This is a genomic window from Silvimonas soli (assembly GCF_030035605.1).
Lineage (GTDB): Bacteria > Pseudomonadota > Gammaproteobacteria > Burkholderiales > Chitinibacteraceae > Silvimonas > Silvimonas soli.
Map to the genome: position 1 here is coordinate 4,261,556 of NZ_CP106736.1, position 57,671 is coordinate 4,319,226.

A 57,671-nucleotide genomic window follows, 5' to 3' on the forward strand; every position below is an offset into this window, starting at 1 on the left:
TAATGTTTCGCTGTTTACCTCCCGCAAGATGGTTGTGGTATTTGGCGCCTTGTTCATGATCGGACCAGCATGTATTGGCTTGGCTGCAAGTCCTTATACGGCTATTGCGTTGTTGTGTGTTGGTGGCTTTGCTCATCAGACTTTGTCGGGTGCGCTGTACTCGGTCACTTCGGATATGTTCGGCAAGCATGAAGTTGCCACTGCAACTGGCCTGGGGGGCATGAGCGGGTATCTGGGTGCAACACTGTTTACCCTGTTGTTTGGGTTCCTGGTTGTCAAGATTGGCTATTCACCGCTTTTCCTGCTGCTGGCGATTTTTGATCTGGTAGGGGCTGTAGTGGTTTGCGTGCTGGCTCGCGAACGCAAAGTGGAGCAACTGCCGGTTGAAGGGCAACTTGCTGGCGTGCCAGCCTGAGTAACGAGTAAACGAGCAGCGAAGCAACCGAACTGGGCCGAATATTTTTCAGTCGGTTGTTGCCCACAAAGGGCGTGGTTGCTGAAAAACAAAAGCCGGATTAATCCGGCTTTTGTTTTTGGGCCAGCGTATTGTTTCAGGCTGGTTTGCGGTCAGGTAGATGCTGAATAAAATACTCTGGTTGTAGTGTGCGGGCCACTTCCAGTACAGGCAATACGTGATCTAGATGAGACCGCATTGCCGCCAGCGCTGCCTCAGGCGCGCCTGCCTCAATAGCATCGACCACTGCGTCATGCTCATCCACTACACCTTCCATTCGGCCGGGTAATGGCAAGGTCAAACGACGGTAACGGTCGATCTGGGTCTTTGCCTGCAAGATAATGGGCCACACACCCGGATGCCCGGACAATTCGGCAAGTGCGGCGTGAAAGGCTTCATCCGTCTGATGGAAACCCCGGGTGTCGCCAGCTTGGGTGTAATTGCGTTGTGTTTCCAGAATGCCGCGCAAAATACTAACGCCTTCCGGCGTGGTTCTCTTGGCGGCTTCTTCCACAATGGCCAGTTCCAATGCTGTACGAACCAGCATGGCTTCCTCCAGGGCATCCAGCGGAATCCGGGCCACAAAAGTGCCCACGCGCGGCATGATTTCGATCAAGCCTTCTTCTGCCAGACGTTGCACTGCCTCATGTACTGGCGTGCGGCTGGTGCCGTGCTCGGCGGCAAGGTCTCGCTCAATGATGCGTGTGCCGGGCAGCATGCTCATTTCAACAATGCGTTGCCGCAAATCAAGATATACCCGGCGTGACGCGCTCAATGCAGCGTCTTGGCCAAGGGCTTCTGCTTCCAGATATTTTTCTTTGGAACTCATTGAATTGACTCAGATGCCATTGTAGATAAATTTGTTGTCAATGATGACACAGTTGCTGATTGTTTTGCTTTTGAATTTTGCGTCAATCTGTACACGATAATTGCAATCAATTATCTAAGCATTTTTCCAGCCGGGAATTACCTTTTTTATTAGGTTTCATCGTCTGGTCCACGGACACTGGAAGGTAAAAATGGTTCATGGGCACTGCTGCCGGCAACCTGGTTTCGTCCTTGTTTCTTCGCTTTGTAGAGTTGCAAGTCGGCTTGCGAGATCATTTTCTCCAGCGTGTAGGCTTGCTCATGCAAACAGGAAAACCCAATGCTGATTGTGAGGTTAATCGTTTTATCTCCGATCTTCGTCAAACCGCTTGCGGCGATATCCTGGCGGATTCGCTCCAGCGTTTGCAATGCCTTTGCCATATCGGTATCAGTCAGTAGCAATATGAATTCTTCGCCGCCATACCGCGCAAAGATATCGGAATTCCGTAAATTGACACGACAGCGATCACTCACTGCCCGAATCACGGCGTCACCAACGTCATGACCCCAGGTGTCATTCACCTGTTTGAAATGGTCGATATCCAGCAGGGCGACGCAGCAACTGCCATTGCGGCGGCGTGTTTGCGCCAGTGTAAGGCTGGCGAGCGCCACAAAGGCCCGCCGATTCAATATACCGGTGAGGTAGTCAGTGGTTGCGGCCTGATGCAGCTCAGCGATCAAAGCCTCGCGCTCGCTCTCCAGATTGCGCCGCGCCACGCTATTGTCGCGCAGCACAGCAATAGCCTGCATGACATCACCGATTTCATCCTGCCGTTTGGGCGCCGGAATGGTGGTTTCCAGCTGGCCACCTGCCAAAGCCTTGATGATGTCTGCTGAAACCGTCAGCGTATCAAGCAAGCGATAGCCAAATAAGATGACCGGTGCAATTAACAGCACGAACAATGCCACCGCCAGTAACGCCAGCCGGATCAGATTGTCGCGTGCCGTAACGCTATTGGTCAGCGCTTTTTGCGTGGCAGCCTGCAGCAGGCTGTCGCGCAATTGCAGGATAGAGTCCATGGTCGGTACATAACGTGCGGCAAATTCTCCGGTGGTGAGTGTGGGAAATTCGTTGCGTTGCCAGCTGTGGCGCAGATTATCGACAAGACCCAAGCCTGCGCCGAAGTATTGTTTATCCATATTGGCCATTGCTGCCGTAACGCTCGGGCTGTCGCAGCAACGGGTGGTGCGGTTGATTACGCCGCCGCGAATGACATCGATATGACCCGTAATCCGTTCTACGGCTGCGGAGGATTCAGCCGTCAACGCTTCGTGCCGCACCAGCGCACGCGTAAATTGCGATCCGAGTTGCCCGGCTTGCTCGCGCAGTTCGGCGGCAGCCCGGGCGGCCACGATGGCATCGTTTAGATCGGTGCCGTAGCGCTCTACCGGCTGCGCCAGACGGGTGGCGATGGGCGATGCTTGAGTGGCAATGGCAATCATTCCTGCCACTGTTGTATCCAGATCATTGCCGTTACGCTCGGCCACGGGTTTCGCGATTAACGCATCGACCCGGTAACGCGCTTGCGTGAGATTGTTGTTTAGCCGATTCAGCGTGCCAAGTTGCTCAGCTCTTTCCGGTTCTGGCAGTTGTTGCATGCTGACCCGCAGCCGGGCAATGGCTACTTCACTATTAGCGCGGGCGGTGGCCAATGCCTGCACCTGAATAATCGGGGCTGGCTTGGCGCTGCCCAGCATCGCATTGGTCGGGCCGCGCTCGCGTGACACCATTTCAAATACTTTAAGAGCCAGCCCGGCGCGCTCGACATCTTCCACCGCACGCCGGTTACTGGCGTATTCATGCCATTGCTTGTGGGCAAGCCAGCCGAGCAGGCCTGCCAGCGACAAAGCCCAGATGCCGATATAAATCAGAAGGCGTGTTTTTATTCGCATTCGTCGGTCAAATTGCAGGTTGATTAAATCTGCGCCGATTTGGGTTGGTCATGCCTCGGCCTTTCTTCGACAGGTTGGGTCGCCACGCCCTGATGTATGGACTCATTGCTTGCCACCGTGCGCCAGATTACGTAGAAGTTCATTGACCGGTTGGCGAGGGTGGGAACATGCAGCCCATTCCTGGGTCCATCGTGAGTGTTACGGCAATAAACTGCAAATACACGGAGTTCGACATGGTGCAAAAACCCGAACGTGAAGCAGAAGAGCTCGATTATTCGGATCAGGATGTGGCGAAAAAACAGCAGCAGCGACTTGATCGCATTCGGCATGAGCACGGTAACAAGCCCCAGCATGAGCAGGTGAGCGATCCAGTGCCCAAGAGCCAGGAAGGGCCGATGTCGTTGCCCCCGCGCTAAGCCTTTGAGGTTTCGCGTTATCCTCAGGTGCCGGTCGTGGTGTCCCAGCCAGGGATTGCCCCGGCTTGATGTGCTGCGCCTGTAAGATCATAGTGCTGGCAAAACCTGGATACGGTCTGCAATCCGGCCCCGGCAACGATCTTGCCGTGTGTCGCGCGCTGGCCACTCATCATTCTTATAACTGAATTCAAGAGCCATGTAATGCCTCACTACCGGATCAAACCCGCAGATCTGCGCGCCCATTATTTCGACGTCACATTGACCATCGACAAGCCCGATGCGGCGGGTCAGATTGTCTGGTTACCGGTCTGGATACCGGGCAGCTACCTGGTGCGTGAATTCGCCCGCAATATTGTCGATATCAGTGCCAGCAGCAAAGGCAAGCCGGTCAGCCTGACCAAACTGGACAAGCATCGCTGGCAGACTGTTCCGGTCAAGGGCAAGCTCGAGATTCATTACCGCGTTTATGCGTGGGATTTATCCGTGCGCGGGGCTTATCTGGATGAAACTCGCGCATTCTTCAACGGCACCAGCACATTTCTTGCCGTAGCTGGCCAGGAACATGTGCCCTGTACCGTGGAATTGGTCGCGCCCGCCGCATCACGCTGGAAAGTGGCTACCAGCTTGCCGCTTGATGGTGCCCGCTCGGGTGATTTCGGTCTTTATCGTGCCGCTGATTACGATGAATTGATTGATCATCCGGTAGAAATGGGCGCCTTCGCCGAAGAACGCTTCAAGGCCTGTGGCGTGCCGCATCAGATCGTGATTGCCGGAAGGCACCGCACGGACATGAAGCGCTTGAAGCGCGATCTCAAGAAAATCTGCGAATACCAGATCAAACTATTTGGGGAACCCGCGCCGTTTGAGCGTTATGTCTTCATGAGTATGGTCACCGGTGACGGCTACGGCGGCTTGGAGCATCGCGCATCGACCGCCTTGATGGTCAGCCGCGATGATCTACCTCTGGAACATGAATCTGCGGTAAAGGCTGGTTATCGCCAGTATCTCGGGCTGTGTAGTCATGAGTATTTCCACACCTGGAACGTCAAACGCATCAAGCCTGCGGCATACGCGCCGTATGACCTGAATCGTGAGAGCTACACCCGTCTATTGTGGGCGTTTGAGGGGATTACTTCCTACTACGACGATCTGACGCTGGTGCGAACCGGCCTCATTACCCAACAGGAATACCTCGATCTGCTAGCTCAAACCTTGACCGGCGTGGAGCGTGGCGCTGGCCGCCAACGCCAGACTCTGGAAGAGGCCAGTCTAGATGCTTGGGTCAAATACTATCGGCAGGACGAAAACAGCCCCAACGCCATCGTCAGCTACTACACCAAGGGCGCGCTGGCCTCGTTGTGTCTGGACTTGACCATCCGGCAGCGCAGCAAAGGCAAGAGGAGCCTGGACGATGTCATGCGCGCCTTGTGGCAGCGATTTGGCAAAGACTTCTATACAAGCAATGGCGGCCAGGGGGTTGGCGAAACCGAATGGGAAGCCATTGCCAGTGAAGTGGCCGGGTTTGATCTGGCAGCGTTTTTTGACCAGGCCCTGCGCTCGACTGAAGAACTACCCGTTAGCGAGTTGCTGGCCAGTGTTGGCGTGGACAGCCAGACCCGCGTCATTGCTGGCAATGGCGACAAAGGCGGCTGGAAAGACATTGCAACGCCGGGCAACAGTATCGGCGCGCGAATCGCCAGCGAGGCGGGCGGCGTCAAGCTGACTCATGTGCTTGATGGCGGGGCGGCGCAGGCTGCCGGGTTGGCGGCTGGCGATGTGATTGTCGCCATTAATGGCTTGCGTGTCAGCAGTGCCAATCTGGATACGGCGCTTGGTTCTTACGTCGCCGGTAGCGAAGTGCAGATTCACGCATTCCGGCGTGACGAACTCAGCTTGCGCCAACTGAAGATACAGGCTGCAGCGGTTGATACCTGGGGCCTGCGTCTGGCCAAAACAGTCGATGAGAAAACCCGAGTGGCGCGCAAAGCCTGGCTGGAAGACTGAGCCTGCAAGATTCGGCAATCCAGGCCTTCTCTGAATCGGATAGCCGCGCAAACATCAGATGATGTTTGCGCGGCTACGTTTCCTGCCGGTTTTAAGTGTTGGTTGAGGCAAAGTTACGGAAATTTCCCCCTGAACATCGGAATGATCTGATATCTGACGACAGTACGGAGACTGAATAATGCATCCATTCTTAAAATCTCAAAAAGAAGGGTGCTCCGATGTCAGATATGGTCTCAGCGCTATCCGCACGCGATCTTCAAGTTGATTTCAATCACGCCGTCACCCAACTGGCTGATACCGACCCTGACATCCAGGCGCAGGCCATTGGCACGCTAAGACAGCTTGCCGCCGCTGGCTTGGCCAAGGCTGCTTACAACATGGGCGTAGCCTGTCTGCGCGGTTTTCATATGCCGCAAGATAGTCAACTGGCCGCCCATTTCATGTTGCAGGCGGCGCAGGCGGGTTGCTCACGTGCATATTACCCGTTGGCCAGATTGATACTGGATGGCCAATTGACCACCTGCAATCGCTTGCCGACAGATTTCCGCCGTTTTATTTCAGCCAAATGGTTCTGGCGCGCAGCGGTGCAGGGCGATCGACGCGCTGACAGCTGGCTCCAACGCTCTTGGGTGCCAGCCATGTTTAATTGTGCCGGGTCGGTAGGTTATAAATAACGGCTTCCGGGCCAGACGCCATCGAGACGCAGCGAATGGGGCGGGGAAGAGCATTTCCGCCTCATTTCTATTTGAGTTGCAGTGGAGGCGGGCGTTCGCTTGTTTGCCGTTGTCCGCTGGGCTGCAAGTCTTGATTTTCCGGGGGAACCTCTCCATCTGAGGTAAAATCAGCACCTATTGTCCACGCGTGTTCACGCCCGCCTTTCCCGGAAATACCCATGTCCGATCTTCAAGCTATCCAGAACGCCCTGGCACTCACCATTGATCCCAATACCGGCAAGGACTACCTGTCGTCACGCGGGGTGAAGAATCTCAAATTCGAGGGTGGCGTAGCCAGTTTCGATCTCGTGCTGGGATATCCTGCGCAGAGCCAGCAAGCAATAATCCGCCAGCAACTGGATGACGCATTACGCCAGGTGCCGGGCGTTTCGGGCACGGATATCCGGATTAGCACACTGATTGTTGCGCACTCCGCCCAGCGTGGTTTGCAGCTGCATCAGGGCGTCAAGAACATCATTGCGGTGGCTAGCGGCAAAGGTGGTGTGGGCAAGTCCACTACGGCGGTCAATCTGGCGCTGGCCTTGTCGGTAGAAGGCGCACGCGTCGGCTTGCTGGATGCCGATATCTACGGACCGTCGCAACCCACCCTGATGGGTGTGGCCGACCAGCATCCGTCTTCGCCCGATAACAAACACATTGAGCCGATTGTTAATTACGGTGTACAGACCATGTCGATCGGCTTTCTGATCGACCCCGAACAACCGATGGTCTGGCGCGGTCCGATGGTGACGCAGGCGCTGACGCAACTGCTTAATGACACGCTGTGGGACAACGTTGATTACCTGATCATCGATCTGCCGCCCGGCACTGGCGATATCCAGCTGACGTTGTCGCAAAAAGTGCCACTGACCGGCGCCGTGATTGTGACCACGCCGCAAGACATCGCCTTGCTGGATGCTCGCAAGGGTCTGAAGATGTTTGAGAAGGTTGGCGTGCCGATTCTGGGTATTGTCGAAAACATGAGCACGCACATTTGCAGTAACTGCGGTCACGCCGAACCGATTTTTGGCGAAGGCGGCGGCGCGGCAATGTGCAAGGATTACGGCGTTGATCTCTTGGGCCAATTGCCGCTGGATTTGTCGATTCGCCTGAATGCCGATGCGGGCAAGCCAAGCGTTGCGGCAGACCCAAATAGTGCTGTTTCGGAAATCTACAAAACCATCGCCCGCAAAGTGGCTGCGCGGGTGGCGATCAAGTCGCAGGATTTCTCGGCCAAGTTCCCCAAGATCGTGATCCAGAACGATTGATCTTCGCCTGATACGGCAAGGTGTGGCGCCATTGCCACGCCTTGCTGCAACCGGCCACCCGCATTGCGCTACAATCGCCCCTTTCGCAACCGCTAGCGACCTTCTCAGTGCGTCTTACCCACATCAAGCTGGCTGGCTTTAAATCGTTTGTTGATCCGTCGACTATTCATGTCGCAGGGCAACTGGTCGCCGTTTGCGGCCCGAACGGTTGCGGCAAATCCAATGTGATTGATGCCGTGCGCTGGGTATTGGGCGAGTCATCGGCCAAGCAACTGCGTGGCGAATCCATGCAGGATGTCATCTTCAATGGTTCGGGCTCGCGCAAACCCGTGGGCCGCGCTTCGGTGGAACTGGTGTTCGACAACAGTGCCGGACTGGCTGCCGGGCAGTGGAGTCAGTACGCCGAAATCTCGATCAAGCGCCTGCTGACCCGCCAAGGCGATTCTTCCTACTACATTAATCAGTTGCCGGTACGCCGACGCGACATCACCGACTTGTTCCTTGGCACCGGGGTAGGCAAGGGCGGTTACGCGATCATCGAACAAGGCATGATCTCGCGCATCATTGAAGCGCGCCCTGAAGAATTACGCCATTTTCTGGAAGAAGCCGCTGGCGTTTCCAAATACAAAGAACGCCGCCGCGAGACTGAAGCGCGCCTGGCGGATACCAAAGACAATCTGGACCGGGTTGATGATATCCGGCTGGAACTCACCGGCCAGATCAGCAAGCTCGAATCCCAGGCCGAAATCGCCGCCCAATACAACAACCTGAAAGACGCGATCACCGAAAAGCAGAACCTGCTGGCATTGCAACGCAAGCTGGATGCAGCGCGAGATGTTGAAAACACCCGCCGCGACATCGAAACCGCGCAAAACACCCTCGAAGCCAAATTGGCCGAGTTGCGGGCTTTGGAAGCCGCGCTGGAAGAACTGCGCGAAACCCACTTCACCGCCAGCGATGCCGTTCACGCAGCGCAAGGCGAGTTGTATGACGCCAACGCCACTGTGGCGCGGCTGGAGCAACAACTGCTGCATTTGCGCCAGAATCGCGAGCGCCTGAGCGCCGATCTGGAAGCGGCCAAGGCGGAGCTGGCGCGTATTGACCAGAACAGCCGCCAAAGCATGGCCGAGCGCGACGACTGGCTGCAACGCCAAGAAGCTGCCGCGCTCACCGCCGAAGAAACGGCAATGTCGCTGGACGACGAAACCCAGCGCCTGCCCGAACTGGAACAAGCCTTGAAAGAGGTGGATGAGCGCTTCCAGCAAACACGTGATCAATTGGCCCAGGCACGCAATACCCTGCAATTGACGCAGCAGCAAACCCAGCACCATGTGCGTACGTGCGAAACGCTGAAAAACCGGCGTGATCGTCTGCAACTGGATTTGTCGCGCTTGAGTGCTGACGGCGACGATACGCAACTGGAAGCGCTGCGCCTGGCGCTGGAAGAATCCACGCTTAGCGTTGAGAACGAACAACTGGCTTTGGCGGATGAAGAGGCTGCGCAGGAAGAACTGCGCATTAGCTTGTCTGAAGCCACCGCTGCGCGCGAGCAAGAAACGCGAGCACGCACCGAAACCCAGGCACAAATCCGGGCATTGCAAAGCATGCCCGCGCCGGTGGATGACAAAGCCCTGGCGCAATGGCTATCGGCCAACGATTTGCAAAGCCTGCCGCGTCTGTATGAAGGTCTGCGGATTACCCCAGGCTGGGAAAAAGCCGTCGAAGCTGCTTTGGGCCAGCGCATGCAGGCCCGAGCAGTGACGCAGTTGCCGGATTCGATCCCGCCCGCTGCCGTGGCGTTGTTGCAGGCGACAGTTGCGGCTGCCCCGACCACGCAACTAGCGTTGCCTCGTTTGCTGGATCACATCCAGTGCAACGATCCCAATCTGCAGCGCGCATTGGGCGACATGCTCGCCCAGGTCTGGTGTGTCCAGACTCCGGCAGACTGGCTGCTGTGGCGCGAACAACTGCCGGCTGGTGGCTTGCTGATTACCCCGCAAGGGCACAGCGGAGATCGGCAGTCCTTGCAATATCACGCGGCGCAAGGTGTGGTCGCCAACCTGGTGGCACAGCGCCAAGCGCTGGAACAAGCGCTGGTGCGGGCGGATGAACTGGAACCGCTATGGCAGCAATCGGTACAAGAGCACGAGCGTGTGCAGAACGAACTGACGGCGTTGGAACAAGGCATGCGCCAGCGCCGCAACGCTTTGGCCCAGTTGCAAAATCAGAGCGCCGAAATCGCCCGTCAGAGCGCCCGTCTGGAAGAAGCCAACGCACAACGTGTCCGCCAGGCTGCGCAGTGGCAGGAAGAACTGGAAACCGTCACTCTGCAGCTGGAAGAAGAAATCTATGCGGCTCAGGAAACTGAAACCTCGCGCTTGAACGCCGAGGAAGCACTGGAGCCTTTGCAGGAAGAACTGGAAGCGCAAAAGCTGGCGCGTACTGAGGCCGAATCGGCCTGTGACTTGCAGCGCAGTCGCCTGCGGCAAGTGGAGCGATTGGCGCAGGAAAGCCGTTTTGCAGTGCAGGCCGCGGAAACAAGATTGTCTGAAATGGCGCGCCGCGACGAAGACCTGACACATCGACGCGATCTGGTGACAGAGCGGCTGGAAACGCTGACCCTTGAGCTGGAAAGCATCCACGAAGGCGATTTTGACGTGGGTTTTCAGGATGCGATCAATCTGCGCGGAGAAAAAGAACGCGCATTGGCGGCTACCCGCGATGCGCTCAACGGCTTTGCCCAGCAAATGCGTGACCGCGAGGCGGAGAAACAACGCATCGAGGCAGGCATGGAGCCAGCGCGTGAAGCGGTTAACGCTGCAAGACTCAAGGAGCAAGAGTCTCGTCTGGCGCTCGAACGCTTTACCGAGGAACTGCAAGCTGCTGGCGCGGACGAACAAGTCTTGCGGGAGAAAATTGGCGCTGGCGTCAAAATTTCCAGCCTGGTCGCCGAGATCGGACGCCTGACGCAAGCGCTGGGATCGCTCGGCTCGGTCAACCTGGCCGCGCTTGAAGAGTTAAACAATGCACGTGAACGGCAAAGTTATCTGGATGCGCAAGCCGGCGACCTGGCTGCAGCGGTAGAAACGCTGGAAAACGCCATTCGCCGCATTGATCGGGAAACCCGTGCCCTGCTGCAGAGTACGTACGATACGGTGAACGCCAATCTGCAAGAATTGTTCCCCTTGCTGTTTGGTGGGGGGCATGCCGAATTGATGCTCACCGGTGACGAAATTCTTGACGCCGGGCTGACCATCCTCGCGCAACCGCCCGGTAAAAAGAACAGTACGATCCATTTATTGTCAGGTGGCGAGAAAGCACTGACCGCGTTAAGTCTGGTATTCTCGCTGTTCCGGCTTAACCCGGCGCCTTTCTGCCTGCTGGATGAAGTTGATGCGCCGCTGGATGATGCCAATACGCTGCGTTTTTGCGAGTTGGTGAAAAAGATGGCCGAACGCACCCAGTTCCTCTATATCAGTCACAACCGGCTGACCATGGAGATGGCCGGGCAGCTGGTGGGTGTGACAATGCAAGAACAAGGGGTTTCACGCGTGGTGGCGGTAGATATCGAAACCGCACTGTCCATGCGTGAAGCTGTAACCGCTTAGGGCTACTGACAAAACTGGTGCCAGGCCGCACCCCGGTGTGGCCGTGGTCAGATGATTTGACACGCATGGTTTTGTGAGCAGCTCTTGATGAATCACCGCTTGAGTCGTGATACGGCTCAAGGGATAACGACAACAGCCTTGATCATGACCGATTTGCAACTTGGTTCACTGATTGCCGGTGGCGCTATCGTCGCTGCCGTCTACGCATTCAACTGGTGGCAAGAGCACCGCTACCGCAAACAGGCCGCCAAAGCCTTTGCCCGCAGCCAGCCTGACGTGCTGCTGGACACCCCGCAGAATCTGGTGCGCAAAGGTGATCAGCAGCGCCTGGAGCCAGCCTTGGCTGCGCCTTCAATTGCGACGGCCGGCGTGCGCGAAGAACCCGTACTGGCAGGGCATACCGTCGAAGAGGTCTATGACGACGAGCCTGATTACGCCGCACCGTCTTATGCACCAACCGCGCCCGTTGCCGAGCCGGTTTCGCCGCGCAACACACAGCCTGCTTTTGCCGCTACCGCCCCGATGGTAGACGTCGACGATGAGTCGGAAATCGGTTTACTGGACCCATCGCTCGATTTCATCGCTGAAGTCCACACCGGCGTAGATATCCCGGCAGGCGAGATTCCACCGTTTCCTGGCGCCAAACGCGTGCGGGTGATTGGCCTGAATGAAGCCGGCCAGTGGCAAGCGGTTTACGGCAGCAACGGCAATGCGTTCAGTGAATTGCGCATTGGCCTGCAACTGGTTGACCGGCAGGGTGCGCTGACACAAGAACAGCTCAACGGCTTTTGCATGGCGGTACAGCAGTTTGCAGATGAGCACGATGCTTCGGTTACCTTCCCGCAACGCTCGGCCAAGTTGGCTGCAGCAGCAAACCTGGATGAGTTCTGCGCTTCGGTTGACGTACTGATTGGCCTGAATGTGATGGCCAGCGGCAATCCGTTGCCGATGGAGAAAGTGCGCGTGCTGGCTGAACATGCCGGGCTGATCAAAGCGCCGGATGGCACTTTCCAGTATCGCAGCGAAACTGGCAAAGCCTTGTTCTCGCTGACCAACCACGACCAAACGCCATTTGGTATGACATCCGAAGGTATTACCTTGCTGTTTGACGTGCCGCGTGCGGCCGGTGGGTTGTCAGTTTTTGAATATGTGTGTCAGTTCGCACTGCATCTGTGCTCGCAACTTGGCGCCACACTGGTAGATGACAACGGCAAGCCGCTGACCACCGCCAGTCTGACCAGCATTCATCAGCAACTGGCGCAAATTTATGCCCGTATGGATGAGCGTGGCATTGAGCCCGGCTCGGCCACGGCATTGCGTTTGTTTGCTTGATAGTCTGGCAAGTTAGCTAATATCTGATGATTGATTGAACCGATAGAACGGGAACAGGGCCACTGGTCAAGCTCCCGTTCTGGCCCTCTGATGGACCGAAAATCATGACAGACCTGATAGAACAGGCGGCGCAACTGCGCCGCCTTTTGCATCAATACGGCCACGAATACTACGTGCTTGATGCGCCGAGTGTGCCCGATGCCGAGTACGACCGCATTTTTCGTGAGCTGCAGGCGCTTGAAGCCGCACATCCAGACTTGCTCACCGCAGATTCACCCACGCAGCGGGTTGGCGGCGCCGCGCTGCCCTCGTTCAATAGCGTAATCCATCGCGTGCCAATGCTGTCTTTGAACAATGCATTTGAGGACGAAGAGGTCGAAGCGTTCGACCGCCGCGTGCGTGAAGGCTTGGGGATCGCGGCGGCAACCTATGACGTCGGCCCCAAGTTTGATGGTTTGGCCATGTCGCTGACCTATCAGGATGGCGTCCTGGTTCAGGCCGCCACGCGCGGCGATGGTGCGACAGGCGAAGACGTTACGCGGAACGTACGCACCATCAATGCCATTCCGTTGCGTTTACATGGCGAAAACATTCCCGCTGTGCTGGAAGTGCGCGGTGAGGTGCTGATGTTCAAGAAAGACTTTGAACGTCTTAACGATGAGCAGACCGCCAAAGGACTCAAGGTCTTTGCCAATCCGCGCAATGCGGCTGCGGGCTCTTTGCGTCAGCTTGATTCGCGCATCACCGCTTCAAGACGACTGGCGTTTTTTGCCTACGGTATCGCCACCTGCGAAGGGGTAACGCCTCCGGCCAGCCAGTCGGCCGTGATGGATTGGTTTGCCACCTTGGGATTGCCCATTTGCAAAGAGCGAGACCGGGTTGTCGGGTCCGATGGCCTGTTGGGTTATTACCATCGCATTGGTGATAAACGCCCGTCTTTGCCGTATGAGATTGATGGCGTCGTCTACAAGGTTGATTCTTTTGCGCAGCAAGAAGAACTTGGCTTCGTCTCGCGTGCGCCGCGCTGGGCCATCGCCCACAAGTTTCCGGCGCAGGAAGCGCTGACGCTGGTGGAAGCCATTGATGTGCAAGTCGGACGCACTGGAGCGATCACGCCGGTCGCGCGCTTGCAGCCGGTGTTTGTCGGCGGCGTTACCGTGACCAATGCCACCTTGCACAACGAAGATGAGGTCCGCCGCAAAGATGTACGTATCGGTGACACGGTTATCGTGCGGCGTGCTGGCGATGTGATTCCGGAAGTGGTCGGCGTGGTGCTGGAGCGTCGGCCAATGATCGAACAGACCGGTGGCGATCTATTTTCTGCGCAGCAAGTCCCGCGCGAACCGGCGTATCAGCTCCCCAAAACCTGCCCGGTATGTGGCTCGCACGTGGTGCGCGAAGAAGGCGAGGCTATCGCTCGCTGTTCGGGTGGCTTGTTCTGCTCGGCTCAGCGCAAAGAGGCGATCTGGCACTTTGCCGGGCGTCGCGCCATGGATATTGATGGCCTGGGTGGTCGCTATATCGATAACCTGGTGGAACTGGATTACGTGCACGGCGTGGCCGACCTGTATCGACTGACGCTGGATGATTTTCTGGAGATGAAGCGCCGCGCCGATGAGCGCGACGGCCTTACACCGGAAACGGTCCAGCAGGGCAAAGTCGCCACCAAATGGGCAGAGAACCTGCTGGAGGCCATTGAAGCCAGCAAGAAGCCGCCACTGGCACGCATGCTGTTCGCGCTGGGTATCCGCCACGTGGGTGAGTCCACCGCCAAGACGCTGGCGGATTGGCTGGGGCGACTGCAGTGGGTGCGTCATGCTCCCGCCGCTGTTCTGCGAGTGTTGCCGGATATTGGTGGCACCGTGGCCGATTCCATTGCCGATTTCTTTGCCGAGCCCAAAAACCAGCAGGCGCTGGATGATCTGCTGAGCGCAGGTGTCGAGCCGCAGGGTGAGCGCGCCCCGAGTGCTGAGCTGAGAGAAAAACTTGATGTCGCAACGCTGTATGCCGCATTGAATATCCCCAGACTGACGCCGGTGCGAGCCAAACAACTCGCCGGGCAATTCCCGACATTGGCGGGTCTGGCCCAAGCCAATGAAACGGCCCTGGTTGGATTGCCGACGGATGTTGCAAGCGCTGTGCTGACTTGGCTGGGTCAGCCAGATCGACGCGAACAATTGCAGCAACTGGATCAGTTCCAGGCCAGATTGCTGGACGCTCTCCCGCAAGCAAGCGAGGCCACGCAAGGTGTGTTTACCGGCAAAACGTTTGTGCTAACCGGCACCTTGCCCACGCTGTCTCGCGATGAGGCCAAGGCACTGATTGAAGCGGCGGGTGGCAAGGTGAGCGGCAGCGTCTCTAAAAAGACGGATGTGGTTGTGGCGGGCGAAGAGGCGGGTTCCAAGCTGACCAAGGCCCAGGAGCTGGGCGTGCCGGTATGGGATGAAGCGCAGCTGCAGGCAGCACTGACGACGTAGCAGTCGGAGGCTGGTGTCTGGTTGACAAGAAAAGGGCTGACATCAATATCGGCCCTTTTCCTATGGAATCATGATGTTTATAAAATTAAACATCGTCTATCAGAATTCGCTGGTTGACTTTGGTGTTTAATTGTCTGAACATTGATGCTATGCACAAATCAGAAGCCATTCGCTTGTTTGGATCCCAGACCCGCCTTGCCGATTCGCTCGGCCTTGGTCGTTCCGCGGTATCCCAGTGGCCCGACGAGTTGCATCAGCGTCAAGCTGATCAAGTCATGGGGGCCGCACTGCGATTGGGATTGCTGGAATCAGCCAATCAAACCAGAGGATTCGGTATGCAAAAAATTCGTAAGGCAGTTTTTCCGGTCGCGGGGATGGGGACACGCTTTTTGCCGGCCACCAAGGCCAGCCCTAAAGAAATGATGTCCATTGTCGACAAGCCGCTTATCCAGTACGCCGTGGAAGAAGCGCTGGCCGCTGGCATTACCGAAATGATCTTCATCACCGGGCGTAACAAGCGCTCGATCGAAGACCACTTTGATAAAGCCTATGAGCTGGAAAGCGAACTGGCAGCGAAGAACAAACAGAAGCTGCTGGATATTGTGCAAGGCATCCTGCCCAAGGGTGTTACCTGCGTGTATATCCGCCAGCCAGAAGCGCTGGGTCTGGGCCACGCCGTGTTATGCGCCAAGCCAGCGGTAGGTGATGAGCCCTTTGCCGTCATCCTGGCAGATGACTTGATCGATGGCCGTACTTCAGAACTCAAATTGATGGTGGACCTGTTCGACGACACCCATTGCTCTGTACTGGGCGTGGAAGAAGTCCCGCATGAAGATACCGGTTCTTACGGCATTGTTGAGGTGGGTGAGCCGCAAAGTGGCCGCCTGAAAATCAACAGCATCGTAGAAAAACCCAAGCCTGCTGAAGCGCCTTCCAATCTGGCCGTGGTCGGGCGTTATGTGCTGACACCGCGCATCTTCCATCATCTGCAAAGCGTGCAGCCAGGCAAGGGCGGCGAAATCCAGCTCACCGATGGCATTTTTGCGCTCATGCAAGAGCAGCACGTGTTGGCGCACACGCTCAAAGGCAAACGCTATGACTGCGGCTCCAAGTTCGGCTTTTTGAAAGCGACCTTTGAGCTGGGTCTGAAGCACGAAGAAGTGGGCGAGGAGTTTACCTCGTATCTGAAGGAGCGTATTGCCAGCGGTGAGCTTGCTCGGTGATTTGGCGACACCTGCTGCAATATTTGTGAGATTTTGAGAAATAAGGGACTACACGGCTGGTGTCGTCCCTTTTTCTTTTTTAAGATGTTCTGGTTACACGCGCTGGCTGCTGCTGATTTTATTGATCCATCAATAACGAGTCCGGGATTGGCGCTTGCGTCAGCCCGCAGGAGAACACCTCATGCTCGCCATCATCGGCGGAACTGGCGCTGGCCAGCTGGCCAATCTGGAAGTTACGCGCCGGCAAGTCGTGCGCACACCTTATGGTGACCCGTCTGGCCCGCTGACATTTGGCGAAGTGGGTGGTAAACCAGTGGTATTCATTGCCCGTCACGGCTACGGCCATACCATCCCGCCGCACCTGATCAACTACCGCGCCAATATCTGGGCGCTGGCCGATCAAAAAGTCACCCAGATTGTGGCCATCGCTTCAGTTGGCGGAATTCGCGCCGATATGGGGCCAGGTGTGCTGACTTTGCCGGACCAGATCATTGATTACACGTGGGGGCGCAAACAGACAATGTACGAGGGCGGCCTGCATCCGGTTACCCACATTGATTTTACCGAGCCCTACAGTGCAGATTTACGAGCAACCGTACTGGCCGCGGCAAGGCAAGTGGGCGTAGATATCGTCGATGGCGGTGTCTATGCCTGTACCCAAGGCCCACGTCTGGAAACCGCCGCAGAAATCCGCCGCATCCAGCGCGACGGCGGTGATATCGTAGGCATGACCGCCATGCCGGAAGCCGCACTAGCCAGGGAGGCGGGTGTCGAGTACGCCACCATCGCGGTCGTCTCTAACTGGGCAGCAGGACAGCAAGACAGCGCGCGCGGCGTAGTTTTTACGACAGCAAGTGGCGTGTTTGAGGCGGCGATGGCTCGCACCAATTCGATATTGGAAGCATTGTTAAAACAGTCCTGATTGGTTCGATATAGGCATTGATGGGTAAAACGCAATTGAGGGGTGTGGCGTGAAGGTTGTTATCCTGGCAGGTGGTCTAGGTACGCGTTTGGGCGAGGAAACAGATCTTCGCCCCAAACCGATGGTTGAAATTGGCGGCCGACCAATTCTTTGGCACATCATGAAAATTTATTCGGCCTACGGCTTCAATGAATTTGTGATTTTGCTGGGTTACAAAGGCAACCATATCAAAGAATTTTTTGCCAATTACTTCCTTTACCAGGGCGACGTCACGATTGATCTTTCCAATAACCAGATTGAGGTTCACCGCAATCAATCTGAACCGTGGAAAGTTACGCTGCTGGAAACCGGGCTGGACACGCAAACGGGCGGACGCATCTTGCGCGCCAAAGACTACGTGGGGCAGGAGGATTTTCTGCTGACTTACGGGGACGGCGTGTCAAACGTCGATATTGCTTCATTGGTGACGCAACATCAGGCTTCGGCCAATACCCTGGTCACCATGACCACGGTTCAGCCAGAGGCGCGCTTCGGCATTGTCGACGATGATGATGCAGGTCTGATTCGTGAGTTCCATGAGAAACCGCCGGGTGATCTGGGCTGGATCAATGGTGGTTTCATGGCCTGTCGGCCAGAGGTCTTTGATTTCATTAAAGAGGGTGATTCCACCATTTTTGAACGGGCACCGCTGGAACAATTGGCGGCTCAAGGCAAGTTGATGGCGTACCGTCATCACGGCTTCTGGAAATGCATGGATACCCTGCGCGATAAAATCCAGCTTAACCACATGTGGGACCAGGGCAATGCCCCCTGGAAAGTCTGGGGCTAATCAATTGTTCAGCAATATCTATCATGGCCGTCGGGTTTTCCTGACCGGGCACACTGGTTTCAAAGGTTCCTGGCTGGCTTTGTGGCTGCACAAGCTCGGGGCGCAGGTGCATGGCTACGCATTGCCACCTGAGGACGAACAGAGTGCACATTGGTCCCAACTCGATTTGCCGATTGCTTCAACGCTGGCCGATATTCGCGATGCCGAAACGCTCCGGGCAGCACTAAAAGAGTTTGCGCCAGAAATCGTGTTTCACCTGGCGGCGCAGCCGCTGGTTCTGGCCTCGTATCGCGATCCTCTGACCACTTGGCAGACCAATGTAATGGGCACTGCCAATCTACTGGAAGCTTGCCGGGGGCTGCCGTCGGTGAAGGCTGTGGTGGTGATCACCACCGATAAATGTTACGAAAATCAGGAGTGGTGCTGGGGCTACCGCGAGTCTGACGCGCTGGGTGGTCATGATCCATATAGCGCCTCCAAAGCGGCTACGGAACTGGTCGCCGCCTCTTATCGCCAAAGTTTTGCCGACAGATCTGCCTTTGGCGCATCGCCATTGCTGATTGCCACGGCACGTGCCGGTAATGTTATCGGCGGTGGCGACTGGGCGGCAGATCGCTTGATCCCTGACGTGGTACGGGCGACTGCGGCGCAGAAGGCGGTTGAAGTGCGTAATCCGCTGGCAATTCGACCGTGGCAACATGTGTTGGAATCGCTCTCTGCCTATTTGCTGATTGGCCAGAAGCTGTTGCAAGACGAGCACAGCGTTGCCCGAGCCTGGAACGTGGGGCCGGCGGACGAAGATAGTGCCTCTGTCGCACAGGTGCTGGATGTATTGCGAGCGGACTGGCCCGCCGTTTCTTGGCAGCAAGTAGGCGCCATGGCGCATGAAACAAGTGCATTGCGGCTTGATTCCTCTCGCATCAGGGCAGAACTGGCATGGAAACCGGTCTGGCGTTTGCAGCAGGCGCTGGCGCAGACTAGCCAATGGTACCAGGCGTGGTTACAGGGTGAATTGCGATCGGAAGCGCAGCTACAGCAATATTTGAACGATGCAATGACCCACGGTCTGAGCTGGACTCGCTAATGCAAATAGCGCATTTGCCGATTGCAGGAGTAGCGGTCCTGGAAACAGAACGTCGCGGCGATGACCGTGGCAGCTTTGCGCGCTGGTTTTGCCAGCGGGAGCTGGCTGAACTGCTGGGTGATTCGACTATCTGCCAGGTCAACCATTCGTACACCCGGGAGCAAGGCAGCATCCGCGGCTTGCATTTTCAGCGCGCGCCTGCGGCGGAAATAAAAATTGTGCGCTGCTTGTCTGGCCGGATATTCGATATTGTTTTGGATTTGCGGCGAGACTCCCCCACATTCCTGCAATGGCAAGGCATCGAACTTTCTGCAGATAATGGCAAGGCGCTTTTACTGCCCCAGGGCTGTGCTCACGGCTTTCAAACGCTCACGGATGAGGTGCAACTCCTATATATGCACACCGCTTTTTATGAGCCTGCGGTGGAAGGGGGTATCCGCTTCGATGACCCGCGCGTTGGCATTAACTGGCCATTGCCGGCCACCCAGGTTTCGGCTCGTGATCAGCAACATCCGCTTTTGCCGGATGATTTCATTGGAATCCAGGTATGAAGTGCCGTCATTGTCAGAGCCCGCTACAACTCGATTTTGTTAATCTCGGATTCGCCCCGCCATCCAACGCCTATCGGCTTGCCACTGATCTGTCTACACCCGAAACCCGCTACCCCTTGCGAGTGAAGGTATGCGAGCAATGCTGGTTGGTGCAAACCGAAGACTTCGCCCGTCATGACGCACTCTTCGATGCCCAATACGCTTATTTTTCTTCAACGTCTTCTACCTGGCTGGCGCACGCTCAATCGTACGTTGCGATGATCACACAGCGACTCGCGCTGGATTCCGCTTCATTTGTGGTGGAGGTAGCGGCCAACGATGGCTATCTGCTGCAATACGTCGCCCAGCGCGGCATCCGCTGCCTTGGGATAGAACCCACGTACAGCACCGCGCAGGCGGCCAGAGCGAAAGGGCTGCAGATAGAAGAAGTCTTTTTGGGGGCAGCATCGGCCAAAACCCTGCGCGAACGCCACGGTGCCGCTGACTTGGTTGCAGCCAACAATGTGCTGGCCCATGTGCCGGACATTAACGACTTTGTCGCGGGCATCGAGATATTGCTCGCACCAGAGGGAACCGTCACGTTTGAGTTTCCACATTTACTCAATCTGATTGCGCAAACCCAGTTCGACACCATTTACCACGAGCATTTTTCATATTTGTCGTTGCTTGCGGTACAGCCAATCTTGCAGCAGGCAGGGTTGCGGGTGTACGACGTTGAAAATCTGCCCACACATGGCGGTAGCTTGCGGGTTTACGCCTGCAGGCAGAATGCCGCGCAGCTGGAACAGGCCAGCGTTGCCGCCATTATTGCCGGTGAGAAAGCCGCCGGGCTCGACCAGTCAGCTGTTTATCATGATTTTCAAGCGCGCGCTGATGCGGTCCGGTTGGGCTTGCAAGCATTTTTGCTGGAACAAAAGCGCGCTGGCAAAACGGTGATTGGCTACGGTGCCGCAGCGAAAGGTAACACGCTGTTGAACTACGCTGGTGTAGACGGATTGTTGTTGCCGCAAGTGGCGGATGCCGCGCCATCCAAACAGGGTAAATACCTGCCCGGTAGTCATATTCCGGTAATCACCCCGCAGGCATTGCTGGACGCACGGCCCGATTTTGTCCTGATATTGCCGTGGAACCTGAAGCATGAAGTCATGCAGCAGCTGGCACAAATCCGCGAGTGGGGCGGACAGTTTGTCGTCGCGGTACCCGAGGTGGAAATCCTATGAGTCAGTCAGAACCGCAAGAGCGCATTCTCTATACCAAACCATCGATTACCGAGCTTGAGGTTGGCTACGCCACAGACGCCGCAGCCAACGGCTGGGGTGCGCGTTGCTACGACTACATCAACCGGTTCGAGCGTGATTTTGCAGCCTGGAATGGCTCCACATACGCCATTGCCACCTCCAGTTGCACGGGGGCCATGCATATGGCGCTGGTGGCGCTGGACATCGGCGCTGGTGATGAAGTCATTCTGGCGGACACTAACTGGATTGCAACCGTCGCACCCATCGTGCACGTGGGGGCCACGCCGGTATTTGTCGACGTGCTGGCCCAATCATGGTGCCTTGATCCGGACAAGGTAGAGTCTGCCATTACGCCAAAAACGCGGGCGATTGTGGCAACCCATATCTACGGCAATCTGTGTGATCTGGACGCACTGGCAGCCATTGCCGACAAGCATGGCCTGGTGCTGATTGAAGATGCCGCAGAAGCCATCGGCTCGATCTATCACGGGCACCGTGCGGGTTCGGTTGGGCGGTTTGGTGTTTTCTCGTTTCATGGCACCAAAACCATGACTACCGGCGAAGGTGGCATCTTTGTCACCAACGACGCCCAACTGTATGAGCGTGTCCTCACCTTGAGTAATCACGGGCGCAAACGGGGCGAGACCCGCCAGTTCTGGCCATCAGAAGTGGGTTTTAAATACAAAATGTCCAATATTCAGGCGGCCATCGGGTGCGGTCAGCTTGAACGCATTGAAGAACTGGTGGCGCGCAAGCGCGAAGTATTTCAGCAGTATCAAGCTGCGCTGGCACCATATCCACAGATCAGTTTGAATCCGGAGCCTGCAGGAACCCGCAATGGATACTGGATGCCGACGGCGGTGTTTGATGTTGCGAGCGGCGTGACCCGCGAACAACTGCAAGCCGCTTTTCAGCGGCAGCAGATTGATGCGCGCGTATTTTTTAGCCCCTTATCCAGCACGCCACCCTTTACCCCGGTGCCAGATAACCGCAATAGCTTTGATCTGCCCACGCGTGCCATCAATTTGCCCAGCTATCACGACCTGACTCCGGACCAGATCAAACGGGTGGCGGCTTGCCTGTTGAGCGTCCTGGGGCAGGAGGCTCGGTGAAGAAAGTCTTGCTGCTGGGTGCCAATAACCCCGAATCACCGCGTATGCTGCAACGGGTAAGGGAGCATTCCCCAGTCGATTTTGTCGGCTATATCGACAATGACCCGGCCAAAAAGGGTAAAGACTTTTACGGACTGCCGATTTTTGGCGGTTTTGATGTATTGCCGCAGTTTGATCCGGCCGAATACAACTTTGTGAACCTGATTTCGGGCGACTGTGTTACCCGGCATGAGACGTCCCGGGTCATGCGCGCAGCCGGTTTTGCCATGAGCAATCTGATCCACCCAGCCGTTGACCTGCTGATGGTTGAACTGGGGACGGGAATCTACTTGCGCGAGGGCGTGATTGTGCAAGCAGGCGTCAAGCTCTCCGATAACGTTTGCATGCACATTGGCGCACTGATTGGTCATGAAACGCAGGTGGGTGAATCTTCGTTCATTGCACCCGGTGTGTCGGTATGTGGCTGTGTTGAAATAGGTTGCGGGGTTTTTGTCGGTGCGGGGGCAACAATATTGCCTCGACTAAAAATAGGCAATTGGGCGGTCATCGGAGCTGGTGCCGTGGTGACCAGAGATGTGCCGGCTGGCGCGGTGATGGTTGGCAATCCGGCGCGGGTACTCAAGATGCGTGATATGCCAACGGTGGATACCACCGGACAGAATTGAAGCGAGGACTTGATGTTGTGCAAACCGTGATAGACAGCAAAGTTGTTGCGGATTGAATTCAGGCCCTTCACTGTGCTTTACCCATAAATACCCGCGTTGCGGGATTGAATGATTGAGGTTTTCATGACAGACGACATGCACGCCAGATTTGAGGCAGAACGAGTTCGGGATATCGCGGCTCAGGGGAATGACGCAGCGCTTAAGCAAATGGGCCTGGATTTTGTTATCCAGACCGCGGTACATAAGTACACCTACAATTTCAAATCTCTTGGTCGCCCGATCATTCAGCTGCCGCAAGATATGGTGGCCATGCAGGAACTCATCTGGGCATTAAAGCCAGATCTGGTTATTGAAACCGGCATCGCCCACGGCGGCTCTTTAATCATGAGCGCATCCATGCTGGCCTTGCTGGATTATTGCGAAGCTGTGGAGCAGGGCACGGTGCTGGACCCACGGGCCAGCAAACGGCGCGTGCTGGGTCTGGATATTGATATCAGAGAACACAACCGCGCAGCCATTGAGGCGCACCCGCTGGCCCATAAAATTGAAATGATTCAGGGCTCGTCAATTGATCCCGAAATCATTGCCCAGGTGCATGCCAAAGCCAGCGGTTACCAGCGCGTGCTGGTTTGCCTTGACTCCAATCATACCCACGCGCACGTCCTGGCTGAGCTGCAAGCCTACGCGCCGCTGGTTACACCGGGCAGTTATTGTGTGGTATTCGATACTGTGGTGGAAGACATGCCGGCCGATGCTTTCCCCGATCGGCCTTGGGGCGTTGGTGATAATCCTAAAACCGCGGTGCATCAGTGGTTAAAAGATAACCCCGGATTTGAAATTGATCATGCCATTGAAAACAAATTACTGATTACCGTTGCGCCGGAAGGCTATCTGAAGCGCATTGCCTGATTTGCACACTGGAAATTGAATGAACCAATTTGGCCAACTGTTAACCCTGGTTTTGCTGACGCATAATCGCCCCCAGTTTCTGGCGCGGGCGATTCGCTATTACTCAGCCATGCCCTGCACCTTGTTGATTATGGATTCGTCGGCGGAATCCAATATCTGGGCGGTGGAGCAATACGGGAACGAGCGCACGAGCTACCAGCACTGCGGTGACTGTGACTACAGTCAGATCATGCTAAAAATCCGGCGCGGAACCAATCTGGTCACCACACCGTATATGGCATTTGTCACCGACGACGATTTCACCCTTGAGGGTGGGCTGGTCCAAGGCCTGGATTTCCTGCAAGCCAACCCTGATTACGCGCTGTGCCATGGGTACTGCCTGATGTACCTGGCTGATGGCGAACGGGTGCATTACTTCTTGCGTGACCGTAAAGTGGTCGAAGACTATGCTGGGGCTAGTGAAGACCGCATTATGTCTTTTATGGATAATTTCATTCCTCCATTTTATGCAATTGCAAGATCCACGGTATTCAAAGACTGGTTTGATTTGATTCCCGACGATATCCGATGGGAATACAACGAGTTTGGAGAGGCGTTATATAAGTTGGCTCGCGGGAAAGCCCGCATTTTGCCAATTCCATTTGTCGTACGCGAGCTGAACTATCCGGTCTCGGATCATCAGACTGATCTTTACCAGGCATTGACCGATCCACGCTTCGACGGACCACAGAAAGAAGCTTTCTTTGATTTCATGGCCAATATTTACCGTAAACTGGAACCAACGGTTTCTTTTTACGATGCCCGGATCATGACCAAGAAGGCTGCGGCGGTATTGGCATTGTGCCTGGGCAGCAACAAATCGCTAACCGTGCAGGAAATATTCCGTTCCGAATGGCGAACCATTACACCACGACCTGATTGGTTTTTTGAAATCAAACAGTTTGTTGAAATGCCGTTTTACAACGCAGAATTTTTTGCATTGCTGGAAGAAATTGATCTGCTATTGCGCGCCATGCCGTGCGGCAAACTTCAACTGAAAGAACTGGAGCCCAAGCTGCAATGGCAAAATCAGCTGATTGTCCAAGGCATTGCCTCGATGGATGCCGGAGATGCGAAATCTGCGCAGCAGGCATTTGAAGCCATCCTTAGCCAGAATCCGTTCCATATCAATACCATCTGCAGTTTGTGCGTATTGCATGCCAATGCGGGTGCGTTGCCGCTGGCCAAGGTATTGCTGGACTGGGCTAAGCGCCTTAACCCGCAAGACCCGGCGGTGAGATCACTGGAGCCATTGGGGCGGGCTATCGAGCAACAAACGATATCTGTGAAAGATATGGGCTCCACGCGGCGTCTGGCAGTGGTTGTCCATCTGTTTTATCCGGATCTGTGGCCTGAATTTGCGCGCGCTCTCTCGACTATCGACCACGCCTTCGATCTGATCGTCACGACACCCGAAGAGCTGTTGCAAACGGTAGTCAAACTGATCAAACCGCAGTTCCCCAACGCCCGTGTTTACCCGGTCACGAATCGGGGGCGGGATATTGCTCCGCTATTCAAGTTACTGGAACACGAGAAGCTGGAAGATTTTGACCTTGTGCTCAAAATTCACAGCAAAAAGTCAGCCCACCTTCTGGACTGGGTGGGGGAGGCTTGGCGCACGCAACTGCTGGCAGGATTGCTGCCTGCAGATGGCATTGGACAGGTATTGGCCTGGTTTGATACTCATCCAACGGGCGGGATGCTCTCAGTGTCCGGCACCATGCTCAATGCGTACAAAATTTCGGGCGCACACAGGGAGAATCTCCCGGGAATGCGCCAATGGGCCAAACGTATCGGGGTTGATCCTCAAAATTTTGATTATGACTTTATTGCCGGCAGCATGTACTGGGCGCGAGGGGCTCTTTTTGGAGCGCTTCGCCGGCTCGGGATCAGGCAAGAAGATTTCGAGGAGGAGACCGGGCAACTTGACGGCACTCTCGCTCATGTCTTTGAACGGTTGATGCCGTTGGTCGCCAAGTCGGTGGGGTTGGAAACCGGCCAGCTGCCGGGCGTTCCGGTAAAGCCGATATACAAAGACGCGGTCAAGGTCGGAGCTAACGCGCCAACTGAGATTGCAAACTCACACTTGGAAAAAGTGGCTCAAGCCGGGCCGGTCATAAGTGTTTATGAAGACTGGCTGCAACAGCGCAGTCTCAGTCTGCCTGAAGCCCGCATGATCGACACCCGTGTCGATCAACTGCCGCCGCAGATCGCGCGTTTTTATCTTATTGACCGCATGGGCAACATGCCCGGTGTTTCAGAAACGCTGACCACGCTGGGCCAACAGTATTTCAAGGGCAAACAAGCTGCTATCGTGTCGCCGCTCGTTGATCCCGAGCCCAATAGCGGTGTCGCCTGGTTTCAGAGCGCCGACGGCTATGTTGCTGCGATGGCTGACGTTGCTCAGGTGCAGGCGGATTGGGTCGGCCTGGTAGAAGTGGGCGACCGCTTGACCCTGGATGGTTTGCTGTTGGGTCTGTTGCAGGCCGCAGATAACCCGCAATGGCAAGTCATTTATTGGGACGACGACTGGATAGGCGATCAAGGCACTCCAGACATGCCTCGCTTCAAGCCGGATTTCAGTCCTGATTTGATGCGGGCCATGCCTTATGCGGATGGCATGTTGTTGGTGCGGCACGGAGCGTTGAAAGCAGTCCTGGCTGCGGGCCCGCTAGAACCCGGTGCAGAGCAAATCGACCTGCTGTTACGTCTATATGAGCAATTTGGTGAAAAGGCCATTGGCCACGTGCCAACTATCGGCTGCCATCTGGCGCAATTGCCATGGAGGTCGCTGGATGATCACGGACGGGCGGGGGCATTTGCCCGTGCGGTGCGCAATCATCTTGCCCGTATCAATTGCCCGGCCACGCTGTCGGAGGGTTTGATTCCCGGCACCTTGAATGTCCAGTATCAGCATGCCACCACACCACTGGTGAGTATTATCGTCCCCACCAAAGATCAGTTTGCAATGCTGTCCCGGTGCGTGGAAAGCGTGCTGGAACGTACCCGCTACGCCCAGTTCGAATTACTGATCGTTGATAACAATACTACTGAGCTGGATGCAGTCAATTACCTGGACGGGCTGGAAAAACCGGGTAATCCGCGCATTCGAGTGATCAGATATCCACACCCATTCAATTTTTCTGCAATCAACAATTACGCGGTGGAACAGGCCCACGGTGAATATGTGGTGTTGCTGAACAATGACACCGCAATCATTCAGGAAAACTGGCTGGAAGAACTGGTCAGGCATGCCCAACGGCCAGAAGTTGGTGCCGTTGGCGCGCGCTTGCTTTATCCAGACGGCAAGATTCAGCATGCCGGGGTGGTGTTGGGGCTGCGTGGCCCGGCGGATCACCCGTTCATTGGGCTGCCTAGAGATGAACGCGGTTACATGAACCGCTTGCAGGTGATCCAGAATTATTCGGTTGTTACCGCCGCTTGTTTGATTATCCGAAAGTCCATTTACCGCGAACTTGGGGGTATGGATGAGCAAGATTTCAAAGTGTCTTACAACGATGTCGACCTGTGTTTGAAGGTACGCCAAGCTGGTTATCTGATCGTCTGGACTCCGTTCGCCACGGTGCTGCACGAAGGTAGTGTCAGTCAGACCCGAGTGGATCCAGCGGCCCAGGAGGCCAAGAGGAAGCGCTTTGCGGGCGAGCAAGAGGCCATGTTCGGTAAATGGCTACCGCAACTGGCGACGGACCCGTATTACAACCGCAACCTGATGCTGCATGGCAACGGTTTCGAGATTGAAAATCGCCGACTGGTTTCGTTCCAGCCGATTTCCTGGAAACCACCGCTGCGGGTGCTTACTCACCCGGCGGACCAGATGGGGTGTGGCCATTACCGGATGATTCAGCCATTCCAGGCGCTTAAAGACGCTCAAAAATTGAGTGGTGCGATTTCGTTCGAGCTACTTGGAGTGATTGACCAGGAGCGTTTCAAGCCCGACGTATTGATATTCCAGCGGCAGATCACTGCTGAACAAATTGAGTTCATGGCTCGGGCCAAGCGGCTTTCCGGTGCTTATTGCATCTATGAGCTTGACGACTATCTGCCTAATATTCCGCTAAAAAGCGCCCACCGTGACCATATGCCCAAGGACGTATTGAAGTCATTACGCCGGGCAGTGGCTCACGTGGACCGATTCGTCGTGTCTACGGAACGACTGGCTGAGCAATATGCCGATCTGCACGACAATTTCCATGTAGTACATAACTATCTGCCAGAGTCTTGGTGGGGTAATTTGCCCCTGATTCAGACTGAGCATGCCCGTCCACGCGTGGGTTGGGCGGGTGGCATCAGCCACACTGGCGACCTGGAGCTGATCGAAGGCGTGGTTCGGGAGTTGGCCAACGAGGTGGATTGGGTGTTTTTTGGTATGTGCCCTCCAAAATTGCGCCCTTATATCAAAGAGTTGCACGAAGGTGTACCGATTGAAGGGTATCCGGCCAAACTGGCTAGTCTGCAACTGGATCTGGCGCTGGCACCGCTAGAGCACAATCAGTTTAATGAGAGCAAAAGCAACCTGCGCTTGCTGGAGTACGGTGCTTGCGGCTTTCCAGTTGTATGTACCGATATTGAGCCGTACCGGGTTGACTTGCCGGTAACCCGAGTGCGCAATCGTCACAAAGACTGGATTGACGCCATTCGCATGCACCTGGACGACCTGTCTGCAACTCGCCAGCGCGGCATGGAATTACGCAATGCGGTGCATGACAAATGGATGCTGAAGGGCGATAACCTGGAGTTGTGGCGTAAGGCTTGGTCTCCTGATTGATGATGGATGACGCAAAAGACGACTCCTGACCACGATGGCGAGCCATAAAAGGTTCGCCATTTTTTTATTCGCAAACGGGTGGAAAGGGCAGTTGAACGGGGGAAGGGAGCGTGCATTTGAACGGCAGCGCGGATACTGGCGTCGGCTGAATTTTCTTTCTTCATTTGTCAAAATTTGCGGGAAAATTTTTTTTTGAATTTTCCTAAAGTTTATTCGGCTATCTCCGATAAACAGTCCAAGGACGCGGTGTTGCGTCTGAATGTTAAACGCATAACCCTTAACGAGGAGCTACCAAATGTCTTTGGTTCTCAACACAAACGTCGCGTCACTGATGGCTCAGCAAAACCTGAGCAAGTCGCAAGATTCGCTGAATACCTCACTGGCACGTCTGTCGTCCGGCCTGCGCATTAATAGCGCCAAGGATGACGCAGCCGGTCTGGCCATCTCCGACCGTATGACGTCGCAAGTCAATGGCATGAACCAGGCATCCCGCAATGCTAACGACGGCGTTTCGCTGTCGCAAACTGCGGAAGGTGCTCTGGGTCAGATGGGCGATATGATGCAATCCATTCGCCAACTGGCTGTTCAATCCGGCAATGCGACGAACTCTTCGTCCGACCGCCAGGCTCTGAATGCCCAGGTTAACCAACTGGTTTCCGAACTGGACCGCACAGCGCAAACCACCCAGTTCAACGGCCAGAATCTGTTTGATGGCAGCTTTACCGCTGCAACCTACCAGGTAGGCGCCAACGCCAACCAGACCATCACTGCAACCATGGGTAACTTCCGTACCAATCAGTACGGCACGTTCCAGATGGGTGGCGGTAATGGTACCGGTCAACTGGCTTATACCAACGAAGTTAGTGGCACCACTCAAGGGGCCGTAGGCGGTACTGCCACTGTGGCTGTGACCGGTGCTGTGGTAACTAGCTCCGGCACCATGTCGATCAATGGCAAGTCCATCGCTGTTTCGGGTACTGACCAAGCCAGCGACGTTGCTTCGAAGATCAACGCTGCTAACACTGGTGTAACCGCGACTGCCAATACTGAAGTTGATCTGAGTTTCGGTTCGGGTTCGTACTCGCTGGCTATTGCATCGAACAACAACACCTACGCGGGTGTATCGTTCAGCGTGACCTCCTCTGTTTCAGGTCAGGCTCCGACTGCTTCGGACTACAACCAGGCTGTAACTTCGTTCAACAACGCACAGTCGCAAACCGGCGTTGTAGCTCAACTGGCCACCTTTACCAACGCTAGCGGTGCCGTTACTTACGGTATCAAGCTGACCAATAACTCCGGTGCGAATATCCAGATCACTTCGGCCAGCGGTGTTGCCAGTGGCTTTGGTGGCGCGGTGACCCAGTACAACTACGATACGACCAACTCGGCCGGTTCGGCGCAGTACACTTCCGGTTCGTCTCTGGTGAGCTCCTCTGGTTCGGGTAGCTTCACCTTTGGTGGTCAGATCGTGCTCAACTCGTCCAATTCGTACTCCATCACTACCAGTGGCGCAGGTTTTGCCAGCGGCGTGATTACTGGTCAGAGTTCGACAGGCGCTGCTTCCTACGGTCTGTCTTCGGGTTCTACCATGACTTCTTCGCTGAAGACCGTGCAAAGCCTGGATGTTTCGACATTGGATGGCGCAACGCAGGCCCTGCGGATTGCCGACGGTGCACAATCGTACATCGACAGCCAACGCGCTCAACTGGGTGCTTTGCAAAACCGCTTCTCTTCAACCATCTCGAATCTGTCGACCACGGTGACCAATCTTTCGGCCGCCAAGAGCCGGATTCAGGATACCGACTTCGCGTCTGAAACTGCCAACCTGACTCAGTCGCAGATTCTGCAACAAGCCGGCACCGCGATGTTGTCGCAAGCTAACCAGTTGCCGCAAAGCATTCTGAGCCTGCTGAAGTAAGCAGGAACAGAGCGGCCAGTTAACCTGGTAGCATGATGCCCCGGCCGGATTTTTCCATGCCGGGGCGTTTTTCCGTCCAAGGAGATGCTCATGCAAGTGCAGTTGACTCAATCCATCACGGCGCTTTCCCCAGCGACCAGTCAGACTGGCAGTGGCGGTCAAACCGCCCAGACCGCGCCGGCGCAACAGGGTGGTGCTATTCAGTCCGGACAGAATGCTTCGGGCAACGCCACCAAAGATGCCGCCACGCTCAACGATGCGCTGACCAAGCTCAACGACACGGTCAAAACCTATTCCAACGGCAGCTCCTTGCAGTTTTCGGTGGATCAGGACAGCCAGACGCAAATCGTAAAGGTCATTGATACGCAGACCAAAGATGTAATTCGGCAGATCCCTAGCGAGCAGGCTATCGCGCTGGCCAAGGCGATTGGACAATTTGAAGGCTTGCTGATTAAAGATAAAGCCTGAACGGCCGATAAACATGATGTATATGCGGCGAGCTTGCCGCAGGCCGTTCTGTCCGATTGATTGTGTGCGACCGGATTCTATTCTTGTAAAGCCAGTTGGCATTTTTGACTGGTATGATGAGGTACGCACGCCAGGAGCTTTCCCCAAATGACCTCGAGCATCACTCCCACCCCTACACCGACTCCAACCCCGACGCCCACTCCAACGCCGACGACGAGCACCGGCTTATCCAGTACCAGCGGGTTGGGCACGATTACCTCAATGGGGGTTGGCTCCGGGATCGACGTCAGCGGGATCATCTCGCAGTTGATGCAAATTGAGCAGCAACCGCTGATTGCGCTGCAGACAAAAGAAGCCAGTTACGACGCTCAGTTGAGCGCGTTGGGTACGTTACAAAGTGGCCTTTCGGATTTTCAGGCGACGGTTCAGGCGCTATCTGATCCAACCAAATTGCAATTGGCTACGGCCAAGCTGGCCAACACGTCAGTGGGTACTGCCACTGCGACTAATCAGGCACAGCAAGGTTCGCATTCGCTGTTGGTGTCGCAACTGGCTCAGAACCAGGTAATTGCATCGGCATCGGTGAGCAGTGCCAACAATCCGGTCGGCACGGGCTCGATGACCATCAGCTTTGGCTCTTATAGCTCAACTGGCGGTTTTTCGGCCAATGCGACGGCGCAAAGCATCACAGTCAATATCGATTCAACCAACAATAATCTGTTTGGCCTGCGGGATGCGATTAACGCGGCCAAAGGCGGGGCCACAGCCAGCATCATTAATGATGGCTCGGGTTTCCGGTTGGTGTTGGCGTCCAATACCAGCGGTGCCGTGAACGGGATGAAAATCTCCACCACGCCGGCAGGTACCGACACCAGCTTGAATAACTTTGCCTTCGATCCAGCATCCACCACCAACACGACGTCGGTGACGCAGGCGGCGCAAGATGCCCAGTTCCAGCTGGATGGGATCACCATCTCCAAACCGACCAATTCGGTCAACGATGTGCTGCAGGGCGTGACGCTGAATCTGACCGCCACCAACACTACCGCGACCACGCTGACCATCGGCACCGACCCTTCAGCGCTGGTCAAAAATGTACAAGCCATGGTCGATGGCTATAACACGTTCATGTCACAGCTCTCCAGCCTTACCGGGTACGACACGACGACGCAAACCGCTGGCATTCTCAACGGACAGTATTCGCTGAATTCGATCAAGACCATGATGCGCGGCGTATTCAACCAGACACTGGGTGGCAGCAACCAATATCAGTCGATGTATGACGTCGGTATTAGTTTTGACATGAACGGCAAAATGACGCTGAATCAGGACACTCTCACTAACGCGGCCCAGGCGAATCCAGGCGCGGTGAGCAATCTGTTTGCAGCGGGTACCTCGGTGACCAAACCGGGCGGCGTCACGGTCGTGACGACCAGTAGCTCGCTGACTAAAGCAGGCACTTATGCCATCAACGTGACCTCACCGGCCACGCAGGGCAGCGTGACTTCCGGTGCTTTCACCTCTGGCAGTTTCCCGCTGACGATCGGCCCGGATAATGACAACTTCAGCATCAATGTCGACAAGGTTCAGTCGGGAACGATCAAGCTCACTGACGGCACGGTATTCAACAATGGCGCGGATCTTGCCGCCGCACTGCAGACGGCCATTAATGCTGATTCCAGCCTGAAAGCTTCTGGTGTTTCGGCCAATGTGGGCTTTGCCAATGGCGCACTAACATTCAGTTCCGCCTCTTACGGTTCGACTTCGCAAATCCAGATCAACGCGGTGAGTGGGGGTGGTGCGACTGATCCCGCCTTCCTGACATCGACCTCCCTGGCCGCGGGTACTGACGCTGTCGCGACCATCGGCGGGAATCCTGCCACTGCAACGGGTAATGTTCTGGTCGGCACCGGTCCGGCCGCGGGTTTGATTTTGAGTCTGGCCGCTGGGTCGAATGGTGATATGGGTTCGGTGACGGTAAGCCAGGGCTTCGCCTATAACCTGAATCAGACCATCACCAATATCCTGTCGACCAAATCTACTGACAACGGCTTGTTCAACTCGGTGACCAGCAGTATCAACGCCAGCATCACACGGCTGCAGGCCCAGGAAACTGAAATGCAGACGCGCCTGACGCAGGTGCAACAGAACTACGTGCAGCAGTTCACCGCCATGGATACCACGGTGGGCGCGCTCAAGAACACCAGTAGTTACCTCACCACGCAACTTGCCAACCTGCCCAAGATCAGTAGCTGATTGACCAGGTAATACAAGCCGCATGTCGGTGAGATAGCAGTGAGTACCAAACCGGAGAAATGGCATGAGTTATGCCGCAAAGAAAGCGCTTCAATCCTATGGTCAGATCAGCGTCGATGCCGCCGTCAGCTCTTCAAGTCCCCTTAAACTGGTGGTGATGTTGTATGAGGGCGCGATCAAGGCAGTCCTTTTGGCCAAGTACCACATGCAAGAAGGCCACATCGCAGACAAGGGCCTATCAATCAGCAAGGCCATCGCGATCATTGATGAAGGCCTGCGTCAGTCGCTTGATGTGGAAAAGGGTGGAGAACTGGGGCAGAATCTGGATGCGCTTTATCAACATATGACAGAGCAGTTGCTGCAGGCCAATCTGGAAAACCGGGTCGACATGCTTGATCATGTTGCCAAATTGTTGACCGACCTTAAATCGGCTTGGGATACCATCGAAGCCAATAGCCGCACGGTTGCGCCAGTCGCGCCGCCGGTTCAGGCCGATGCTGCTGCCACCGCCGCCAATCGTGATGCGCTCAGTTATGGTCGCGCCTGATATGCAAGCGGTCTATGGTGAGATGGAAAGCTGCTGTCGGGAGATGGCATCTAGCGCCGGGCAAGAAAATTGGGAGGCGTTTTTGCTGAATGCCGCGCGCTTTACTCAATTGAGCAGTAATCTAGGCGATATTAACTGGAGCGCCATACCTGAGCGCCAGCGCGGTGAGCTGGCTGAGGTAATGCGTTCAGCCCAAGGCCAGATCGATGCTGTTTTGCCATTGGCAGAAGCACGACGTCTGGAGTTGATCGGCTCGATCCGTGAGCTGAAAAACGGGGAAAAAATGCGGCGCGTATACGGAACCTGAACCGGACGTCGCTGAAGTTTCAACTGTCACCGAGGCGGCACGTGAACGGAATCCTGATTACCTGGCCACAATTGCTTTATGCAGGACTCGCGCTGCTGGTGTTTTATGTGGCGGAGCTATTGCTGTTCCTGCGCAAAGCAAATTCTCCGCATCACGTTTCTCGCCAGACCCAGCACCGCGTTGAAGCAATGACGGCAGAGATGTCCGCATTGCGCCAGGAACTGGAGTTGCTGAAAGTGCGGTTGGCAGCAAACAGCATGCAACAAGTCTGGGCAATTGAGCATCATGGCGATGCCGATATCGCAAGTCCGCCATCTTCTACCGAAACCCCATATGCCCACGCCATCCGTATGGCGCGCACTGGTGCCGACTCTGCCGTGGTCGCGCAGGAGTGCGGTATCTCCCGCGGCGAAGCTGACTTGATCGTTGCTTTGTATCGCGCGGAAGGATTGCGCTGATCCATGTTGCCCGGCAATGCCATCCTCACGCTGCAGGCGCTTTATCTCAACAACACCACGAATCCGCCTGATGGCCAGCCCGACATCAGCGCCTTGTTCACGGCTGGCGAGCAGGTATCCGCCACTGTGGTCGGGGCTTTGGGCAATGGTCGCTTTGCCGTACAAGTAAACAACCAGTTGCTGGATTTGAACTTGCCGACAGGCGCGACCGCGGGTGAGAAGCTGGATTTGACCGTTGTCGCCAACCGACCTACGCTGACTTTTGCCTTGGCAAACTCCGAGTCGCCGGATTTTCATCCAGGCGTACAAACCGAGTTCTCCGGCGGCGCTCGCTATTTGTCCGATTTGCTTAGCAATAATGGCAAGGCGGCGACGAGTGGAGCGCAAAATGCCGCTGCGGCCGCTCCCTTGTTTGAAGGCACGCCCAACACCGCTGACTTGGCCACCAAACTGGCGCAAACGCTCGGTCAGTCGGGCTTGTTCTACGAGTCGCATCAAGCGCAATGGGTGGACGGCCAGCGCAGCTTGCAGTCCTTGCAGCAAGAGCCCCAAGCCAAACTGCAACTGACGTCCACTTCAGCCAGTGTTGCGGATGCCAAACCAGATACGACCAATCCCGCCGTTCTGCCCGCCAAAGAAGCCAGCCCGCAAGACGCAGCCATGCTCAAGCAAGTGGCTTCCGTCGCAGTGGATGTCACTTCAGCCAGTATCAGCCGTCTGGCCAGTGGGCAGGATCAGCAAGCGGTATTGGCGGGACTGGTGCAACGGCAACTGGATGCCATCGACAGGCAGGCCATCATGTGGCATGGCTTGGCATGGCCAGGTCAGCCCATGCAATGGTCGGTTCAGGGGGATGATCACAATCAGAACCAGGCTTATGCCGACCCCGAAGACCGGCAATGGCGAACCACCTTGAACCTGCAGTTGCCACGGCTGGGCCAGATATCCATTAATGCCGTGCTGTCGCAAGGTCAGTTCAATCTGTCATTCAAGGCCGCGCCGGAGACGGTGCAACAACTGCAATCGGCACAATCGGCGCTCGGGACGCAATTTGAAGGCGCCGGACTGGCATTGACCGCGGTCAGTTTCTCGGCCGCAAGTGCGGAGGCCACGGATGGCGAGTAAGCCCGATGCCCGTCAGCGCGCCGTTGCTCTGGCTTATACCGAGGGTTCTACACCACGGGTAGTTGCCAGCGGCAAGGGACTGGTGGCGCAGGCCATTATTGAAAAAGCGCGTGAAGCCGGTGTGTTTGTCCACCAATCACCTGAATTGGTCTCGCTGCTGATGCAGCTGGATCTGGACGCACATATTCCGGCGCCGTTGTATCGGGCCGTCGCTGAATTGCTGGCCTTTGTCTATCTGGTTGAGCAGGGGAGTGATATCGCTCCGCCGCAGTTGTCGCTACCCCCAGCCCCTGCTGATGCCAGCGATGAGCAACAGCCGGATGCGCTCGTCTGAGCGTATTTGTGTCTTTGTCAGAACACCTTCAAGCCGCGTAACAACACAATCACAATCAGCACTGGCGACACGTAGCGCAGCAGCATGAACACGCCCGTTACTACCGCTTGATTGGCTAGCAGGCCGCGATTGCTCAACTGGCTTTGCACCCAGTCCCGGCCAATGATCCAGCCCACAAAGACACACAACAGCAAGCCACCGACCGGCAATAGCAGGTTGGAACTGACAAAGTCGTAGAAATCAAAGAAGGTCAGGCCGAATATCGTCCAGTGGGCTGCCGCGCCATTAGAGAGTGCCGCTGGCGCCCCCAATATGGCGATCAACAACACGGTCAGGGCTGTGGCTTTGCGGCGAGACCAATGCAGTCGCTCAGTTAGCGCCGCAACGGGCACTTCCAGTAGCGACAGAATTGCGCCTATTGACGCCAGTGCGGTCAGCACGAAAAACAGCACCATGAAGATTTGCCCGCCAGGCATGCTGGCAAATACTGCGGGGATGGTCAGGAAGACCAGTGCCGGGCCGTCCGTGGGCGCGAAATGAAAGGTGAAGACGGCAGGAAAGATGGCAATACCCGCCAGCAAAGAGATGCTTAAATCGGCCAGCATGACGCGGCCAGCGGTGACTGGAATGTTCTGGTCATCGCGAAAATAGCTGCCATAGGTGAGCATGGTGCCCATGCCGATCGACAGTTTGAAAAAGGCCAGTCCCACCGCAGTGAGAATAACCCCGGCAGATACCTTGGAAAAATCTGGTGCAAACAGAAATTTCAATCCCGCCCCGGCGCCAGATAACGTCAGGCTGCGAATGCACAACACTACCAGCAGCAAGAACAGCACTGGCATCAAGCGCTTGGCGACGGCCTCAATCCCTTTGGAAACGCCCAGCATGATGATGCCGCCGGTCAGCAGTAACACCGCCCATTGCCAGGCCAGGGCAGAAAGCGGATTGGCGATGGTGGCTTTGAATTGCGCTTGGGCTGCGCTGGCATCGCCATGCAACAAGCTGCCCGAAAGGGCTTTGAAGATATACGCAAACACCCAGCCTGCGACCTCGGTGTAAAACCCCAGGATGAGCATGGCGGCCAGCATGCCCGTATAGCCGATAATCTTCCAGAATGGCTGGGCAGGGCGCAGTTTTTCAAAGATGCTCACGGCGTTGGCCCGGGTTGCGCGTCCGAGCATGGTTTCGCCAATCATGACCGGCAAACCCAGCAACAACGTGGCTAATAGATAAACCAGCAAAAATCCGGCTCCACCATTGGTACCGGTCAGATAAGGGAATTTCCAGATATTGCCCAGCCCGACTGCGGAGCCCAAAGTGGCCACCAGCACGCCGAAGGTAGAAGTAAAGCCATCACGTTGTGTCATATTGGTCTTGTTCTTGATTTCGATTGGCGTCATTAAATGAGCCTGAGAAGGCTGGATTTGTATCTCAATCATGGTCGGCCAACACGGGCAACGCCATGTATTCATGATCTGAAACAAATCGGGCAAGACAGGCGGCAGTCCTGCGTAATAAGCTACCGCGCCCAAAGATAGGCTTAGCCCTGATCCTGGCCAATTGCTAGAATTGGCGCTTGCTTAAATCAATATGGTTGGTATGTCCGAACAAGCCCCAGTCCAGGAAGACCCGCAAGCGCGCGCCGAGCGCCTGAACGCGTTTGTCAAAGCGCTGCCGCATCTGCCGGGCGTTTATCGCATGCTGTCGCAAGATGGCACCGTGCTGTACGTCGGCAAAGCCATCAGTCTGAAACGGCGGGTCGGGTCGTATTTTCAGAAAAACGATCACAGCCCGCGCATCCGCTTGATGCTGTCGCAAGTAGACCGGATCGAAACCACCGTGGTGCGTTCCGAAGCCGAAGCGCTGGTGCTGGAAAACAACCTGATCAAGGCGCTGGGGCCGCGTTACAACATTCTGTTTCGGGACGATAAAAGTTATCCCTATCTGGTGGTGACCGGCCACAAATCGCCACGGCTAGCTTACTACCGCGGCACGCTGGATAAACGCAACCAGTACTTCGGGCCATTTCCAAACGGTTTTGTGGTCAAAGAAAGCATCCAGCTGCTGCAGAAGGTGTTCAAGCTGCGCACCTGTGAAGACAGCGTTTACGCCAATCGCTCGCGGCCATGTTTGTTGCATCAAATCAAACGCTGTTCCGCACCGTGCGTGAACGCCATTTCGCCTGAGGATTACCGTCGCGACGTGCATAACGCGATGCTGTTCCTGAACGGGCAGGGCAATGAGCTGCTAGTGGAACTGGAAAGCCGCATGGCTGCAGCCTCGGAAGCCTGGCGCTTTGAGGAAGCGGCGGCGATTCGTGATCAGGTGCAGGCGCTGGCAAAAATCCAGGAAAAGCAGTTTGTTTCCAGCAATACCAGTGAACTCGATGCCGATATCATTGCGGCGGTGGTCAAGGACGGCACGGTTTGCCTGAACCTGGCGATGGTGCGCGGTGGGCGGCACGTGGGCGACAAAAACCTGTTCCCCAGCAACGCCAACGATTACGACGCGGCCGAGGCGCTGGAGGCGTTCCTGGCGCAACATTATCTGGATCGCAACGTGCCCGGCGTGGTGATCTGCACGCCGCCACCGACCAATGTTGAAGTGCTGGTCCAGTTATTGAGCGATCAGGCCAGTCGCAAAGTCATCATCAACAGCAATCCCAATGGCGAACGCCGTGTGTGGCTGGAGATGGCACGCAAGAACGCCGAACTGGCGATTTTGCAGCGTGCGAGCCATTCTGCCAGCCAGGCCGGTCGTTTGCAGGCCTTGATCGAGGCTTTGGATTTGCCTGAAGAAACAGCACGCATTGAGTGTTTTGATATCTCGCACACCATGGGCGAGGCCACGGTAGCTTCTTGCGTGGTGTTTGATGATGGCGATATCCAGACCAGCCAGTATCGCCGCTACAACATTTCCGGGATCACGCCCGGCGATGACTACGCCGCCATGCGCCAGGTGCTGACGCGGCGCTACGAGAAGATCGCGGGCGGCGAGGGCAAAGTGCCCGATCTGATCCTGATTGATGGCGGCAAAGGCCAGTTGGCCATGGCCGAACAAGTCATGGCTGAAGTCGGGCTGGCGCAACCGATCTTGATTGGCGTGGCCAAGGGTGAAACGCGCAAGGCTGGGCTGGAACAACTGATCTTCGCCACCACCCACGAAGCCGTGCAATTGCCGCGAGATCACCCCGGCTTGCATCTGGTGCAGCAAATCCGCGACGAATCGCACCGCTTCGCCATTACCGGCCACCGTGCCCGCCGTGCCAAAGCCCGCGTGGCGTCCAGTCTGGAAGAAATCGAAGGCATCGGCCCCAAACGGCGGCAAAAACTGCTGGCCCGCTTTGGCGGATTGCAAGGCGTGAAGGGTGCCAGCGTGGATGACCTGATCCAGGTCGAAGGCATTAATCGCGATCTGGCGGAGAAAATATATTCGGCCTTGCGAGGTTGAACTGGTTGGTTAGCATGTCCTGAAAAGGACGTTGTTTCAACGATTCGCGTAAGTTGAAGGCTTAGGCTTTATCCAGATACTGCGCGCACCTGTTAGAATGCTCACTTTTATGCGACCTGGCTAACTTTGCGATGCCATTTAACCTGCCGATTTTTCTGACGTGGCTACGCGTAGCAGCAATTCCGGTTTTTGTTGGCTTGTTCTATTTGCCCGATTCGGTGATCTCGCTGCCGATGAAAAACATGACAGGTGCCACCATCTTTGCCGTGGCGGCATTGACGGACTGGTTTGATGGGTTTCTGGCCCGACGCTGGAATCAGACATCCTCGTTCGGCGCATTTCTGGACCCGGTTGCTGACAAGTTAATGGTCGCCGCCGCACTGATTTTGCTAGTAGAACTCACCCGCGCGCCGTCCTGGCTGGCCGTGATCATTATCGGTCGCGAAATCACCATTTCTGCCTTGCGTGAATGGATGGCCCAACTGGGCAAGTCCAAAAGTGTGGCTGTGGCTTATATCGGCAAGCTCAAAACTACGGCGCAAATGGTCGCGATTTTGCTGCTGTTATGGCAAAGCAATTTCATTCCCGGCATCTCTACCCAGTGGGTGGGTACATTGGCGCTGTATATCGCTGGCCTACTGACCATCTTGTCCATGTTCTATTACCTGCGCGTGGCAACAGAACAGTTTCGCAGCGCTTGATCGCCTCTGAAGGCCGCTCAGGTGGCAACGGCAACTGATTCGCCCAAGCCATTGCGGATCGTCACCGCCATGGCGCGGACCAGGTCTGGATCAAGCTGCAATGGCGGTGCGGTTTCTTTCTCGTTCAGCGGAGTCAGTAGCCAGTCTTCATGATTGCCAAACACCTTGAGGCGGCTACGACAGGCCGGGCAGGCAATCACTGCGCCGCTGCGAGTCTTCCTCGGGATGGCGATAATCGGCCCGCAACTTGGACACGCCTGCAGTCGCACCCCAGGCTCGGAATGGCCGACCACCTCATCAAATACCCCGGTTTTACCCATGCGGATAAATCGCTCTCCCAATTCGGCATCGAATTGCGTGCCGAGCTTTTCCGCGATGATATCCAGCGCCTTGGCAATGGGCATGCCTTGCCGGTAAGGGCGGGTGGAGGTCATGGCGTCAAATGCATCGGCGATGCCGACAATTTTTGCGGCAAGCGGAATATCCGCCGCGATCAACCCGTGTGGATAACCTTTGCCATCGGGCGTTTCGTGATGCAGCGACACGGCGTCCATGGCCAGAAAGGCGAGCGGATGGTTGCCCAGCAATTTGGCGCCTATCTCCGGATGAGTACGAATCACCGTGTATTCTTCGTCTGTAAGCGGGCCAGCCTTGTGCAAGATGGCATCCGGGACGCCAATCTTGCCAAGATCATGCAAAAACCCGCCCAGCGTGATCTGGGAGACAGATTCTGCGGGTAATTCCATGTCCTGCGCCATCAGATACGACAACTGTGAAACGCGCCAGAGATGGCCGCCCGTGTATGGGTCGCGCGCTTCAACCAGCGAAGCCATCACAAAAAGACTGTTGAGCAGGTGTGAGACGAGATCCATACTGGGTTTTCAGCCTTGTCGGGTTAGTGGGCAAGTACGCGTTTCCACAGCATTGGTCGGACGAATTCCGGATTTGTTACGCGCAGCAAAGGCAATTGCCGTTTTACAATTACGGTCTATTTGAGATTCACTTGCACTATGGCATCCGGCGTGCCGGAATACGGAAAAATTTATGATTATCGTAATGCAGACGGGCGCAACTGAAGCCCAAATCAATGGTGTGGTCGGTGAAATCCATAAAGCCGGTTTGCGTGAACATCTTTCGCGCGGCGCGGAATTGACCATCATTGGCGCCATTGGCGATGAAGACAAACTGGATGCGGCGCATCTGGAAATACTGCCCGGTGTAGCGCGGGTAAATCGCATTACCAAACCCTACAAAATCGTTTCGCGTGATACGCATCCGGACGGATCAATCATCCGCGTGCGCGGGATTCCCATCGGGGGCGAGCAGATTCAGGTCATTGGCGGGCCATGCTCGGTAGAAACCGAAGAACAAATGGAACTGGCTGCGCAAGGTGTAGCCGATGCCGGTTGCCGCATGATGCGCGGCGGCGCGTTCAAACCACGCACTAGCCCGTATGCTTTTCAGGGCTTGGGCGTACAAGGGCTGGAGTACTTTCAGCACGCTGCGCGCAAGCATAATTTCCCCATCGTTACCGAGCTGATGGATGTGCGCATGCTCGACACCTTTATGGAATACGACGTCGACGTCATCCAGATCGGTGCGCGCAATATGCAGAATTTTGATTTGCTGAAAGAAGTGGGGCGCGTCAACAAGCCGATTATTCTGAAACGCGGTTTGTCGGCCACCATTTCAGAATGGCTAATGTCGGCCGAATACATTGCGGCCGGTGGCAATCACAATATTATTTTTTGCGAGCGTGGCATTCGTACCTTTGAAACGGCCTATCGCAATGTGCTGGATGTGACGGCGATTCCGGTTCTGAAACGCGAAACGCATCTGCCAGTGATTGTTGACCCAAGCCATGCCGGTGGCAAAGCGTGGATGGTACCGGCACTGGCTCAAGCCGCTGTAGCGGCAGGCGCTGACGGCTTGCTGATCGAAATGCACCCCAATCCATGTGAAGCGTGGTGCGATGCCGATCAGGCGCTGACACCGGAAGAGTTGAAGAAATTGATGAAGACGCTGGGAGCGATTGCACAAGCGGTGGGCAGAAGTCTGTAAGAGGCAGACTTGGCTGCAATGGGGTGGCACAAGAGTGATTTGGATTACCGATTTGGCATATACGGGTAAAATTCCCGCGATTGGTATAAAACCGATGCCCGTTATGGTGGTCGCATTAGCTCACTTTAATGAAAACAGGAGCAAACTCCATGCGCATTCTTCAAGCCACCGTACTTGCCGCACTGCTCGGCGCTGCCAGTATTGGCGCCCAGGCTCGCTCGTTGCTGGACGGGGATTATCAGCTTGAGTCATGGCGGGTTGCCGGTCAGCTTCAGCAGGAAAAGTCACAGCAGCCGGTGACACTCAAGATTGATGGTAATCATGTAAGCGGGTTTTCGGGATGCAACCGTTTCATGGGACAAATCCAGACACTGAATGGTTTGAAGATTGGTCCGTTGGCAGGCACGCGAATGGCGTGTGTGCAGCCAGAGGTTGGCGTTAAAGAGAGTGACGTCTTGAAGTTGCTCGATACCAGCAACCAGTACCAGCTGGATCAGCAAGGCCATCTGGTATTCATGACCGCCAATGACGACCGCCTGGTATTTGCTCGCAAAGGCGCTCCCGCCGCAAAACCGGTAACGCAAGCGGCGGCTGCCAACGATGAACGTGTAATCCAGATCGCGCCAGAAACGCGGACTTGCTCGGCGGGCGCGGGCAAAATGGACTGCCTGCAGGTGCGTGAATCGGCCGATCAACCGTGGACCATGCTGTATGGCGGGATCGACGGTTTCAACTACCAGCCGGGTACGCTTTACACCTTGCGGATCAAAGAAACCAAAGTGGACAATCCACCCGCAGATGGGTCTTCCATCAAGCGCAGTCTGGTCAGTGTGTTGACCACGCTGGTCGAGCAATAAACCGTTGCCGGTGGGTCGGCATCAATATCGTTAAAAACCAAGGGCAATTTGAATGAGTGGCGTGCGCAAGCTGGTATTGCTGGGAACGGGTTTGATTGGTGGCTCGTTTGCCCTCGCGCTCAAGCGCGCACGCCTGGTTGAGCGGGTGGTTGGCGTCGGTCGTAATTCGGCCAACCTGACCCGTGCCCTGGAACTGAATGTCATCGATGAAGCCTCGCACGATGCCGCTACTGCTGTGCAGGGTGCCGATCTGGTGTTGCTGGGAACGCCAGTAGGCCAGATGGGTGCCCTGATGCAAGCCATCGCTCCGCATCTGGCAGATGATTGCATTGTGACGGATGGTGGTTCGACCAAACAGGATGTCGCCGGCCTGTTTCGTGCCTTTCTGCCCGGGCATTTGCACCATTGCGTGCCCGGCCATCCAATTGCCGGTTCTGACCTTTCCGGCGCGGCGGCTGCCCAGTACGGATTGTTTGAAGGCCGCCGTGTGGTGCTCACACCTTTTGCCGAGACTGCCCAAAATGCCCTGCAGCAGGTAGAAACCTTATGGCAGCAATGCGGGGCACGGGTGTATACCATGACCCCTGAGCAACACGACGGCATTTTTTCTGCGGTCAGCCACGTACCGCATCTGCTGGCCTTTGCCTATATGAACGCGGTTCTGGCCAAGACCGATGCCCAATCCTGCCTTGATTTTGCCGCTACTGGTTTTCGCGATTTCACCCGCATCGCCGGTTCACATCCGGATATGTGGCGCGATATTGCATTGGCTAACCGCAGCGCAATCCTCGGTGATCTGCGTTCGTGTGCCACACAATTACAGCAGGTGATTGCGCTGGTAGAGGCGGGCGATGAGGCCGGAATGGCCGAATATTTTTCGACCGCAAGCCAGGCGCGCGTCGCTTGGGGCCAGCGTAATAAATAAGTTTTTTGGGTGCTTTAAACTAAAAGCCGCCTGCTCCTTGCGGGCGGTTCTCGTTGGGGCTTGATGTATGGACCAACAAAAATAACAGGACAAGAACGATGACTTATTTTGCAAGCAAAACCCGTTATGACCGCATGCCTTATCGCCGTTGCGGCAAAAGCGGTCTGAAGTTGCCAGCAGTGGCACTCGGGTTGTGGCATAACTTTGGCGACAACAAGCCCTACGAAACCTCGCGCCAAATGGTGCTGGAGTCGTTTGATGCCGGCATCACACACTTTGACCTGGCCAACAACTACGGCCCACCTCCCGGTTCCGCAGAGTCGACCTTTGGCCGCGTGCTGACTACTGATCTGAAGGCGTATCGCGATGAGCTGATCATTTCGACCAAGGCGGGTTGGGAAATGTGGCCCGGCCCCTATGGTGACTTCGGTAGTCGTAAGTACCTGATGGCCAGTCTGGACCAAAGCCTGCAGCGCATGGGCCTGGACTATGTGGATATTTTCTACTCGCATCGTCCTGATCCAGATACACCGCTGGAAGAAACCATGGGCGCGCTGGATGCCATCGTGCGTCAAGGCAAGGCGCTGTACGTCGGTATCTCTTCGTACTCGGCTGACCAGACTCGTGAAGCATCGCGCATCCTCAAAGAACTGGGTACACCGTGCCTGATTCATCAGCCATCGTTCTCGATGTTTGATCGCTGGATCGAAAACGGTTTGACCAAGGTACTGGATGAAGAGGGCATTGGTTCCATCGCCTTCTGCCCGCTGGCACAAGGTCTGCTGACCAGCCGCTATCTGAACGGCGTACCCAAGGATTCGCGCGCTGCCGATACGGGTAACCCTTTCCTGACTGCAGACAAGGTTGATGCTCGCCTGGCGCAGGTCAAGCTGCTGAATGATCTGGCAGTGGCACGCGGTCAGACGCTGGCGCAAATGTCGCTGGCATGGGCACTGCGTCAGGTTACCACTGTGATCATTGGTGCCAGCCGTGTCGAGCAAATCCATGAAAATCTGGGTGCGGTCGACAATCTGGAATTCAGTGCTGATGAACTCGCACGTATCGAAAGCATCCTGGCAGGCAAGTAATGCATAGTTTGTTGGTACCTGTTATTGCAATTGATGGCCCGTCTGCGTCCGGTAAAGGTACCGTGGCGCAGCGGGTGGCTACTGCGCTGGGGTTTCATTATCTGGATTCGGGCGCGCTGTACCGGTTGGCTGCCTTGGCAGCAGGCCGGGCCGGCGCGGCGTGGGATGACGAAAATGCAGTGGCTAATGTGGCGCAAACGCTGGATGTGCGCTTCGTGGGTGAGCACATCCTGTTGAACGACATTGATGTGAGCACGGCGATCCGCACCGAGGCAATTGGCGTGGGCGCGTCCAAAGTGGCAGCGTTTGCCCAGGTGCGGGCCGCCTTGCTGGAGCGTCAGCGCGCCTTTGCTCAAGTACCCGGCCTGGTGGCTGATGGCCGCGATATGGGCTCGGTGGTATTTCCGCAGGCTGCGCTCAAGGTTTTTCTCACCGCCAGTGCGCATGTTCGGGCCGAACGCCGCTACAAACAATTGATCGCGCGCGGTGAAACGGCTGATCTGGAAGCCATTACCGCCGATCTGGAAGCACGCGACGCCCGTGATCGCGCCAGAACCGTCGCGCCACTCATGCAATTGCCCGATGCCCACTTGCTGGAAACGTCCGATCTGGGTGTAGAAGAGGCGGTTGCGCAAGTTTTAACATGGTGGCAAGCGGCAAATCATCGCTAAACACTTGAACAAGTTGAGAGATTTCTCTAGAATCTCTAGTTTCCCGGATTGGATGGTATGACCATATCATTTCGTCCGGCATCCCGCGCAAGCGGAAAACTGGTGGCTGGCGGCGCGCAAAGCACTGTTGGCCTGGTTTAACGAACCCCCCTCTGGGCGTCAGTCCGGAGATGCTGGAACCTTTCATTTCATGACTACTGCAACTTTTAACGACTCCATGGAAAGCTTTGCTGCGCTTTTCGAGGAAAGCCTCACACGCCAGGAAATGCGCGCTGGTGAAGTGATTACCGCCGAAGTCGTCGGCATCGATAATAACTTCGTGACCGTGAATGCCGGTCTGAAGTCGGAATCCCTGATTCCGCTGGAAGAATTCAAGAACGATAACGGCGAAGTCGAAGTCAAGGTTGGTGACTTTGTTCCCGTCGCTATCGACAGCCTGGAAAACGGCTACGGTGAAACCAAGCTCTCCCGCGAAAAGGCCAAGCGTCTGGCTGCGTGGATCGAGCTGGAAGACACTCTGGAGAAGGGCCTGGTCATGACAGGCGTGATCTCTGGCAAGGTCAAGGGCGGTCTGACTGTGATGGTCAACGGTCTGCGTGCTTTCCTGCCGGGTTCGCTGGTCGACATCCGTCCGGTGAAAGACACCACTCCGTTCGAAGGCAAGCAAATCGAATTCAAGGTGATCAAGCTCGATCGCAAGCGCAACAACGTTGTTGTTTCGCGTCGCGCCGTGCTGGAAGAATCCCTGGGCGAAGAGCGTCAGAAGCTGCTCGAAACCCTGCGTGAAGGCGCAGTGGTCAAGGGTATCGTCAAGAACATCACCGACTACGGTGCGTTCGTTGACCTGGGCGGCATCGACGGTCTGCTGCACATCACCGACCTGGCATGGCGTCGTGTGAAGCACCCGTCCGAAGTTCTGGCAGTTGGCGATGAAGTTGAAGCCAAGGTCCTGAAGTTCGATCAAGAGAAGAACCGCGTTTCGCTGGGTCTGAAGCAACTGGGCGAAGATCCATGGGTGGGTCTGTCACGTCGTTACCCGCAAGGCACCCGTCTGTTCGGCAAGGTTACCAACCTGACCGACTATGGCGCGTTCGTTGAAATCGAACAAGGCATCGAAGGTCTGGTGCACGTGTCTGAAATGGATTGGACCAACAAGAACGTTCATCCGTCCAAGGTTGTTGCTCTGGGCGACGAAGTTGAAGTCATGATCCTTGATATCGACGAAGAAAAGCGTCGTATCAGCCTGGGCATGAAGCAATGCATGGCTAATCCTTGGGATGAGTTTGCAGAAAACTTCAAGAAGGGTGACAAGCTGAAGGGCGCGATCAAGTCGATTACTGACTTCGGCGTTTTCGTTGGTCTGCCAGGTGGCATCGATGGCCTGGTTCACCTGTCCGACCTGTCCTGGAATGTGACTGGCGAAGAAGCCGTTCGCAACTTCAAGAAGGGTGACGAAGTTGAAGCACTGGTTCTGTCGATCGACGTGGACAAAGAACGCATCTCCCTGGGCATCAAGCAACTGGAAGGTGATCCGTTCAACAACTACGTGGGCACTAGCGACAAGGGCGCCATCGTCAAGGGTACTGTGAAGTCCCTGGATGCCAAGGGTGCCGTGATTGCTCTGACCGAAGAAGTTGAAGGCTACCTGCGTTCGACCGAAGTTTCCCGTGACCGCGTGGAAGACATTCGTTCCGTACTGAAGGAAGGCGATGCTGTCGAAGCCATGATCATCAACGTTGATCGCAAGAACCGTTCGATCAACCTGTCGATCAAAGCCAAGGATATGGGCGATGAGAAAGATGCAATGACTCGCCTGTCCACGACTGCTGACAGCAGCACTGCTGGTACAACCAACCTCGGCGCATTGCTGAAGGCCAAGCTGTCCGGCTCCAACGAATAAGGGAACGAGGCAGCATGACGAAGTCCGAACTCATATCGAAACTCACCTCCCGCTACCCGCAACTGGTGACAAAAGATGCTGAGTTGGCCGTCAAGACCATTCTCGATGCGATGGGCAAGAGCCTGGCTCAAGGTCAGCGCATCGAGATCCGTGGCTTTGGCAGCTTTGACCTCAACTATCGCCCGCCGCGAGTGGGGCGCAATCCGAAATCAGGCTCTCGAGTCGAAGTTCCGGAAAAATTTGTGCCACATTTCAAAGCAGGCAAGGAATTGCGCGAGCGCGTAGACGAGCTCCTGTGATATCCCTGTTGTCATCCGACAGCACACAAAAACGGCCCCTTCGCGGGCCGTTTTTTTATGTGCAAGCGAAACCGTTTTTAACAGCTTTGGCTGATATGGCCGCCCGTAACGGTTTAATGAGTAACAGTGAGCGGCTCATCGATACAGCATTGTTACTAATGCACGGGAAAACCTGACATGGCTGGTTGCCGTGAATCGGCTACAATATCGGCATAATCCAATCTGCATGGAATAACGATGCGTTATGTCTACGGGCTCCTCAAACTGATTGTGTTTGTTGTGTTGTTGGGATTCGCCATGCGCAATGGTGCGTCAACATCACTGCGTTTCTTTGCGGGCTATGAATGGACCGCCCCGCTTTCCATGATTTTGCTGGTGTTCTTTGTGGTCGGCGTGGCATTGGGTTTGCTCGCTTCATTCACGCGTGTCGTGCGTATGCGGCGCGAGCTGGTTTCTTTGCGCAAAGAATTGCGTGTCCGGGCAGCCGCGCCGGTGGCGACTGCCGAAGCCGTGGCTGTTGAACCACCGCGCGATGCATTCTGACAGCGCTTGTTCCAATCCTCAGAATAACGATAATGCCGGCTTGAACTGGCCAGGTTAATTCCAATGGTAGATTCCCAATATTGGTGGTTGATTGCGTTTCCAGCCTTTTTTGCTTTGGGCTGGCTGGCTGCACGCATTGATATCAAACACGTTTTATCTGAAACACGTTCTTTGCCGGCCGCTTATTTCAAAGGGCTCAATTACCTGTTGAATGGCGAAACCAATCGTGCGGTTGAGGTATACGTAGAAGTTGCCCGCCACCACGTGGAAACGGTAGAACTGCAATTTACGCTGGGGCATCTGTTTCGCCGTCGCGGTGAACTGGAGCGGGCAATTCGCATGCACCAGAAATTGCTGGCCCGCCCCGAATTGAATGTCGCCCAGCGACAGCAAGCGCAATTTGAATTGGCGCAGGACTTTATGGCCGCCGGTTTGTTTGACCGCGCCGAAGCGATTCTCACCGAGTTGCAACACACCGATTATGCGCGCCAGGCGCGTACCGAATTGCTCGGCGTTTATCAGCAGGAAAAGGCATGGCGCAAAGCCATTGAAATCGCCCAGCAATTACGTGATGACAGCCATACATATCAGCATGAAATTGCCCAGTTTCACTGCGAACTGGCGGAGCAAGCGATCGCTCGCTCGCAACCAGACGACGCACGTGTCGAACTTGAAGCGGCATTGACTGCCAATCGCCAGTGCGCGCGTGCCCGTTCCCTGCAAGGGGAAATGGCCATTCAGGCGGGCGAGGCGACGATAGCCATCGAATGCTGGCTGGCCATTGAAACACAGGATCCGCATTATCTGGCGTTGATCGCCCGTCCGTTGCTGGCTGCCTATGACGGAATGAATCGCGCCGAAGAAGGTACACGCCTGATGGTGCGGCTGTTAAGCCAATACCCAGATCTGGATGTGCTTGATCTGACTTACGAGCGACTCATGACCCAGAAGGGCATGGACGACGCCTACGCTTTCGTGCGCGAGCGTTTGCGCAGCCATCCGACCATGCCGGGTTTGCGGCGTGTGCTTGAAACGCATTTACTGGTTGCGCCCGACGATCAGAAGGCCGACCTGGAAATTATTGTCAAACTGCTGAACGAGGCTACACGTGAGCAGTCGATGTATTACTGTAGTCATTGCGGGTTTAAGGCAAGGCAGTATTTCTGGCACTGTCCGGCCTGCACGGAGTGGGAAACATTCGCTCCTGTGCGTGGCCAACGCAGTCGCAATCCGCAATAAACCCCGCCCTGACGCGGCCCGCGATGGCGGGCTGCGCGCTTACTGTGAGCAGAGCAGAATCTATGTTGCATGACCCCAAAATCATTGTTGCCCTCGATTACGCCGATGCCGCCTCGGCGCTGGCATTTGCTGACCGCGTAACGCCGCAGCAATGCCGCCTGAAAGTGGGCAAAGAATTGTTCACCAGTGCCGGTCCGGCGGTGGTCGAAGGCCTGGTTGATCGCGGATTTGAAGTCTTCCTGGATCTCAAATTTCACGATATTCCGAATACCGTAGCGCATGCCTGCAAGGCAGCGGCGCGTCTGGGGGTGTGGATGGTGAACGTCCACGCGCTGGGCGGACGCAAAATGATGGAAACCACGCGTGAAGCGCTGGAAGCCTTGCCGCAAAGGCCGCTTTTGATTGCCGTCACTGTTCTCACCAGCATGGACGCCGGGCAACTGGCTGAAGTCGGTCTGCCCTCACCCGAATTGCAAGTCGAGCGGCTTGCCCGGTTGACCCAGTCCAGCGGCCTGGATGGCGTGGTGTGTTCGGCACAGGAAGCGGGCCGCCTCAAGACCTTGTGCGGCGCCGATTTCAAGCTGATTACGCCGGGTATTCGCCCGGCCAATGCCGCGCTGGATGACCAAAGCCGGGTGATGACACCGCAGGCCGCGCTGGCAGCCGGCTCAGACTATCTGGTGATTGGCCGGCCAATCACGCAAAGCGTAGATCCTTTGGCTACGCTGCAACAAATCAATCAATCGATCAAGGAAGCCTGATTCATGAAAATCTCAGTGGTTGGTACTGGCTATGTGGGCTTGGTAACTGGCGCCTGCCTTGCCGAGTATGGCAACGACGTGGTGTGTCTTGATCTGGACCAACGCAAGATCGACCTGCTGCGCTCGGGTGGTATACCGATTTTTGAACCGGGCCTGGACGATATCGTCGCGCGCAATGTGGAAGCAGGGCGCCTGCGTTTCACTACCGATATCAACGAATCAGTCGAGCACGGCACCGTGCAGTTTATCGCCGTGGGCACGCCGCCCGGCGAAGACGGCTCGGCTGATCTGCAATACGTACTGTCTGCCGCGCGCAATATTGGCCGCGCCATGACTGACTACAAAGTGATTGTCGACAAATCGACCGTGCCGGTTGGTACTGCGGGCAAGGTGAAAGAAGCTATCGCTGAAGAACTGGCCAAGCGCGGTCTGACGCTGGAATTCAGCGTGGCCTCGAACCCGGAATTCCTCAAGGAAGGCGCTGCGATTGAAGACTTCATGCGCCCGGACCGCATTGTGGTCGGCGCTGAAGATGATCGCGCCATCCGTATCATGCGCACCATTTATCAGCCGTTCCAGCGCAATCATGAGCGCATGCTGGTGATGGATATCCGTTCCGCCGAACTGACCAAGTACGCCGCCAATGCCATGTTGGCGACGCGGATTTCGTTCATGAACGAACTGGCCAATCTGGCGGAAAAGCTGGGAGCCGATATCGAACTGGTGCGCAAAGGCATTGGCTCGGACCCGCGCATTGGTTACAGCTTTCTGTATCCGGGTGCTGGCTACGGCGGCTCGTGTTTCCCCAAGGACGTGAAGGCATTGTGCCGCACGGCCAACGAATACGGCATGGACCTGAAAGTGCTAACCGCCGTGGAAGAGGTCAATGACGAGCAAAAAGGTCTGTTGGTCAAGAAGGTCACCAAACGCTTTGGCGAAGACCTGAAGGGTCACCACTTCGCAGTTTGGGGGCTGGCATTCAAGCCCAAGACCGACGATATGCGTGAAGCACCGAGCCTGGTGGTGATTGATGGCTTGCTCAAGCGTGGCGCCACGGTCAGTGCCTTCGACCCTGTGGCCATGAACGAAGCAAAGCATACGCTGGGCGATTCCATCGTCTATGGCAAGACCTTCATGGATGTACTGGACAACGCCGATGCGCTGCTGATCGTCACTGAATGGAAAGAATTCCAGGTGCCGGATTTCAACGCCATCAAGGCGCGCCTGAAGCAGCCAATCGTATTTGATGGCCGTAATCTGTTTGAACCTTCTGTCGTACGTGAACACGGATTTGAATATGACGCCATCGGCCGCCTCTGAGACATCCCAAAGCGCGCTGCGCGAGGCGATGAGCCGTGCTCGCGTGCTGGTTGTGGGTGACGTCATGCTGGACCGCTACTGGTTCGGTGACGTCAAACGTATTTCGCCGGAAGCGCCGGTGCCAGTGGCGCACATCCGCAAGACTGAGGAGCGAGCCGGTGGTGCAGCTAACGTGGCGCGCAATATCGCCGCGCTGGGCGGTAAGGCAACGTTGCTCGGTGTGGTCGGACAGGACGAAGCGGGCGATACACTTGAACGTCTGATGCAGGAAGAGGGCGTGGCGACGTCGCTTTATCGTGATCCGGATATTGCCACTACCGTGAAGTTGCGGGTATTGGCACGCCAGCAGCAATTGCTGCGAATCGATTTCGAAGAGGCGCCCAGCCACGAAATCCTGGCGACCAAGCTGGATGATTTCTGCCGCATGCTGCCAGACACCGACGTGGTTATCTTGTCCGACTACGGCAAGGGCGGCTTGCACCATGTATTCGACATGATTGCTGCGGCTCGTGTGGCGGGCAAGCCAGTACTGATTGATCCGAAAGGTGAGGACTATTCGCGCTACCGCGGTGCCACGCTGATTACGCCGAATCGCTCGGAGTTTCGTCAAGTGGCCGGTGAATGGCGTGATGAAGCGGACTTGGTGGCCAAAGCGCAATCCATGCGCGAGCAACTGGATCTGGACGCATTGCTGGTTACCCGTAGCGAAGAGGGCATGACGCTGTTCCGCAAGCAGGGTGTGGCGCACATGCCAACAGTGGCTCGCGAGGTGTTTGACGTGTCGGGTGCGGGCGATACCGTGATCGGCACCATGGGCTTGATGCTGGCCGCTGGCCTGGATTTGCCGCAAGCAATGCAATGGTCGAATCTGGCTGCAGGCATTGTGGTCGGTAAACTGGGCACGGCAGTTTGCCATCTGGACGAGTTGTTTACCCAAAAGGCGAGCTGACCAAGCTGGTACGGGTGATTTACGCCAATAAAAAGGCCGACATCGTCGGCTTTTTTATTGGCAGTCAGAGATCAGGCAGTGGCACCTGGTGCTGGCGGATGCTCGATTTCCACCCTGTTTTTGCCGGCTTTTTTGGCGCGGTACATTGCCGCGTCAGCGCGGTCTATCGCCCAATTGCCGGGCTCACCCGGCTGCAATAGCGTCACGCCAGCACTGAAGGTAATCAATATCTTTTCGTTGTTGTGCAGGAAAAAGCGGCGAGTCAGTTCGCGTTGCAGGCGCAGCATGGCGGCAGAGCCCTCCGTCAGACTGGTTTCCGGCAGCAACAAGACGAATTCCTCACCGCCATAGCGGGCAATGCGGTCAGTGGGGCGCAGCAGGGATTTGACCACCGCCACGAGGTGAATCAGCGCTTTGTCACCGGCGCTATGCCCACGACTGTCATTCAGGCGTTTGAAGTCGTCCAGATCAAGTAGCACCAACGCCAGCGGGCTGCCGTGGCGCTGGGCGCGGGCAGCCTCAATGACAATGCTTTCTTCGAGCCCGCGACGATTCAAAGCACCGGTAAGCTGGTCTTCACGAACCTTCTCGCTAACTGAGCGCAGTTCATTTTCCAGTTGTTGAATCCGCGCCTGGGCTGCATCAGCCTCGGCGCGGGATTCCAGCAATTCATCGCGGGTACGTACCACGTCCAGCTTCATTGAGCGCGTATCCTGGGTCAGGTTATCCAGAACGTCTTTCAAATCCGCCAGATTATTGCTGCGTTCGATCTGATCGCTGTAACGGTTGATCCGGGTGTGATACTGGTCGGTGCTGTCGGCAATGGTGCCCAACCGGTCGATGAAAGAGGTCAAGACGGACTTGAGTGAGGTCTGTGCTTCACGCAGGCCCTGCTTGAGCACGCTTTGCTTGTAGATCACCTCTTTCAGACCCGCTTCGGCGTCATAGATCAGTCGCATGTCCAGCGGTTGCGACATGATGTTTTGCACCACGGCGATTTGCCCGTGCACCCATTCTTCGTCGACGATGATCTCGCCAATATTGTCGGTCAGCAGGCGCAATAGATTGAGCAAGCCGTCACATAAGCGCTCTTCCTGGCCGTTGGTGAGCTCTAGCCGGATCCAGAATTTTTTCAGGCGTGGCACAAACTTGCGCAGGTCATTCTCGGTTAGCACACCTTCAACTTCGCGCGCCAACGATGATGCGTCAATGGCCAGATCGGGATGATGCGTCAAACGTGCTGCCAGCCCCAGATCAAGCGCCTGGGCCAGGGCTTCGCGCCATTCTTCCCAATTGGCCAGACTGGGATTGTTTTCGGCGACTTCCATGATTGGTGCAATTGCACCGGCTGGAAGGACTTCTTCAACCCGATCGACCGGGTCGATCGACCCGCCAGAAGTTTCTGTCCAGGAGCGGACCAAGCCATCCAGTTTTTCATTCAACGCGGCAGGGTCGGCACCGAAGTTGATAAGTACTTTTTCCAGCGAATCCTGCTTGCGACTGGTGGGATAGGCTGGATTGCGCAGTTCCCACTGGCGCATGAATTCGCGTAATAAATCGGCCCAACTGCGTGTCAGTTGGGCCTGCCCGCCTTGCAGGTCCACGCATTTGAAAATCAGTTCTGGCGCGCGCTCCCAGTCTCCGGCGCGAATGGCGCGGCGGAACTGATCCAGATTGCGTAGTAATTCGGGGGATTGCCGTGGCAATTGCGCCAGTTTTTCTTCCAGCACCCGTGCTAATGGATTAAGGCGCTCTTCTTCCGGAGTACCCGCAATGCTGTGAAAGATTTCTTCGTAATGGTCCGGTGTCGGCGAAATACGGCGAATGGAGAGCTGCTTTAGCGTTTCCCGTGCTACATCGGTCGGGTTTATATTGGTGCTCATTCGCGTACTGTCCTTGTTCGCCGCGGCGATTGAAGGGCTCAATTATAATGACTGGCGCGATATTTGGTATGTGCAACAGCCAGGTGTTGCAAGAGTGGGGTACAGCGGAATGATAGACGTAAAAACGGGGAGCTATGCTCCCCGTTTTTATCATTGCAGACCGGCAAGAAACCGGTCAGAAATGCTTATTGCTCGCCAACAACGGTAACCTTGACTTCAACAACCACGTCGTGGTGCAGAGCCAGGGAAACGTCGTATTCACCGATGGCTTTGAAAGCGCCATCCGGCAGACGAACTTCAAATTTCTTCACTTCAAAGCCAGCAGCGGTGAACGCTTCAGCAATGTCGGTGTTGCCAACGGAACCGAACAGGCGACCGTCAACACCAGCCTTCTGGCTGATGGTAACGCTAGCGCCTTGCAGCTTCTCGGCACGGGCTTGTGCGGCAACCAGGATATCAGCTTGCGCTTTTTCCAGGTCAGCACGGCGTGCTTCGAATTCTTTCAGGTTGGCGTCGGTTGCACGCTTGGCTTTGCCTTGCGGGATCAGGAAGTTACGGGCAAAGCCGTCTTTAACTTTGACCACATCGCCCAGGCCACCCAGATTTGCTACTTTTTCGAGCAGAATGATTTGCATATTTTATTCTCCCCGGCTTAGTGCAGATCGGTGTACGGCAGCAGCGCGAGGTAACGAGCGCGCTTGATTGCTGCAGACAGTTGGCGTTGGTATTTGGCTTTGGTGCCAGTAATACGTGCTGGAATGATTTTACCGTTTTCAGCAATGAAATCTTTCAGGAGCGCGGTGTCCTTGTAGTCGATTTCTTTGATGCCTTCAGCGGTAAAGCGGCAAAACTTCTTGCGCTTGAAAAGGTGGCGAGACATGGTATCTATCCTTTAATTCAACAATTCGTACTGTTCGATATGCAACACGAGCCGGCGGCGAAGTTTTTGTCCCATGCTTACCAAAAAGCCTGCGACTCTGACTTGTTGACCAATTTGCAGTTTGCTTAATGCCTGAGCAGTAGGGCCAGAGGCTCTGGCCGGTGCTTCCAGCGTTACCCGCCGGGGCATTTCATTTTCCAGTTGCTCCGATTCATGCAACAAAACCAGTTCCAGAATCGGGATGCCTGCTGGCGTAATGCGCAGGGCCTGCATTTCAATCAGGGTGCCGTTTAAAAGTACCCGGTTGCTTTTCGTCACGTCGTTGCGTTAGCAAGTCGACCAGCCATTAAACGGCTTGGTCTTCCTGTGCCGGAGCGGACAACGACTTGGACTTCTCTTCCTTCATCATCGGGGAAGCTTCAGTCACTGCGTGTTCCATCTTGGTAGTCAGATGGCGCAGTACGGCGTCGTTGAACTTGAAGGCGTGTTCGAGTTCGTCCAGGGTTTCCTGGCCGATTTCGACGTTCAGCAGAACGTAGTGAGCCTTGTGGATTTTCTGGATAGGGTAAGCCAGTTGACGGCGGCCCCAATCTTCCAGGCGGTGGATCGTGCCGTTGCCGGTCGCGATCAGGGATTTGTAGCGCTCGATCATTGCGGGCACTTGCTCGCTTTGATCAGGGTGCACGATGAATACAATTTCGTAATGTCGCATGTGTGCTCCTTACGGTTTAATAACAGCCTGCCGCGTGCGACGCCGGTCAGGCAAGGGGTGAACACGCAACTATATATGAAAAACCCGACCCCATGCAAGCTGCTGGGCCGGGTTTTCTAATTGGATGCTGCCAATCGGTACGGATTTAGCGTTCGATCTGGTCGATCTTGTCGGTTACGCCAGCCCAGGTTTCGTGGTCTGGTTGCGGATCTTTCTTCTCGACGATGGCTGGCCACAGCTTGGCCAGTTCTGCGTTGAGCGGAATATAAGCCTGCATATCGGCCGGAACGTCATCTTCGGCATAGATGGCCTCAACCGGGCATTCGGCCACGCACAACGTGCAGTCGATGCACTCGTCCGGGTCAATCACCAGGAAGTTCGGGCCTTCGCGAAAGCAATCTACCGGGCAAACATCAACGCAGTCGGTGTACTTGCATTTGACACAGGCGTCGGTGACAACATAGGTCATGGCGTATCCTTTTTCAGAGCGGAGCGAGTAGGTGTTAATCGGTCAGCGCGAGGTGGTGCGCGCTGACGCGTGATATAAAATGCGGCTATTTTATAACAAAGCGGCGCCAAGGCTGAACTACTCGTGTTCAAAACAATGAAAACCCGCCATCTTCAAGGCGCGTGCCTCCCATGTTTTCGCTGAATAGCACTGTTGCTGCGCATCGATCCGTTGCCTTCACGGTCGACCATGCAGCGCCAAACGGCTATCGCGGGCGGTTTGCGCCCAGCCCGACTGGCGTGCTGCATGCCGGTTCGCTGCTCGCCGCAGTTGCCAGTTATCTCGATGCGCGCGCCAACGGCGGGCAATGGCTGGTGCGCATGGAAGATCTCGATGGGCCGCGTTGCATTCCCGGCGCTGCCGAGCGGATCTTGCAGCAACTCGACAGCTGGGGAATGCATTGGGACGGAGAGGTGGTCTACCAGAGTCAGCGCACTGCCTTGTACCAGGACGCTTTGAGCATTCTGCAAGATGGCGGGCATGTATATCCGTGCAGTTGCACCCGCAAAGAAATTGCCAGCGTGGCGCATGCCGGGGTGGACGGCCCCGTTTATCCGGGCACTTGCCGCAACGGACTCAAGCCGGGCGCCAAGGCACGGGCATGGCGGGTCAGGGTGCCCCAATCTGGTGTGATTTCTTTTACCGACCGGATTCAGGGTGCGCAGCTGCAGGCATTGGCCGAAGAGGTTGGTGATTTTGTATTGCAGCGGGCTGACGGATTGTTTGCATATCAATTGGCCGTGGTGGTCGACGATGCGCTGCAAGGCATAACACATATTGTCAGAGGCGCTGATCTGCTTGATTCGACCCCCCGTCAGCAATACTTGCAGCAATTACTCAATTGCCCGTCTCCTGAATATGCGCATATCCCGGTACTGGTTAATTACAAGGGCGAAAAGCTTAGCAAGCAAACCCTCGCACCCGAGGTGTTGTCAGAAAATCCGGTTCCGGTGCTTTGGAATGCACTTTTGTTGCTGGGACAAAATCCGGATCCGGCTCTCCTTTCTGCCTGTTTACAGGATTTCTGGTCGTCTGCCGTGAACAAATGGGATTTGCGTTCAGTGCCCGTCGGGCGTCGGGTTCAATCCGATGGTCGGCTGTATGAGTGAATTATCTGTTGT

Annotated in this window: 51 protein-coding genes (1 of these 51 cut by a window edge); 41 read left to right on the forward strand and 10 right to left on the reverse strand. The window is 55.8% G+C overall.

What is annotated here, in order from left to right; genetic code table 11:
- Positions 1-415, forward strand: the 3' portion of a protein-coding gene (locus N7220_RS19570; protein WP_283149213.1) for an MFS transporter. It extends 881 nt beyond the left edge of the window; 415 of the gene's 1,296 nt are visible here — the last part of the coding sequence; its start codon lies off the left edge, out of view; it ends in the stop codon at positions 413-415.
- Between the two features lie 136 nt (positions 416-551).
- On the opposite strand, the gene N7220_RS19575 is transcribed toward N7220_RS19570, so the two are convergent.
- Positions 552-1,283 carry a GntR family transcriptional regulator gene (locus N7220_RS19575; protein WP_283149214.1) on the reverse strand — a complete coding sequence of 244 codons (732 nt, stop codon included), beginning with the start codon at positions 1,281-1,283 and terminating at the stop codon, positions 552-554.
- Positions 1,284-1,432: 149 nt separating this feature from the next.
- Positions 1,433-3,214, reverse strand: coding sequence for a GGDEF domain-containing protein (locus tag N7220_RS19580; RefSeq protein WP_283149215.1), 1,782 nt, complete (start codon positions 3,212-3,214; stop codon positions 1,433-1,435).
- A gap of 233 nt (positions 3,215-3,447) precedes the next feature.
- Between N7220_RS19580 and N7220_RS19585 the strand changes: the two genes are divergently transcribed.
- The 25 genes from N7220_RS19585 to N7220_RS19705 all read left to right on the forward strand — a co-directional run bounded on the left by N7220_RS19585 (position 3,448) and on the right by N7220_RS19705 (position 35,803).
- Positions 3,448-3,630, forward strand: coding sequence for a hypothetical protein (locus tag N7220_RS19585; RefSeq protein WP_283149216.1), 183 nt, complete (start codon positions 3,448-3,450; stop codon positions 3,628-3,630).
- 201 nt (positions 3,631-3,831) lie between these two features.
- A complete protein-coding gene (locus tag N7220_RS19590; protein WP_283149217.1) occupies positions 3,832-5,634 on the forward strand; it encodes a M61 family metallopeptidase in 1,803 nt (600 codons plus the stop codon).
- Between the two features lie 218 nt (positions 5,635-5,852).
- A complete protein-coding gene (locus tag N7220_RS19595) occupies positions 5,853-6,308 on the forward strand; it encodes an SEL1-like repeat protein (RefSeq protein ID WP_283149218.1) in 456 nt (151 codons plus the stop codon).
- 218 nt (positions 6,309-6,526) lie between these two features.
- Positions 6,527-7,615 (forward strand): iron-sulfur cluster carrier protein ApbC, encoded by a 1,089-nt coding sequence (gene apbC, locus N7220_RS19600; RefSeq protein WP_283149219.1) that lies wholly within the window; start codon positions 6,527-6,529, stop codon positions 7,613-7,615.
- A 107-nt stretch (positions 7,616-7,722) separates the two neighbouring features.
- A complete protein-coding gene (gene smc, locus N7220_RS19605; protein WP_283149220.1) occupies positions 7,723-11,223 on the forward strand; it encodes a chromosome segregation protein SMC in 3,501 nt (1,166 codons plus the stop codon).
- Between the two features lie 87 nt (positions 11,224-11,310).
- Positions 11,311-12,555: a cell division protein ZipA C-terminal FtsZ-binding domain-containing protein gene (locus tag N7220_RS19610; protein ID WP_283149221.1), complete on the forward strand. Its 1,245-nt coding sequence runs from the start codon at positions 11,311-11,313 to the stop codon at positions 12,553-12,555.
- A 104-nt stretch (positions 12,556-12,659) separates the two neighbouring features.
- Entirely contained in the window at positions 12,660-15,032 is a 2,373-nt protein-coding gene (ligA, locus tag N7220_RS19615; protein WP_283149222.1) for an NAD-dependent DNA ligase LigA, read from the forward strand.
- A 335-nt stretch (positions 15,033-15,367) separates the two neighbouring features.
- Positions 15,368-16,255, forward strand: a complete 888-nt coding sequence (galU, locus tag N7220_RS19620; protein WP_283149223.1) for a UTP--glucose-1-phosphate uridylyltransferase GalU — start codon at positions 15,368-15,370, stop codon at positions 16,253-16,255.
- A gap of 181 nt (positions 16,256-16,436) precedes the next feature.
- Positions 16,437-17,177, forward strand: a complete 741-nt coding sequence (locus N7220_RS19625) for an S-methyl-5'-thioinosine phosphorylase (protein WP_283149224.1) — start codon at positions 16,437-16,439, stop codon at positions 17,175-17,177.
- 49 nt (positions 17,178-17,226) lie between these two features.
- Positions 17,227-18,006, forward strand: a complete 780-nt coding sequence (gene rfbF / locus N7220_RS19630; RefSeq protein WP_283149225.1) for a glucose-1-phosphate cytidylyltransferase — start codon at positions 17,227-17,229, stop codon at positions 18,004-18,006.
- A 4-nt stretch (positions 18,007-18,010) separates the two neighbouring features.
- Positions 18,011-19,090, forward strand: coding sequence for a CDP-glucose 4,6-dehydratase (rfbG, locus tag N7220_RS19635; RefSeq protein ID WP_283149226.1), 1,080 nt, complete (start codon positions 18,011-18,013; stop codon positions 19,088-19,090).
- Positions 19,090-19,641, forward strand: coding sequence for a dTDP-4-dehydrorhamnose 3,5-epimerase (rfbC, locus tag N7220_RS19640; protein WP_283149227.1), 552 nt, complete (start codon positions 19,090-19,092; stop codon positions 19,639-19,641). The genes rfbG and rfbC overlap by 1 nt, the downstream gene beginning before the upstream one ends.
- The gene (locus N7220_RS19645; RefSeq protein ID WP_283149228.1) at positions 19,638-20,861 is read left to right on the forward strand and encodes a class I SAM-dependent methyltransferase; all 1,224 of its coding nucleotides are present in this window, start codon (positions 19,638-19,640) and stop codon (positions 20,859-20,861) included. Before rfbC ends, N7220_RS19645 begins: the two co-directional genes overlap by 4 nt.
- Positions 20,858-21,991, forward strand: coding sequence for a DegT/DnrJ/EryC1/StrS family aminotransferase (locus N7220_RS19650; protein ID WP_283149229.1), 1,134 nt, complete (start codon positions 20,858-20,860; stop codon positions 21,989-21,991). Before N7220_RS19645 ends, N7220_RS19650 begins: the two co-directional genes overlap by 4 nt.
- Positions 21,988-22,656: a NeuD/PglB/VioB family sugar acetyltransferase gene (locus N7220_RS19655; protein ID WP_283149230.1), complete on the forward strand. Its 669-nt coding sequence runs from the start codon at positions 21,988-21,990 to the stop codon at positions 22,654-22,656. Before N7220_RS19650 ends, N7220_RS19655 begins: the two co-directional genes overlap by 4 nt.
- A gap of 123 nt (positions 22,657-22,779) precedes the next feature.
- Positions 22,780-23,565 (forward strand): cephalosporin hydroxylase family protein, encoded by a 786-nt coding sequence (locus tag N7220_RS19660; protein ID WP_283149231.1) that lies wholly within the window; start codon positions 22,780-22,782, stop codon positions 23,563-23,565.
- Between the two features lie 19 nt (positions 23,566-23,584).
- Positions 23,585-28,390 carry a TIGR00180 family glycosyltransferase gene (locus tag N7220_RS19665; protein ID WP_283149232.1) on the forward strand — a complete coding sequence of 1,602 codons (4,806 nt, stop codon included), beginning with the start codon at positions 23,585-23,587 and terminating at the stop codon, positions 28,388-28,390.
- Positions 28,391-28,685: 295 nt separating this feature from the next.
- Positions 28,686-30,308 carry a flagellin N-terminal helical domain-containing protein gene (locus N7220_RS19670; RefSeq protein WP_283149233.1) on the forward strand — a complete coding sequence of 541 codons (1,623 nt, stop codon included), beginning with the start codon at positions 28,686-28,688 and terminating at the stop codon, positions 30,306-30,308.
- A 90-nt stretch (positions 30,309-30,398) separates the two neighbouring features.
- Positions 30,399-30,776, forward strand: a complete 378-nt coding sequence (locus N7220_RS19675) for a flagellar protein FlaG (RefSeq protein WP_283149234.1) — start codon at positions 30,399-30,401, stop codon at positions 30,774-30,776.
- Positions 30,777-30,923: 147 nt separating this feature from the next.
- Entirely contained in the window at positions 30,924-33,032 is a 2,109-nt protein-coding gene (gene fliD / locus N7220_RS19680) for a flagellar filament capping protein FliD (protein ID WP_283149235.1), read from the forward strand.
- A 64-nt stretch (positions 33,033-33,096) separates the two neighbouring features.
- Entirely contained in the window at positions 33,097-33,579 is a 483-nt protein-coding gene (gene fliS, locus N7220_RS19685) for a flagellar export chaperone FliS (RefSeq protein ID WP_283149236.1), read from the forward strand.
- Positions 33,527-33,886, forward strand: a complete 360-nt coding sequence (locus N7220_RS19690; RefSeq protein ID WP_283149237.1) for a hypothetical protein — start codon at positions 33,527-33,529, stop codon at positions 33,884-33,886. The genes fliS and N7220_RS19690 overlap by 53 nt, the downstream gene beginning before the upstream one ends.
- Positions 33,887-33,927: 41 nt before the next feature.
- Positions 33,928-34,344, forward strand: a complete 417-nt coding sequence (locus N7220_RS19695; protein ID WP_283149238.1) for a DUF2802 domain-containing protein — start codon at positions 33,928-33,930, stop codon at positions 34,342-34,344.
- Positions 34,345-34,347: 3 nt separating this feature from the next.
- Positions 34,348-35,469 (forward strand): flagellar hook-length control protein FliK, encoded by a 1,122-nt coding sequence (fliK, locus tag N7220_RS19700; protein ID WP_283149239.1) that lies wholly within the window; start codon positions 34,348-34,350, stop codon positions 35,467-35,469.
- Positions 35,459-35,803 carry an EscU/YscU/HrcU family type III secretion system export apparatus switch protein gene (locus N7220_RS19705; RefSeq protein WP_283149240.1) on the forward strand — a complete coding sequence of 115 codons (345 nt, stop codon included), beginning with the start codon at positions 35,459-35,461 and terminating at the stop codon, positions 35,801-35,803. Before fliK ends, N7220_RS19705 begins: the two co-directional genes overlap by 11 nt.
- Before the next feature lie 17 nt (positions 35,804-35,820).
- Here the strand turns inward: N7220_RS19705 and N7220_RS19710 are convergent, their stop codons facing one another.
- Positions 35,821-37,203, reverse strand: a complete 1,383-nt coding sequence (locus tag N7220_RS19710) for a sodium-dependent transporter (protein WP_283149241.1) — start codon at positions 37,201-37,203, stop codon at positions 35,821-35,823.
- A 199-nt stretch (positions 37,204-37,402) separates the two neighbouring features.
- Here N7220_RS19710 and uvrC point away from each other — a divergent pair, with 199 nt between their 5' ends.
- On the forward strand, positions 37,403-39,253 hold the full coding sequence (uvrC, locus tag N7220_RS19715) for an excinuclease ABC subunit UvrC (protein WP_283149242.1): 1,851 nt from the start codon (positions 37,403-37,405) through the stop codon (positions 39,251-39,253).
- A 131-nt stretch (positions 39,254-39,384) separates the two neighbouring features.
- Positions 39,385-39,954, forward strand: a complete 570-nt coding sequence (gene pgsA / locus N7220_RS19720) for a CDP-diacylglycerol--glycerol-3-phosphate 3-phosphatidyltransferase (RefSeq protein WP_283149243.1) — start codon at positions 39,385-39,387, stop codon at positions 39,952-39,954.
- A 17-nt stretch (positions 39,955-39,971) separates the two neighbouring features.
- On the opposite strand, the gene N7220_RS19725 is transcribed toward pgsA, so the two are convergent.
- Entirely contained in the window at positions 39,972-40,826 is an 855-nt protein-coding gene (locus N7220_RS19725) for an HD-GYP domain-containing protein (protein WP_283149244.1), read from the reverse strand.
- A gap of 172 nt (positions 40,827-40,998) precedes the next feature.
- On the opposite strand from N7220_RS19725, the gene aroF reads away from it, so the two are divergent.
- The 12 genes from aroF to rfaE1 all read left to right on the forward strand — a co-directional run bounded on the left by aroF (position 40,999) and on the right by rfaE1 (position 52,567).
- The gene (gene aroF / locus N7220_RS19730) at positions 40,999-42,015 is read left to right on the forward strand and encodes a 3-deoxy-7-phosphoheptulonate synthase (protein ID WP_283149245.1); all 1,017 of its coding nucleotides are present in this window, start codon (positions 40,999-41,001) and stop codon (positions 42,013-42,015) included.
- 149 nt (positions 42,016-42,164) lie between these two features.
- Positions 42,165-42,872 (forward strand): META and DUF4377 domain-containing protein, encoded by a 708-nt coding sequence (locus tag N7220_RS19735; protein WP_283149246.1) that lies wholly within the window; start codon positions 42,165-42,167, stop codon positions 42,870-42,872.
- Between the two features lie 52 nt (positions 42,873-42,924).
- The gene (locus N7220_RS19740) at positions 42,925-43,797 is read left to right on the forward strand and encodes a prephenate dehydrogenase (protein WP_283149247.1); all 873 of its coding nucleotides are present in this window, start codon (positions 42,925-42,927) and stop codon (positions 43,795-43,797) included.
- Between the two features lie 98 nt (positions 43,798-43,895).
- A complete protein-coding gene (mgrA, locus tag N7220_RS19745; RefSeq protein WP_283149248.1) occupies positions 43,896-44,885 on the forward strand; it encodes an L-glyceraldehyde 3-phosphate reductase in 990 nt (329 codons plus the stop codon).
- Entirely contained in the window at positions 44,885-45,556 is a 672-nt protein-coding gene (cmk, locus tag N7220_RS19750; protein ID WP_283149249.1) for a (d)CMP kinase, read from the forward strand. Before mgrA ends, cmk begins: the two co-directional genes overlap by 1 nt.
- A 217-nt stretch (positions 45,557-45,773) precedes the next feature.
- A complete protein-coding gene (rpsA, locus tag N7220_RS19755) occupies positions 45,774-47,456 on the forward strand; it encodes a 30S ribosomal protein S1 (protein ID WP_283151455.1) in 1,683 nt (560 codons plus the stop codon).
- A 14-nt stretch (positions 47,457-47,470) separates the two neighbouring features.
- Entirely contained in the window at positions 47,471-47,755 is a 285-nt protein-coding gene (locus tag N7220_RS19760; RefSeq protein ID WP_283149250.1) for an integration host factor subunit beta, read from the forward strand.
- A 237-nt stretch (positions 47,756-47,992) separates the two neighbouring features.
- Complete coding sequence (locus N7220_RS19765; RefSeq protein WP_283149251.1) at positions 47,993-48,298, forward strand: LapA family protein; 306 nt, start codon at positions 47,993-47,995, stop codon at positions 48,296-48,298.
- A 63-nt stretch (positions 48,299-48,361) separates the two neighbouring features.
- Positions 48,362-49,537: a lipopolysaccharide assembly protein LapB gene (gene lapB, locus N7220_RS19770; RefSeq protein ID WP_283149252.1), complete on the forward strand. Its 1,176-nt coding sequence runs from the start codon at positions 48,362-48,364 to the stop codon at positions 49,535-49,537.
- A 62-nt stretch (positions 49,538-49,599) separates the two neighbouring features.
- Complete coding sequence (gene pyrF, locus N7220_RS19775) at positions 49,600-50,298, forward strand: orotidine-5'-phosphate decarboxylase (RefSeq protein ID WP_283149253.1); 699 nt, start codon at positions 49,600-49,602, stop codon at positions 50,296-50,298.
- A gap of 3 nt (positions 50,299-50,301) precedes the next feature.
- On the forward strand, positions 50,302-51,618 hold the full coding sequence (locus N7220_RS19780) for a UDP-glucose dehydrogenase family protein (RefSeq protein ID WP_283149254.1): 1,317 nt from the start codon (positions 50,302-50,304) through the stop codon (positions 51,616-51,618).
- Positions 51,596-52,567: a D-glycero-beta-D-manno-heptose-7-phosphate kinase gene (rfaE1, locus tag N7220_RS19785; RefSeq protein ID WP_283149255.1), complete on the forward strand. Its 972-nt coding sequence runs from the start codon at positions 51,596-51,598 to the stop codon at positions 52,565-52,567. Before N7220_RS19780 ends, rfaE1 begins: the two co-directional genes overlap by 23 nt.
- Before the next feature lie 71 nt (positions 52,568-52,638).
- On the opposite strand, the gene N7220_RS19790 is transcribed toward rfaE1, so the two are convergent.
- The 6 genes from N7220_RS19790 to fdxA all read right to left on the reverse strand — a co-directional run bounded on the left by N7220_RS19790 (position 52,639) and on the right by fdxA (position 56,511).
- Positions 52,639-54,450 carry a sensor domain-containing diguanylate cyclase gene (locus N7220_RS19790; RefSeq protein WP_283149256.1) on the reverse strand — a complete coding sequence of 604 codons (1,812 nt, stop codon included), beginning with the start codon at positions 54,448-54,450 and terminating at the stop codon, positions 52,639-52,641.
- Positions 54,451-54,635: 185 nt separating this feature from the next.
- A complete protein-coding gene (gene rplI / locus N7220_RS19795) occupies positions 54,636-55,085 on the reverse strand; it encodes a 50S ribosomal protein L9 (RefSeq protein WP_283149257.1) in 450 nt (149 codons plus the stop codon).
- 17 nt (positions 55,086-55,102) lie between these two features.
- Positions 55,103-55,330, reverse strand: a complete 228-nt coding sequence (gene rpsR / locus N7220_RS19800) for a 30S ribosomal protein S18 (RefSeq protein WP_283149258.1) — start codon at positions 55,328-55,330, stop codon at positions 55,103-55,105.
- Between the two features lie 12 nt (positions 55,331-55,342).
- On the reverse strand, positions 55,343-55,648 hold the full coding sequence (priB, locus tag N7220_RS19805; RefSeq protein WP_283149259.1) for a primosomal replication protein N: 306 nt from the start codon (positions 55,646-55,648) through the stop codon (positions 55,343-55,345).
- Between the two features lie 28 nt (positions 55,649-55,676).
- Positions 55,677-56,042, reverse strand: coding sequence for a 30S ribosomal protein S6 (gene rpsF, locus N7220_RS19810; protein WP_283149260.1), 366 nt, complete (start codon positions 56,040-56,042; stop codon positions 55,677-55,679).
- Positions 56,043-56,187: 145 nt separating this feature from the next.
- A complete protein-coding gene (fdxA, locus tag N7220_RS19815) occupies positions 56,188-56,511 on the reverse strand; it encodes a ferredoxin FdxA (protein ID WP_283149261.1) in 324 nt (107 codons plus the stop codon).
- Positions 56,512-56,681: 170 nt separating this feature from the next.
- On the opposite strand from fdxA, the gene gluQRS reads away from it, so the two are divergent.
- On the forward strand, positions 56,682-57,659 hold the full coding sequence (gluQRS, locus tag N7220_RS19820; protein ID WP_283149262.1) for a tRNA glutamyl-Q(34) synthetase GluQRS: 978 nt from the start codon (positions 56,682-56,684) through the stop codon (positions 57,657-57,659).
- Positions 57,660-57,671 lie beyond the last annotated feature (12 nt).

What these genes read in the sequence shown, in the direction of transcription:
- N7220_RS19735 (WP_283149246.1), top strand. Translation starts at nt 42,165, where the DNA reads ATGCGCATTCTTCAAGCCACCGTACTTGCCGCACTGCTCGGCGCTGCC.
- fdxA (WP_283149261.1), bottom strand. Translation starts at nt 56,511, where the DNA reads ATGACCTATGTTGTCACCGACGCCTGTGTCAAATGCAAGTACACCGAC.
- N7220_RS19650 (WP_283149229.1), top strand. Translation starts at nt 20,858, where the DNA reads ATGAGTCAGTCAGAACCGCAAGAGCGCATTCTCTATACCAAACCATCG.
- ligA (WP_283149222.1), top strand. Translation starts at nt 12,660, where the DNA reads ATGACAGACCTGATAGAACAGGCGGCGCAACTGCGCCGCCTTTTGCAT.
- N7220_RS19660 (WP_283149231.1), top strand. Translation starts at nt 22,780, where the DNA reads ATGACAGACGACATGCACGCCAGATTTGAGGCAGAACGAGTTCGGGAT.
- N7220_RS19760 (WP_283149250.1), top strand. Translation starts at nt 47,471, where the DNA reads ATGACGAAGTCCGAACTCATATCGAAACTCACCTCCCGCTACCCGCAA.
- N7220_RS19740 (WP_283149247.1), top strand. Translation starts at nt 42,925, where the DNA reads ATGAGTGGCGTGCGCAAGCTGGTATTGCTGGGAACGGGTTTGATTGGT.
- N7220_RS19710 (WP_283149241.1), bottom strand. Translation starts at nt 37,203, where the DNA reads ATGACGCCAATCGAAATCAAGAACAAGACCAATATGACACAACGTGAT.
- N7220_RS19645 (WP_283149228.1), top strand. Translation starts at nt 19,638, where the DNA reads ATGAAGTGCCGTCATTGTCAGAGCCCGCTACAACTCGATTTTGTTAAT.
- rfaE1 (WP_283149255.1), top strand. Translation starts at nt 51,596, where the DNA reads ATGACGCCATCGGCCGCCTCTGAGACATCCCAAAGCGCGCTGCGCGAG.
- N7220_RS19790 (WP_283149256.1), bottom strand. Translation starts at nt 54,450, where the DNA reads ATGAGCACCAATATAAACCCGACCGATGTAGCACGGGAAACGCTAAAG.
- N7220_RS19665 (WP_283149232.1), top strand. Translation starts at nt 23,585, where the DNA reads ATGAACCAATTTGGCCAACTGTTAACCCTGGTTTTGCTGACGCATAAT.
- cmk (WP_283149249.1), top strand. Translation starts at nt 44,885, where the DNA reads ATGCATAGTTTGTTGGTACCTGTTATTGCAATTGATGGCCCGTCTGCG.
- galU (WP_283149223.1), top strand. Translation starts at nt 15,368, where the DNA reads ATGCAAAAAATTCGTAAGGCAGTTTTTCCGGTCGCGGGGATGGGGACA.
- N7220_RS19705 (WP_283149240.1), top strand. Translation starts at nt 35,459, where the DNA reads ATGGCGAGTAAGCCCGATGCCCGTCAGCGCGCCGTTGCTCTGGCTTAT.
- N7220_RS19670 (WP_283149233.1), top strand. Translation starts at nt 28,686, where the DNA reads ATGTCTTTGGTTCTCAACACAAACGTCGCGTCACTGATGGCTCAGCAA.
- lapB (WP_283149252.1), top strand. Translation starts at nt 48,362, where the DNA reads ATGGTAGATTCCCAATATTGGTGGTTGATTGCGTTTCCAGCCTTTTTT.
- rpsF (WP_283149260.1), bottom strand. Translation starts at nt 56,042, where the DNA reads ATGCGACATTACGAAATTGTATTCATCGTGCACCCTGATCAAAGCGAG.
- N7220_RS19675 (WP_283149234.1), top strand. Translation starts at nt 30,399, where the DNA reads ATGCAAGTGCAGTTGACTCAATCCATCACGGCGCTTTCCCCAGCGACC.
- rplI (WP_283149257.1), bottom strand. Translation starts at nt 55,085, where the DNA reads ATGCAAATCATTCTGCTCGAAAAAGTAGCAAATCTGGGTGGCCTGGGC.
- apbC (WP_283149219.1), top strand. Translation starts at nt 6,527, where the DNA reads ATGTCCGATCTTCAAGCTATCCAGAACGCCCTGGCACTCACCATTGAT.
- mgrA (WP_283149248.1), top strand. Translation starts at nt 43,896, where the DNA reads ATGACTTATTTTGCAAGCAAAACCCGTTATGACCGCATGCCTTATCGC.
- N7220_RS19690 (WP_283149237.1), top strand. Translation starts at nt 33,527, where the DNA reads ATGCTGCTGCCACCGCCGCCAATCGTGATGCGCTCAGTTATGGTCGCG.
- N7220_RS19625 (WP_283149224.1), top strand. Translation starts at nt 16,437, where the DNA reads ATGCTCGCCATCATCGGCGGAACTGGCGCTGGCCAGCTGGCCAATCTG.
- fliS (WP_283149236.1), top strand. Translation starts at nt 33,097, where the DNA reads ATGAGTTATGCCGCAAAGAAAGCGCTTCAATCCTATGGTCAGATCAGC.
- N7220_RS19590 (WP_283149217.1), top strand. Translation starts at nt 3,832, where the DNA reads ATGCCTCACTACCGGATCAAACCCGCAGATCTGCGCGCCCATTATTTC.
- rfbC (WP_283149227.1), top strand. Translation starts at nt 19,090, where the DNA reads ATGCAAATAGCGCATTTGCCGATTGCAGGAGTAGCGGTCCTGGAAACA.
- N7220_RS19575 (WP_283149214.1), bottom strand. Translation starts at nt 1,283, where the DNA reads ATGAGTTCCAAAGAAAAATATCTGGAAGCAGAAGCCCTTGGCCAAGAC.
- aroF (WP_283149245.1), top strand. Translation starts at nt 40,999, where the DNA reads ATGATTATCGTAATGCAGACGGGCGCAACTGAAGCCCAAATCAATGGT.
- pgsA (WP_283149243.1), top strand. Translation starts at nt 39,385, where the DNA reads ATGCCATTTAACCTGCCGATTTTTCTGACGTGGCTACGCGTAGCAGCA.
- pyrF (WP_283149253.1), top strand. Translation starts at nt 49,600, where the DNA reads ATGTTGCATGACCCCAAAATCATTGTTGCCCTCGATTACGCCGATGCC.
- N7220_RS19585 (WP_283149216.1), top strand. Translation starts at nt 3,448, where the DNA reads ATGGTGCAAAAACCCGAACGTGAAGCAGAAGAGCTCGATTATTCGGAT.
- rpsA (WP_283151455.1), top strand. Translation starts at nt 45,774, where the DNA reads ATGGAAAGCTTTGCTGCGCTTTTCGAGGAAAGCCTCACACGCCAGGAA.
- N7220_RS19725 (WP_283149244.1), bottom strand. Translation starts at nt 40,826, where the DNA reads ATGGATCTCGTCTCACACCTGCTCAACAGTCTTTTTGTGATGGCTTCG.
- rpsR (WP_283149258.1), bottom strand. Translation starts at nt 55,330, where the DNA reads ATGTCTCGCCACCTTTTCAAGCGCAAGAAGTTTTGCCGCTTTACCGCT.
- N7220_RS19610 (WP_283149221.1), top strand. Translation starts at nt 11,311, where the DNA reads ATGAATCACCGCTTGAGTCGTGATACGGCTCAAGGGATAACGACAACA.
- N7220_RS19595 (WP_283149218.1), top strand. Translation starts at nt 5,853, where the DNA reads ATGTCAGATATGGTCTCAGCGCTATCCGCACGCGATCTTCAAGTTGAT.
- fliK (WP_283149239.1), top strand. Translation starts at nt 34,348, where the DNA reads ATGTTGCCCGGCAATGCCATCCTCACGCTGCAGGCGCTTTATCTCAAC.
- N7220_RS19765 (WP_283149251.1), top strand. Translation starts at nt 47,993, where the DNA reads ATGCGTTATGTCTACGGGCTCCTCAAACTGATTGTGTTTGTTGTGTTG.
- N7220_RS19580 (WP_283149215.1), bottom strand. Translation starts at nt 3,214, where the DNA reads ATGCGAATAAAAACACGCCTTCTGATTTATATCGGCATCTGGGCTTTG.
- uvrC (WP_283149242.1), top strand. Translation starts at nt 37,403, where the DNA reads ATGTCCGAACAAGCCCCAGTCCAGGAAGACCCGCAAGCGCGCGCCGAG.
- N7220_RS19780 (WP_283149254.1), top strand. Translation starts at nt 50,302, where the DNA reads ATGAAAATCTCAGTGGTTGGTACTGGCTATGTGGGCTTGGTAACTGGC.
- gluQRS (WP_283149262.1), top strand. Translation starts at nt 56,682, where the DNA reads ATGTTTTCGCTGAATAGCACTGTTGCTGCGCATCGATCCGTTGCCTTC.
- fliD (WP_283149235.1), top strand. Translation starts at nt 30,924, where the DNA reads ATGACCTCGAGCATCACTCCCACCCCTACACCGACTCCAACCCCGACG.